This is a genomic window from Chloroflexus sp. (assembly GCF_034434295.1).
Taxonomy (GTDB): Bacteria; Chloroflexota; Chloroflexia; order Chloroflexales; family Chloroflexaceae; genus Chloroflexus.
Genome location: NZ_DAOTZQ010000093.1, coordinates 1 through 43,537, shown reverse-complemented (window position 1 = coordinate 43,537; position 43,537 = coordinate 1). Strand labels below are relative to the sequence as shown.

31 protein-coding genes and 2 pseudogenes are annotated in these 43,537 nt (G+C 54.6%); 21 read left to right on the top strand and 12 right to left on the bottom strand.

What is annotated here, in order from left to right:
* Positions 1–1,306 precede the first annotated feature (1,306 nt).
* Positions 1,307–1,552: a hypothetical protein gene (locus VAE57_RS13300; protein ID WP_322822355.1), complete on the top strand. Its 246-nt coding sequence runs from the start codon at positions 1,307–1,309 to the stop codon at positions 1,550–1,552.
* 3 nt (positions 1,553–1,555) lie between these two features.
* Positions 1,556–2,122, top strand: a complete 567-nt coding sequence (locus VAE57_RS13295; protein ID WP_322822357.1) for a class I SAM-dependent methyltransferase — start codon at positions 1,556–1,558, stop codon at positions 2,120–2,122.
* Between the two features lie 354 nt (positions 2,123–2,476).
* On the opposite strand, the pseudogene VAE57_RS13290 reads toward VAE57_RS13295, so the two are convergent.
* From VAE57_RS13290 to ltaE, 9 genes and pseudogenes are all read right to left on the bottom strand, one after another.
* Positions 2,477–2,829, bottom strand: a pseudogene (locus VAE57_RS13290) (DUF2200 domain-containing protein).
* A gap of 69 nt (positions 2,830–2,898) precedes the next feature.
* Positions 2,899–4,134, bottom strand: a complete 1,236-nt coding sequence (locus tag VAE57_RS13285) for a DNA methyltransferase (protein ID WP_322822354.1) — start codon at positions 4,132–4,134, stop codon at positions 2,899–2,901.
* A gap of 8 nt (positions 4,135–4,142) precedes the next feature.
* Positions 4,143–4,577 carry a hypothetical protein gene (locus tag VAE57_RS13280; protein WP_322822353.1) on the bottom strand — a complete coding sequence of 145 codons (435 nt, stop codon included), beginning with the start codon at positions 4,575–4,577 and terminating at the stop codon, positions 4,143–4,145.
* A gap of 1,140 nt (positions 4,578–5,717) precedes the next feature.
* Positions 5,718–6,014 carry a MoaD/ThiS family protein gene (locus tag VAE57_RS13275; protein ID WP_322822352.1) on the bottom strand — a complete coding sequence of 99 codons (297 nt, stop codon included), beginning with the start codon at positions 6,012–6,014 and terminating at the stop codon, positions 5,718–5,720.
* Positions 6,011–7,132: an exo-alpha-sialidase gene (locus VAE57_RS13270; RefSeq protein ID WP_322822351.1), complete on the bottom strand. Its 1,122-nt coding sequence runs from the start codon at positions 7,130–7,132 to the stop codon at positions 6,011–6,013. The genes VAE57_RS13275 and VAE57_RS13270 overlap by 4 nt, the downstream gene beginning before the upstream one ends.
* 358 nt (positions 7,133–7,490) lie before the next feature.
* Entirely contained in the window at positions 7,491–7,883 is a 393-nt protein-coding gene (locus VAE57_RS13265) for a hypothetical protein (protein WP_322822350.1), read from the bottom strand.
* 473 nt (positions 7,884–8,356) lie between these two features.
* On the bottom strand, positions 8,357–9,874 hold the full coding sequence (gene ilvA / locus VAE57_RS13260; protein ID WP_322822349.1) for a threonine ammonia-lyase, biosynthetic: 1,518 nt from the start codon (positions 9,872–9,874) through the stop codon (positions 8,357–8,359).
* Entirely contained in the window at positions 9,861–11,630 is a 1,770-nt protein-coding gene (locus VAE57_RS13255; protein WP_322822348.1) for a sensor domain-containing diguanylate cyclase, read from the bottom strand. The genes ilvA and VAE57_RS13255 overlap by 14 nt, the downstream gene beginning before the upstream one ends.
* A gap of 176 nt (positions 11,631–11,806) precedes the next feature.
* Entirely contained in the window at positions 11,807–12,880 is a 1,074-nt protein-coding gene (gene ltaE, locus VAE57_RS13250; protein WP_322822347.1) for a low-specificity L-threonine aldolase, read from the bottom strand.
* Between the two features lie 404 nt (positions 12,881–13,284).
* Between ltaE and bchM the strand changes: the two genes are divergently transcribed.
* The 12 genes from bchM (at position 13,285) to hemF (ending at position 28,546) form a co-directional block, all read left to right on the top strand.
* Positions 13,285–13,971 carry a magnesium protoporphyrin IX methyltransferase gene (gene bchM / locus VAE57_RS13245; protein ID WP_322822346.1) on the top strand — a complete coding sequence of 229 codons (687 nt, stop codon included), beginning with the start codon at positions 13,285–13,287 and terminating at the stop codon, positions 13,969–13,971.
* Between the two features lie 36 nt (positions 13,972–14,007).
* Positions 14,008–14,343, top strand: a complete 336-nt coding sequence (locus VAE57_RS13240; protein ID WP_322822345.1) for a hypothetical protein — start codon at positions 14,008–14,010, stop codon at positions 14,341–14,343.
* A gap of 65 nt (positions 14,344–14,408) precedes the next feature.
* Positions 14,409–15,536, top strand: a complete 1,128-nt coding sequence (gene acsF, locus VAE57_RS13235) for a magnesium-protoporphyrin IX monomethyl ester (oxidative) cyclase (protein ID WP_322822344.1) — start codon at positions 14,409–14,411, stop codon at positions 15,534–15,536.
* A gap of 81 nt (positions 15,537–15,617) precedes the next feature.
* Complete coding sequence (locus VAE57_RS13230) at positions 15,618–19,394, top strand: magnesium chelatase subunit H (protein WP_322822356.1); 3,777 nt, start codon at positions 15,618–15,620, stop codon at positions 19,392–19,394.
* A complete protein-coding gene (locus tag VAE57_RS13225) occupies positions 19,391–20,689 on the top strand; it encodes a BCD family MFS transporter (protein ID WP_322822343.1) in 1,299 nt (432 codons plus the stop codon). Before VAE57_RS13230 ends, VAE57_RS13225 begins: the two co-directional genes overlap by 4 nt.
* 180 nt (positions 20,690–20,869) lie before the next feature.
* Positions 20,870–22,174, top strand: coding sequence for a glutamyl-tRNA reductase (gene hemA / locus VAE57_RS13220; protein ID WP_322822342.1), 1,305 nt, complete (start codon positions 20,870–20,872; stop codon positions 22,172–22,174).
* 8 nt (positions 22,175–22,182) lie between these two features.
* Positions 22,183–23,157 (top strand): hydroxymethylbilane synthase, encoded by a 975-nt coding sequence (gene hemC / locus VAE57_RS13215; protein ID WP_322822341.1) that lies wholly within the window; start codon positions 22,183–22,185, stop codon positions 23,155–23,157.
* Entirely contained in the window at positions 23,154–23,906 is a 753-nt protein-coding gene (locus VAE57_RS13210; protein ID WP_322822340.1) for a uroporphyrinogen-III synthase, read from the top strand. The genes hemC and VAE57_RS13210 overlap by 4 nt, the downstream gene beginning before the upstream one ends.
* A gap of 4 nt (positions 23,907–23,910) precedes the next feature.
* Positions 23,911–24,969, top strand: coding sequence for a porphobilinogen synthase (hemB, locus tag VAE57_RS13205; protein ID WP_322822339.1), 1,059 nt, complete (start codon positions 23,911–23,913; stop codon positions 24,967–24,969).
* 261 nt (positions 24,970–25,230) lie between these two features.
* On the top strand, positions 25,231–26,301 hold the full coding sequence (gene hemE, locus VAE57_RS13200) for a uroporphyrinogen decarboxylase (RefSeq protein ID WP_322822338.1): 1,071 nt from the start codon (positions 25,231–25,233) through the stop codon (positions 26,299–26,301).
* Complete coding sequence (gene hemL, locus VAE57_RS13195; protein ID WP_322822337.1) at positions 26,298–27,626, top strand: glutamate-1-semialdehyde 2,1-aminomutase; 1,329 nt, start codon at positions 26,298–26,300, stop codon at positions 27,624–27,626. Before hemE ends, hemL begins: the two co-directional genes overlap by 4 nt.
* An 11-nt stretch (positions 27,627–27,637) precedes the next feature.
* Positions 27,638–28,546, top strand: coding sequence for an oxygen-dependent coproporphyrinogen oxidase (gene hemF / locus VAE57_RS13190; protein WP_322822336.1), 909 nt, complete (start codon positions 27,638–27,640; stop codon positions 28,544–28,546).
* Between the two features lie 170 nt (positions 28,547–28,716).
* Here the strand turns inward: hemF and pepF are convergent, their stop codons facing one another.
* Complete coding sequence (pepF, locus tag VAE57_RS13185) at positions 28,717–30,525, bottom strand: oligoendopeptidase F (protein ID WP_322822335.1); 1,809 nt, start codon at positions 30,523–30,525, stop codon at positions 28,717–28,719.
* Positions 30,526–31,640: 1,115 nt separating this feature from the next.
* Between pepF and VAE57_RS13180 the strand changes: the two genes are divergently transcribed.
* From VAE57_RS13180 to VAE57_RS13170, 4 genes are all read left to right on the top strand, one after another.
* A complete protein-coding gene (locus VAE57_RS13180; protein WP_322822334.1) occupies positions 31,641–32,720 on the top strand; it encodes a DNA cytosine methyltransferase in 1,080 nt (359 codons plus the stop codon).
* On the top strand, positions 32,642–32,815 hold the full coding sequence (locus tag VAE57_RS18815; RefSeq protein WP_416208455.1) for a hypothetical protein: 174 nt from the start codon (positions 32,642–32,644) through the stop codon (positions 32,813–32,815). Before VAE57_RS13180 ends, VAE57_RS18815 begins: the two co-directional genes overlap by 79 nt.
* Positions 32,799–33,317, top strand: a complete 519-nt coding sequence (locus VAE57_RS13175; RefSeq protein ID WP_322822333.1) for a hypothetical protein — start codon at positions 32,799–32,801, stop codon at positions 33,315–33,317. Before VAE57_RS18815 ends, VAE57_RS13175 begins: the two co-directional genes overlap by 17 nt.
* A 93-nt stretch (positions 33,318–33,410) precedes the next feature.
* Positions 33,411–33,911, top strand: a complete 501-nt coding sequence (locus VAE57_RS13170) for a hypothetical protein (protein WP_322822332.1) — start codon at positions 33,411–33,413, stop codon at positions 33,909–33,911.
* Between the two features lie 381 nt (positions 33,912–34,292).
* Here the strand turns inward: VAE57_RS13170 and VAE57_RS13165 are convergent, their stop codons facing one another.
* Positions 34,293–35,501 (bottom strand): MFS transporter, encoded by a 1,209-nt coding sequence (locus tag VAE57_RS13165; RefSeq protein ID WP_322822331.1) that lies wholly within the window; start codon positions 35,499–35,501, stop codon positions 34,293–34,295.
* A gap of 16 nt (positions 35,502–35,517) precedes the next feature.
* Positions 35,518–37,122 carry an amidohydrolase gene (locus tag VAE57_RS13160; RefSeq protein WP_322822330.1) on the bottom strand — a complete coding sequence of 535 codons (1,605 nt, stop codon included), beginning with the start codon at positions 37,120–37,122 and terminating at the stop codon, positions 35,518–35,520.
* 204 nt (positions 37,123–37,326) lie between these two features.
* On the opposite strand from VAE57_RS13160, the gene VAE57_RS13155 reads away from it, so the two are divergent.
* The 3 genes and pseudogenes from VAE57_RS13155 to VAE57_RS18810 all read left to right on the top strand — a co-directional run.
* On the top strand, positions 37,327–38,613 hold the full coding sequence (locus VAE57_RS13155; protein WP_322822329.1) for a hypothetical protein: 1,287 nt from the start codon (positions 37,327–37,329) through the stop codon (positions 38,611–38,613).
* A 737-nt stretch (positions 38,614–39,350) separates the two neighbouring features.
* Positions 39,351–41,726, top strand: coding sequence for a LamG-like jellyroll fold domain-containing protein (locus tag VAE57_RS13150; RefSeq protein ID WP_322822328.1), 2,376 nt, complete (start codon positions 39,351–39,353; stop codon positions 41,724–41,726).
* A gap of 642 nt (positions 41,727–42,368) precedes the next feature.
* Positions 42,369–43,537: pseudogene (locus tag VAE57_RS18810) on the top strand (choice-of-anchor I family protein); the annotation flags it as partial.

Genomic DNA, 43,537 nt, shown 5'->3' with positions numbered 1-43,537 from the left:
ATTAGAACTGATTTCATAAAAGCTGTGCTATCGTGCTCCCCGACTGTCGCACAGGCGCATGCATGTTCGCCAATGACCAAAGACAAGTCTATCCTGCTCCTGCCCGCTGGCAGAGCGTAGCTCCGGTCGTGTCGTTATACGCCTGGATTGGTAGCCTTACCCGCTCTTCATCCACGTGTCGCGTGGTATGGCGTGCGGCAGCCATGCTGCCGCACTCGCCGTGCTCATAATCCGGCGCGTGGCACGTTGTTGACCCTGCCGATCAGGAGGATGCCGGGTGTGCGCGTCACAATCCTGACGCGCCGGATTGGTGGCCTTACCCGCTCATTATGCGCGTGTCGCGTGGTATGCCGTGCTCATAATCCGGCGTGTGGCACGTTGTTGACCCTGCTGATTAGGGGGATGCTGGGTGTGGGTAGATGTTTTTTTGAAACAGGTTCTCCCGTATGGTAACCCAAGTTGCTACCTACGCTGTGAGCAGGCCTTGAAGGCTGACTGCTATGAAACAGCACGAGACTGCGCACAACACCGTACAGCGTACCTGCACAGTATGAACCGTTTGAGTAGCAGCCAGTTCCCATCGACGTGCTCCGTCACGCCTTAAGGCAGCAACTTGGATGATGCCCATCCTCTGTGTCCTCCGTGCCTCTATGTGACAAAGGTAGCAACCTGGGTTATGGTAACAGTCAATGGCTAAACAGATACCGAACGTGGAGGCAGTGTAAAGTGTTGCCTGGACGACAACATGCCTGCTTACCTTTTTTCTTGCGAGAGACATCCACTTCTTCTTCTGACCCCTGGTTCTGATGTTGCTCAGCCAGGGAATGCACTGCCTTCCAGGATTGGCTGACTGGACTGGTTTGTGAGCATGTAGCATTCGTACTCCAGCGTGGCAACGTGTCATTGCAGCCATTCAAACAGTTGGGTACGTGTGGTATCTCTCTATAGGGCATTACGTTTCATTACCATTTGACCGATTTGGTCATCGGACGTAGGATGACCCCGACAAAAACCCCGTCAGGAAGTCGCTCGCCGTATGGAAGAAGCAAATGTATTGATGCATAACGTCATATGTTCACTGACTATCAATCATACCAGCAGAGTCCTGTTTTAGCATGTGAGACATGCTCGAATATTCATTCACCCCTTGGCCGAGAAAGAGCCAAAAGTGCGTTCGGTCTGTATCGCCCGTCTGGTAGATGACCGGCTTTTTGCACGTCCATAGGGTAGTAACAGCGAGTTAGTCCGCTGTCAAAACCTTACAAATAACAGTTACAATGTTCACCATTTCAGATAGGGAAAAATAATGCCTCGTCATATCATACAACGTGCTCGTCGGTTCTTTTTCCATGCAAAGATAGCCATCCGTTCGCCAAAGTTTTACCAGCGCCTGCGCGATCTCGTTCTCAGCAACCTGCTCTTCACCCTTCCCATTCCGGTGCGTAAACGTATCTTTAGTGGTCAGACACACTTCTGCCCGGTTTGTGAAACACCGCTCCGTAGTTTTCTGGTCTTGCATCGCCCGTACCATCGCTGGTGTCCGGTGTGCTGATCACTGCAACGCCATCGCCTGTTATACCTTTTTCTGAACAGATATGGTTTTATTACATCTGAAACTTCACAAACCGTCTTGCATTTTGCACCAGAACCGGGTATTGCACGTCGTTTGATGCAGCTATCTCATGTTCGTTACATCACAACCGATATTGAACCTTCATCTATTCACGTGTGCTCAGACATTGAGCACCTATCATTCCCTGACGATACATGTACCTTGATCCTGTGTCTGCACGTTCTCGAACACATTCCCGATGACCTGAGGGCGATGCGTGAACTGTACCGCGTTCTCAAACCGGGCGGCACGGCCATCGTGATGGTGCCGATCACTAGTCCGGCGACCGTTGAAGACCCGACGATAACCGATCCGGTACTCCGCGAGCGTCTGTTTGGACAGCATGATCACGTGCGTCGTTACGGTCAGGATGTCGTGTTACGCCTCGGGACGGCTGGCTTTGTGGTGGAGCAGATTGGTGTGAGTGACATCGTTACTGATCCGGCGGAAATAACCGTCATGGGTTTACCGGAAAAGGAGACGATCTTTGTGTGCCGAAAGATTGTGTGATTGAGTTGCGTCGGGGAGAGTACTGCAACTATGCCCGTGCCAGTAAGCTTTCCTGCACAGCATTGGCCGTGTTGCCCTGGTCGGCGTGCGGCAGCTACGCTGCTGTATTCAGCGTCCTTCAGGCCGGGTGTGTATTGCGCTGGTTATACATATCGTAGAGCAGAGACCGCAAGGCACGACGTCAACTCCTCACCCTGCCACTGCACCTGATCGCGAATGTGCAGAACCAGCACTCCGGCAATACGCCGACCCACCACCGGCTCGCAGGTAGCGTTTTGGAATGGGGATGACGCCAAAAAGATATATATCGTCGTGTAAGCAGTGGTATCACTGTTTAATCATCTTCAGGCCCGATCACGATCTCAAAATCTTCGCGATCGGTTTGCCTTTTGCCAGCTCATTAATCAGCCTGTCCAGGTAACGAACATTCTGCATAAAAGAGTCGTTGATGCCTTCAGCCCGAACACCGCAAACCAACCCCTTGATCAGGACTCAATTGGGACTAATCGCCGGAACCTGGGCAAAGAATGTGGCAAGATCACTACCCTGGGCAAGGTGTTGTTGCACCTCCTGCAAGGTATAGCCGGTTAGCCAGCAAATAATCCGATTCAATCTCCTCATTTTGTACGCCCTTTGCGTTCTGCTTTCTGGACATGCATCGGGTAAACACGGGCAAATGGCATTGTCGCGATTGAATGTCTCGCCATCGTAGTCACTCCGGTGTGTGGTGGGGAAAGAAAATTAATGGAGAACTAATAACTAAACATATATTTGCGCTACGGTTTTATTGCTGACACAATATATTCGTATAACTCTCTTTTAGACGTTCGCTTCCGAATAGGTTTTATTACAGTATTCGTAAATCCTGATGCCTCAAATAGTGCTGCGATAATCTCTTCTGCTGGAACGAGAACGTCATAAAACTTGGAGTTGCCGATAATATAGTGTACAGAACCACCTGGTGCCGTTACGAGGAATAGCTCTTCGATATGTTTAGCCATATCATAGAAATATTTGTGCACATATCGGGTCAGTGTGTCGCTTTTTTCAGCAATCCGCTCTAATATTGTAGAAAAGAGCGGGTGAGGAATAGACTGTTGGTGGGTAGGCTCCCATTTACTGACACGGCTGGTGGCAACTCCCCAGGTGCCACCTATCGACTGCCAGTCAAGCTCGCCGGCCTGCCTGCCATCTGATAGGTACTGTAGCCAATACATATATGGGCGTAACTCACGAATGTAGCTCATGCGGTTTGGATAGGGCGGTGAAGTAATAACACAGTCATAATAATGGACGGGTAGCAACGCAGAAAGTTGCTTTGCATCACCAATGAAGATTCGTGGTGGTCTTACAATTGTTGTTCGTGCGGCCTGAGCGAGATCATGGATAGCTGCTTCCCAGGTGAGAATTACGTCATCCTTTGAGTTAAAAAAGGGTGAGTAATTTGTTGTTTGTTTGAATGACATTGATTGATGATTAAAGCTTGCATTTGAATGAGTAATCATGGTGCGACAAAAAGCGATCTTCAATAAATCTAAGATTTTTGTGTCCAAATCCTGCTCCATATCACAAATTATCTTCATTATAAATCCCAGAATGTGCACTATCTCTTGAGGCCACCATTTTTCTATTTGATGAAGGGGAGGAAGCCAAACCGGAGTAAAAACTTCAGTGGTTCTTACCATTTCTGCAATCGTTTGTGAGGCTTCTACAAAGCTACGAATATCTTCTGAAAGGTATACTTGCGTTTTGGCTCTTGTCAGCCAAACAAGAAACGGGTTAATATCGATAGTATCGCAGGCAATTCCTTGCTCGGCACAAACCAGCGCGGTCGTACCAGTGCCACAAAACGGATCAAGCACAACACTATCTGGCTGAAGTCTTACGTCATTAAGAACGGTCTTAACTAAATGAACAGAGTATGCCGGTGTGAGCCTCAGCCATCCATATCGGGAGCTGCGCAGATTAGCGCGATGGGTCAGATGATCGAATAACTTAAGTTGTTGGTTCATAAGATGTCCTAGGGTTTGAGTAGTGTTTCTAAAACATGCTCAACTTTTTCTCTGATTGTTTGAGAGTGGCGATCAAAGAAGTTAGCCAGATCATATCCAATAACGTCACGACAAAACGCATATGTACTGGTTATTGATGAACCAGTAGTTGTTCCAGTTAGTACAATCCAGAGATTCTCTCGATAGCGTTGAAGTACATCGGTATCTATTTGTGTGGAGAACAAAACAATTGCTGGTAAGTGTTGATAAGCGTATGCTCTGGCAGCATTGATAATATCTGCGTTTTGTCGTTTTGAGTCTTTACTTTTGTATCCCTGTCGCACTTCAAAAACAACACCCTTGAGATGAGGAATTGTGTCTTCAGGTATGGCAATACTGGATGCTGCATCGTTTATCCATCGCTGAACCTTGGCTCTTTTTTTCCTCGTGTTTGATGTCTTCAATGGTAATACGTCCGTCGAGCGCGAGGTAACGTAGCTTATTGTCTGCCGATGGTGTTGTATACGCCCAGGTTATCTGTTCAGGTAATAAACCGAGAAAGTCCTGGAGCATCTGCAGGAACATCCGTTGACAGCCTATCCCAATTTGTCTATATATTGATGTCATTCCGCCAGATACTTTGTGGGCTGTATACATGAGAGAAGTATCTATGCCAATCCAATGATAGAAGGGATCGCTACTATAGATATTTATAAATTCATCCCTGGTCAGCTCTGATTTTCTGCCTCTGCCAAACTTTGGCCTATATTGTTGACAAACATCAATGGAATCCATGAAAAGTTGTAGGTATTGTTTGTCGTATAGTGCTGAACTAGACTGCATAAACTTTTGATGCTCAAGCTGCTAATTAGGCTTTCGAGAAACATTATTGTTCTGGCCTGATTATATCATGGTCATTAGAACCTGTTATATCAATTCAGTCTACCAGAATTCATCGCTCGTGATCGTGCCATTACGCTGTCGACCGCGAATACGGAGGACGGTATTTCCGTTGAATACATAGTGGTATGATAAGTCAACGTGGATATGGTGTTTAGGGTGGGTTGTCCGTAACCCATGGTTTGGAGTGTGGAGGTCACGCTGTCGCATCCATCGCACGCACTGACAGGCTTGGGGCGCGGCGCGTACTGTTGCCAGTACGTGACCCTGGTAGGCAGGCTGGCAGTTGCCCATCATCAAGCACGCTATGACTCCAGATTTGACATTATGAACGTTGCAGGTTGAACGCGATGAGAGGTTATACTAACTCTTGCTCAAAGATATGTATCGTTCACATGTTATAGCAGCGCTAAAGTGCTGTCAGTACGCCTCTGTCAAGACATCGCAGCTACGGAAGGGCTGGTTCCGTTTATCTATTCTCAGGATAGTCGTCAAGATGAGATTTTGACATTGTGCCATATTTTTACCAGATTTACCAGTAAGCGCCGCAACTGCAATCCGCATAGAGTGCATTCGTATACAGAAGCAAGGCTTCCGCACTCCAACAAAGCGCCCCGTAATAACTGTCCACGAAAGACATCCCATCCAGCGTGTGATTTCTGCACTCATGAAAGAGCTTCTATCTCCGACCATGTACTGCAACATCAGCCACCGGCCATCGCTCCAACGACCAGAAATGGTTCAGCGCCGCTGATAACTTCATCAGGGAGCGGTATATCGGGCGATAGGTGTGAGAGATCTTGACCGCACGCGAAAAAGCGAATGAAAGGTCGCCGTTGCTGCGTTGCGTGATCGCGAATGGTGCCGCGTAGCGCTGGATACGTGCGTTCCAGCGCATCCAGTAGCGAACGCTGGGTAACTGGCTCATCAACCTCAATCTGTATTTCGCGGTCAACACGGGCCAGATTGCTAAGATGGTAAGGCAGTATGACGCGGATCATGGGATAACCTGCACTTCGACCGAGAGAACCGGCGGTAAATGGCTTGCCAGTGGTGTCCAGTGCTCGCCCTCGTCGGCAGATGCATAGATTTGTCCGCCGGTTGTACCGAAATAGATGCCGCATGGATCTAATGTATCTACTGCCAGTGCCTGCCGGAGCACATTGACGTAGCAGTGACTTTGAGGGAGACCTGTACTCAGTGCCTGCCAGCGATACCGGTCACCATCAAGCCGTCCCCGGTAGACCCGTAGCGCACCTTCAGGGGGAAAATGTTCTGAGTCACTTTTGATAGGGATGACGAAGACGGTATTCGCCTCATGGGCATGCACTGCGATGGGAAAGCCGAAGTCACTGGGAAGGTCGTTGCTAATTTCATACCACCATTCACCGGCATTGTCGCTACGCATGACATCCCAGTGTTTTTGCATGAATATGACATCAGGGCGTGAAGGATGCAGTGCCAGACTGTGAACACAATGCCCCACTTCTGCGGTGGCATCCGGCAATTCGCCTGGCGATGCCAATCCACGGTTAATCGCTTGCCAGGTCTGGCCGCCATCATCGCTGCGGAACGCGCCGGCAGCCGAGATGGCAACAAAGATACGATCAGAATTGTGTGGATCGAGCAGAATAGTGTGCAGGCAAAGACCACCAGCCCCCGGTTGCCAGAGATGGCCCTTTACTGAACGTAAGCCGGCTAATTCCTGCCAGCTCTGTCCGCCATCAGTTGAGCGAAAGAGCGCTGCATCCTCTACACCTGCGTAGACGGTGTCCGGATCAGTGAGCGAGGGTTCCAACCGCCAGACACGCTGGAATTGCCAGGGATGCTGGCTGCCATCATACCATTGATGGGTGCCCGGAATGCCTTCGTAGCGAAACTCGTTGTTCATCGGATGCCAGGTCTGACCACCGTCATCAGAGCGTTGGATGAGTTGTCCGAACCAGCCGTTTGATTGGGAAGCGTATATACGGTTGTGATCAACCGGTGAGCCTTTGAGATGAAATACTTCCCATCCGGCAAAATACGGGCCGTTGATTTGCCATTGGCTGCGTTTTTCATCCGTGGTCAAGATGAAGGCTCCTTTGCGGGTGCCGACTAGCAGGCGTACTGTGCTCATTGTTTTTCCTGTCTTTCGTTCTTCCTGTACCGGGTAATTCCGGCATTCGTAGCGAACCCTCTCGTGCGCAGATGTTCCGGGAACAACCTGATCCCGCTCAACACCGGTGCGGCGCGTATACGTGACATGTTCATCTCAACAACCTTTCGACGGTGACGCTGCCGCTCTGAGCGAGGCCGTGCGAATAACCTGCTTGCAGTGAATATCCTGTTTACAATCACTTACTGGATTGGGTTACCAGTTAATTTGCGATGATATGTCTGGACAAACCTGATTACGTTCTCGTCGTGACAACCGCAGCCCATGTATCAGTGTTGTTCACCGTACTGCCTTTTTGATCAATGCGCTGATCTGCGTTTCAATCGCTGGGGTTGGCTCTTTTAACGCAAATGCTACCGGCCAAGTGTTGCCCTCTCAAGGTGCGCGGTATCAGTGAGGCCAGGGGCGCATAGCAGGTTTTGAATGTGTCGGCGCTTTGGAAGAAGCAGATGACGTTGCTGTCTCTGATATACGCTGGCATACCATACCAGGTTTTCGGTGTCAGCTCTGGGGCAACTGTTTTGATGATGGTATGAATGCGCCCGGCCATCGTGCGATCCAGCTCAGGCATTTCGACCATTCTGATCAGGACATCAGGCTCGCCGTCCGCCTTACCTTTTTTGGCATGCCGTTCGGTACGTAGCTCGCGGGCACGCTCTTGCGTTGCCTTCCGTTCTTCGGCAGTGAAGCCTTCGTTTGGTGCTGATACCATAGTCTTTCTTTTATTACAAAGTAGAATAAATGTTCTATTTGATGATAGCACGGCAGGCATATCTTGTCAAGGTGTGATATGTTGCCGTGAGGAGAATCCGAGCAATTTCCTCGTTATCTGGTGTTATCTCACATCGTGAGCGATCCGGTGCATCACGGTCTGGCACCGGATACGCGGTGATCCGCACCGATCCATGGGGAGCGCTGGCACAACGCAGGTAGCGTGGGGTGAGCCGATGCACGTGGCGATGCCGTCAGTCGTGGCACTAGCCGCACCTGGCGGTGTTCTTCAGGCGGGATGTGGTGAGAGCGGGGATGGCGAAAGGTGACGGATTGGATCGATTGTCGGGTATTGGATTGTATAAGCTTTGATAACAAACTCTGAACTGCCCGTCACACCATCTGGTGCGACGGGCAGTCTGTTCAATCGTGGTGCTCAAGCGCTCCGCAGCCTGGCTCTACCGACGTCGTTGCTCATTTCAAAAACAGATGGTACGCCGGATTATCACTCTGCTCCTGGTACGGGTAGCCCAGGCGAGCCAGTGAGGCGTAGAAACGATCGAGATCGGCATCGGGCACCTGAATGCCGGCCAGCACCCGTCCATGAGCACTGCCATGGTTGCGGTAGTGGAAGAGGCTGATGTTCCACGAGGCATCGAGTGACTCGAGAAATTGCAAGAGCGCTCCCGGTCGCTCCGGAAACTCGAAGGAGAAGAGTCGTTCGTCGGTTGCTTCGGGTGCCCGTCCACCAACCATGTGTCGCAGATGAATGATCGCCAGCTCGTCGTTGGTCAGGTCAAGCACCGTATAACCGGCGTTGCGCATACGTTCGGCCAGCTCGTGGCGCTGATTGGCATTGGTCAGTTGGACACCCACGAAGACATTGGCTTCGGGGCGCGGTGCATAGCGGTAGTTGAATTCGGTGATGTTGTGTGGCCCGATCACGCGACAAAACTGCTTGAATGAACCGGGTCGCTCAGGAATGGTCACCGCAAACAACGCCTCACGCCGTTCGCCAATTTCGGCCCGTTCAGCAACGTGGCGCAGACGGTCGAAGTTCATGTTAGCGCCACACGTTAAGGCCACTGCCGGTAGATCGGCACCGTGTTCGGCAATATAGCGCTTTAACCCGGCGACGGCCAGTGCGCCGGCTGGCTCCATAATTGCCCGGGTATCTTCAAAGACATCTTTGATCGCCGCACAGACCTCATCGGTTGTTACCCGCACAAAATCATCGACGTAGCGTTGGACAATCGCAAAGGTGTGTTCGCCAACCCGCCGGACTGCCACACCATCAACAAAGATTCCGACCTGATCGAGGGTAACCCGATAGCCAGCCCGGACGCTCTGGTACATCGCGTCGGAGTCATCTGGCTCGACGGCAATAATTTCGATGTTGGGATTGATGCTCTTCAAGAAGATCGCGATGCCGGCAATCAACCCACCTCCACCTACCGGTACGAAGACACGGTATCGCTCGGCACGCATCTGTTGGGAAATCTCCAGCCCAATTGTACCCTGACCGGCAATCACCAGCGGGTCATCGTAGGGATGGATGAAGGTTAAGCCCAATTCTTGCTGTAAGCGGTAGGCATGCGCTTCAGCGTCGCTATAGCTATCGCCGTGCAACACCACTTCTGCATTCCGGCGCCGACAGGCTGCAACTTTGATTTCTGGGGTGGTTGCCGGCATGACAATCAGCGTGCGCACGCCGAGCTGTTGTCCAGAATAGGCGACTCCCTGGGCGTGATTGCCGGCAGAGGCTGTGATGACGCCCCGTTCTTTCTCGGCAGGACTGAGATGGGCCATGCGGTTATACGCACCACGGAGCTTAAAAGAGAAGATGGGCAACAGATCCTCACGTTTGAAAAAGATCTGTGCTCCCAGGCGGGCACTGAGGAGAGGTGCAGGTTGTAACGGAGTCTCTTTGACGACATCATAGACCCGACTGGTCAGGATGCGTTGGACGTAGGTAAAATCAGGGTTGGGCATCGTTGGTCAGCTCCTGTACACCGCAGACGCGATTGCGCCCCTGTTGTTTGGCCAGATAGAGCGCACGATCAGCGTCGGCAATCAGTGAAGATGGATCGGAATAGAGGTTTGGATGAAATGATGCAACACCGATACTGATGGTCGGATTGATCTGCCGACCATCGATGATGATCGGCGTAGTTGCCAGAACTGTTCGTAGTCGTTCTGTAGCTTTCAAAGCCTGTTCATAGGTGGTTTCTGGTAAGATAAGACCAAACTCTTCTCCCCCATAGCGGGCCAGAACATCCACATCACGCAATTGTTGGCGACAGCATCGAGCAATTTCGCGGAGTACGTAATCACCGGCGAGGTGACCAAAGGTGTCGTTGATCTGTTTGAAGTGATCAATGTCGATCATCGCGATACTGACCGGTGTATGGTAGCGTCGGTTACGTTCCATTTCCTGGTGTAGTACCTGAAGGAAGTGGCGCCGGTTGGCTAACCCGGTGAGATTATCGGTGATTGCCTGTGATTGGACCTGCGCAAAGCGAAATGCGTTGTGTAACGCCACGGCAACAGTTGCTGCCAGCAGTTCAAGCGCGTTCAAATCGGCCATGGTGTAAGCATCGTGGTGGTTGCTCCACACCAGGAGAACACCGATGATCCGATCCCCGACAATCAGCGGGGCTGCCAGTAATGAGCCGTCGGCGAGTTCACCTTCAATTTCTGGCAGTAGTTGAACTGCCGGTTCTGGGAGAGCATGTGCACCAGATAGCCGTAGTGAAACGCCAAAACGCAAGACGTACCCGGCAAGTCCGCAGTGTATTGGTACCTGTTGCGGTGCCTGTCGTCCGGTGGGGGTAACGATATGAACATACTCAACCATCCGGTTGTCGGTCGGGATCGCAATCACGAAACGCTGATGGCTGACCAACCGTGTTGTGGCGCGATAGATCACCTGGTACAGTTGCTCAAGATCAAGGGTAGCACCGATCTCGATACTGGCCTGGTACAGCGCAAAGCGTTCATCGGCGTTGCGAATGGCGCGCTGGTACAGACGGGCATTCTGCAGAGCGATAGCTGTCTGGCGGGCGATTGCCTGGAGTAACTCACGATCACTTTCACCGAACGGTTCGTTGCGCAAACGGTACATCGCCAGGATGCCAAGCGGTGTTTTGCCGTAAATGATAGGGGTTGCCAGTAACGAACGTACCCCGACCTGTACCAGTTCCGGCAGCGCCGCCGGATGGTCTGCATAATCAGCGATCAAGATCGAAGTTCCTTGATGCACAATTTGCCACATGAGGCCACGGCGTTGCCCAATCACTGGTACGATCAGATCAACCGGTAAATTGACCAGATGCCCCGGCAACAGACGGTCGGTATCCGGGTCGTAGATGGGCAGGGCGCCAGCATCAGCATTGAGCAGATCAATCGCGAAGCGCACAACGTTCTCCAGAACGTGATCGATCTCTAGTTTGTCTGAAAGGGCGAGCGCAATTGCCCCGAGCCGGGGATCGGAGGATTGTACTGCGGTTGTCTGTTGCAACGAGATGAGCAGACCGTATGACTCGCCGCTCTCGCTCTTCAGAAGGCGTCGGTGTATCTGGTACGTGCGTCCGTTGAGCAGGACGGTATCCTCGCCTGCTCCGTTGATCAGCTCAGGTAGCAATGGAGAGAGATGAGGGAGTAATGATTGCGCCGCATCGCTTACTGCCAGAATCTGTCCACTATCTGTGACCAGAATGTATTGTTCGGAAGAGGCGTCACGGTTCATAGAACATACCTGCTGGAGCAGCGTAGCTCCACATAGAGGCATATAGATCATGGGTTGCGGTGTACTGATGCCGTGTCTACTGGTCTACTGCCTGCTGTTCTTTCTCACAACTCAACCTGCTCTCTAACAACACCCGAAACCGGTGATTGCAATCCTGGCCTGTCGTTGTATGTCTGTCAGGCCAGAATCTCAGCCGCTGCGCTAACCACCTGCTCGATATGCGCTGCCTCGATGCCGTAATGGGTCACTGCCCGGATGCTGGTGTTGCTCATACTACCCATCAGAATGCCACGCTTACGCAGGGCGGTAAGAAATGCCTCGACGCTCAGGCGAGGGTGGACGAAGGTGAAGCGCACGATGTTGGTCTGTACTTTGCTCAGATCGATCTGCACGCCCGGCAATTCAGCCAGACCAGCGGCTAGCAGGCGGGCATTCGTGTGATCTTCAGCCAGCCGATCAACCATCTCGGTCAAGGCCACAATGCCGGCTGCGGCAATCACCCCAGCCTGACGCATGCCACCACCGAGCATTTTGCGCACTCGACGCACTCGTGCAATGACATCGGCAGGGCCGGCTACCACTGAACCAACTGGTGCGGATAGCCCTTTCGAGAGACAAAACATGACCGTATCAACGTGCCTGGTAAGGTCGGTCACCGGTACCCCCAGGGCAACTGCGGCATTGAAGATGCGGGCACCATCAAGGTGCACCGGCAAGCCGTGATCATTGGCGATCCGCCGCACCTGAGCAAGATAATCGGGGGTTAGCACGACCCCACCGCGGCGGTTGTGCGTGTTTTCCAGACAAATAACCCCCGGAGGAGCAAAGTGGGCATCGTCGATGGTAGTTGCTGCCTCGGCCAGCTCTGCCAGATCGATGCAGCCGTTGAGATCGGTTGACAGCGGCTGGTAGATCAGGCCACCCAACGCACTGGCTCCCCCAGCTTCATAGTGGTAAATGTGGCTCTCGTTGCCGAGAATCACCCGCTGACCACGCTGACAATGGGCGAGCATTGCAGCCAGGTTGCCCATTGTGCCACTGACGACCAGTACCGCGGCTTCTTTGCCCACTCGTTCGGCGGCCAGTCGTTCCAGCTCGTTGACTGTGGGGTCTTCTCCATAGACATCATCACCGAGTGCTGCTGCACTCATAGCAGCACGCATTGCCGGGCTGGGTAAAGTTACTGTATCACTGCGCAGATCGATTCGATCAGGCAGTGGATCTGCGAGAGGCAGAGCATAGCCTTGCATAGCCAGAATCCTCCGGTGTACGGGCAATCAAAAATGTTGCTGCCCAATTATAGCACGTGCTACTGCAATGATGGTTGTATGACTGCTTTTGCTGAGAGATGTGTACTCTATGCAACAATGCTATCCCAATTGCGCCAATATTATCTGTACAGCCAACGCTCGTTAACCGCATTGCACGGCCTTTTTGCCCAATCGCTATTAAACGCAAAGATTTTGCACAATTATTGTCTATATTCCATGTTATTGACTCTCATGCTACAATTTATTTGAAGATTCGTAGTTTTGATTCTGCACTACGCTATCCCAGATCACGTACAGCCACGTCTCAACCTGCCGGTAGATGGTCATTCTTTGTGAACGTAGTTCCAGGTTTGGACTACGTTGTAGACAACCAGGAGGGAGTCGTGCTAGAGCTATCTCAGCACAAGGCTCAATTGCGTGACTATTTCAACGGTTTGGGCTTTGAACGCTGGTCGGCTATTTACGGGAATGCCCCTCTTTCACTGGTGAGGCAGAGTATTCGTGACGGTCATAACCGCATGCTGGCGATTGCCGATTCGTGGCTTGACGATCAACCACCACCAACCACTGCTCTCGATGTTGGCTGTGGAGTTGGCCTGTTTAGTCTGATGCTGGCCCGTCGTGGCTATCGGGTTCGGGCCGCTGATATTGCACCGCAAATGGTCGCTGCAACGGCGCAGGCAGTTGCTGAGGCCGGGCTGTCTGATCGAGTTGAGTGCGTCGAGGCCGATATTGAATCGTTACGTGAATCGGCCCAGCTTGTCGCCTGTTTCGATGTCTTGATCCACTACCCTCAGCCGGCCTTCAGTCAGCTCTGCACCCATCTGGCACAGCTTACCGAACACACCCTTCTCCTGACCTACGCTCCCTACAGCACGCTGCTGGCTGCGCTACATCGGATCGGCGGCTGGTTCCCGCATAGTCAACGACGCACCGAGATTCAGATGATCCGCGATCACGAGGTGGCTGCCATTCTGAACCAGTCTGGTTTACAGGTACGACGGGTGCAACCGATCCGTAGCCGGTTTTATCACGTTACGTTGATTGAAGCCGTGCGGCTAGTTTCATAAGGTTGTAGTTCAGAAACATAACTACAGGAGTACACTATGCGACGATTGCTGGCATTGCTGGCCCTTGGGGCAGCCACGTTTGCGCTGCACAAGTGGTACAACCGTGAGGTGCTGTTGGAAGGTGAAGGCTTTGTTCGCCTACAGAGTGAACACGAACATTTCCACTTCCACGTCGATCTGCCACCCGGCATGGAGATTCAACCTGGCGATACACTCGAAATCATGCATCTGCCCCCCACCGAGGATGGTCGAACCAACGGCGAAATCTGCTATCGCAGCCCGATCCGGCTCTATAAAGCCAGCGCCCTCCGCCGTTTTCTGACCAAAAAGAGCAGTCTGGTCGAGATTAACGAGCTGGTTGAGCATCCGTAGTGTTGGTGATCGGGCCTTTGGTCCGTGAGACGTCAGGAATTGCCAGATCGCAAAGGAGCGCCGAAATGTTCTGGATTAATCCACTGATGATGGAAATGCCCGGTGAGTTTAGCCGCACGACTCGCCATGCGTTGAAGGAAGCTATCCTCTCACCTCGCTTCTACACGACCGATTTTAAGGCTATCGACAAACTGGAAATCGACCGCAACGGGTTGCGCGACGAGTTCGATTGGATCCGCGATGAGTTTGCCTACGACTACAACCGCACCCACTTCCGCCGCACCGATGAATTTTTGCAGAATTTCGATGATATGCCTGAACGCGATTCCTTTATCGATTTTCTTGAGCGTTCGTGTACTGCCGAGTTCAGCGGTTGTTTGCTCTATGCCGAGATGGTCAAGCATCTGCACGATCCGACGCTGCGGGCCATTTTCAAGTATATGAGCCGCGATGAAGGCCGGCACGCTGGCTTTCTCAACCGCACGATGGCCGATCTGAATGTGGCACTTGATCTGACGGTGTTGCAGAAGCGTAAGAAGTACACCTACTTCCAACCCAAGTTTATCTTCTACTCGGTTTACCTGTCCGAGAAGATTGGCTATTCGCGCTACATTACTATCTATCGCCACCTCGAACGGAATCCGCAGTACTGCATCCATCCGATCTTCAAGTGGTTTGAGCAGTGGTGCAACGATGAATACCGCCACGGTGAATTCTTTGCCCTGCTGATGCGCTCGCAACCTGAGATGCTTGAGGGTGTCAACCGGCGCTGGATCCGGTTCTTCTTGCTCGCTGTATATGCGACGATGTATCTCAACGACGCCCGCCGATCCAATTTCTACGCCGCGCTCGGCCTCGACTGGCGTGACTACGACCAGACGGTGATCCGGCTGTGCAACGACATTGCAACCCAGGTCTATCCCGAGACGATGAATCTCGATGATCCGCGCTTCTTCGCCTACATGGATAAGCTGGTTGAGTACGACCGGGCATTGCGAGCGCTGGAGGGCCGGAAGGATCCGATTGCACTGGCTCATTCAACCCGTCTGAAAGCGGCAATTGCGCTCCGCTTGCTGGCTATCTATCGGTTGCCCACCCGTAAGACGACGGAGGCGATTCGCTGGAAGGGCTTGCCTGGCTTCCCCAATTATCCTGGTCCTAATCGTCCGCAGCGTGTGGTAGCAGCCGATTAGGATCGTCCGTTCGCGGGTATACATTGCTGTCGGTACTGGCGGCAGGAACATTTCCTGCCGTCTGGCTCCGGTTTTGTCGCAATTCCGGTTTCGCCCGGTACGAGTGATGGGGAAATGCGCATGCACGTTGTGGTCTTAACCATCGACGGTAATCATCGTCCGGCGCTGTTGGCGGCTGCCGAGCGGCTGCGCCGCGATCATAAGGTTGATCTGAGCCTGGCTATCTACGATGCGGCAATGTTGAGTAATGCCGCAGGATGGGCGAAACTCGACCGCGATCTGGCACGAGCCGATCTGGTGTTCGGGGCACGCCTGTTCAGCGAAGATCTGGTGCGGCCACTGGTCGAACGATTGGCCCATTTTGAACGACCAACGCTGATTATTACCTCAAATCCGGCGCTGATCCGCTGTACCCGGATCGGTGGCTTTTCGTTACGGCGTGAAAGCGAGAACGAACCGGGTCCCCTCCGCCGTTGGGTGCAGAAGCTCCGACCGCAGGGTGGTGCAGGCGAGGCCCGGCGTCAACTGGCGATTTTGCGCAATTTGAGTAAGGTGTTGAAAGTTATCCCCGGCACGTCCCGCGATTTGTACACCTACATTACCAGTCATCAATACTGGCTGAATGCTTCGCCAGAGAATCTCTACCGCCTGCTGTGCGTGCTCATCGGTCGTTATGGCCCATCGCCGCGCCCAAAGTTGCCACAGCTTGACCCACTAACCTATCCCGACACGGCGATCTACCACCCTGACGCACCCGATCTGTTTACTTCGTTGAACGATTACTACCGATGGCGTGGAAAACGCTTACCGTCTGCTGGTAAGGTCGGTATCCTTACTCTGCGGACGGTGGTGTTGAGTGGGAATACCCCGCATATTGATGCATTGGCCCGCGCTATTGAGGCGCGCGGGCTGGAGGCCCGTGTCGCCTACGCTGCCGGGCTTGATTTGCGTCCACTGCTCGATAAGGAGCTGGCCGATGTCGATCTGCTGGTCAATGCAACCGGGTTTGCTCTGGTTGGCGGTCCAGCCGAGAGCCAGCCTCAGCAGGCCGCCGAGGCATTAACCCGCTTCGACCGTCCATACCTCAGTCTGGTACCGCTGGCGTTTCAACGGATCGACGACTGGCGCGCCGATGATAACGGTCTGGTGCCGGTGCAGCAGGCGCTAAGTGTTGCCATTCCCGAACTGGAGGGTGCTGCTGAACCGCTGATCTTTGGTGGGCCGGCGGCTGATGGCCAGCGCTTTGCCCCAGCTCAGGCGGAAATCGAGCAGATCGCCGACCGGATTATGCGCCGGGTGGCTTTACGCCGGATGCCAAACGCCCATAAGCGGCTGGCGGTGGTGATCTATAACTTTCCCCCGGCCCTGGGCACGGTTGGCACCGCCGCGTATCTCGATGTCTTTGCCAGTCTGTTTCGTCTGTTGCAGGCACTGGCTGCCGACGGTTATCAGGTTGAGGTACCGGAAAGTGTCGATGCGTTGCGCCAGCTCCTGTTGGCCGATGGGCCGGCCCACGGTGCCGATGCACACATCGCCGATTGGCTTAGCGCGGATGAGTATCGCCGGCTCTTCCCGGCGTATACCGACATCGAGCCGTACTGGGGACCGGCACCGGGTGATCTGCTGCGCGACAATCGTGGGATTCGGATTCTCGGCCGTCAATTTGGCAATGTCTTCGTCGGCGTACAGCCCAGTTTTGGCTACGAGCGCGACCCGATGCGGTTGTTGCTGGCGAAAGACGCGGCCCCGAATCATGCCTTTGCCGCGTTCTATACCTGGCTGACCCACAAATTCCGCGCCGATGCCATCATTCATCTCGGCACACACGGCGCAATGGAGTTTATGCCGGGCAAGCAGGTTGGGTTGAGTGCCCGTTGCTGGCCGCTGCGCCTGATCGGGCCGTTGCCCAATTTCTACGTCTACAGTGTGAACAATCCGAGTGAGGCGGCGATTGCAAAGCGGCGAGGGGCGGCCACGCTGGTGAGCTATCTGGTGCCACCCGTGCAGCAGGCAGGGCTGTACAAGGGGCTGCGGACGCTGCGCGATGCAATTGATCAATTTGAGCGCCATCCCGATCCTGCCCTGGTGAGCGATCTGCGCGAGCGGGCAGCGCAATTAGGCATTCCAATGGCGGCCACTGGTGATGATTACGCTGATGTTGCCGGTCTGGCCCACGAGCTGCTGCGGATCGAGCAGCGCATGATCCCTCTCGGCCTGCACGTCCTCGGCCAGCCCCCGGTGCCGGCTGAGCTGGCCGACTTTCTTCTGCTCTACGCCAGCTTGCAACCGGATGGTGGTTTGCCCGCTTTGATTGCCCGGGGGATGGGGATTGATTACGTCGATCTATGTGCACGCCTGAATAGCGATCTGGCGGCCCAAAGCCAGCTTCGGTTGATCGAAGAGCGGGGAAGGGCGGCGATGCTGGCCTATGCCGAAGCACCCGATGCCGAGACTGGCGTCCGTGCTGCCTCCGCTGCACTTGCCGATCTGGTGCCGGCAACCGCACTACGCCCTCTCTGGCCGAAACTGGCCGAATTGCGCACCGGTCTGTTGACCAATCACGAGCTACGGAATCTGTTGCACGGCCTGCGGGGTGGTTTTATCCCTCCCTCTCCGAGCAATGATGCAGTTCGCAATCCGGCAGTGTTGCCAACCGGACGGAATCTGTTTGCGCTCGATCCCTATCGGGTACCTACTCCGGCCTCAATGCAGCGTGGTGAAGCGCTGGCCACTGAACTGATCGAGCGTCTGCATCGTGAGCAGGGTCAGTTTCCGTCTAGCATCGCGATTGTGTTGTGGGGTACCGACAACCTTAAGAGCGATTGCGAAGGCGTCGCACAAGTGTTGGCGCTGATCGGTGCCCGTCCGGTCATCGATGAACTGGGCAATGTGTCCGATGTCGCGCTGCGCCCACTCGCCGAGCTGGGCCGGCCCCGGATCGACGTGGTGGTGACGGTGAGTGGTATCTTCCGCGATCTGCTCAGTCATCAGATGCGCCTGATTGATCGGGCGGCGTATCTCGCGGCAACCGCCGATGAGCCGCCAGAGTGGAATTTTGTGCGGGCGCATGCGCTGGCTCAGGTGGCCGAGACTGGCCTGTCGTTAGCCGAAGCGGCCATTCGTGTCTTCTCCAATGCGCCTGGGAGCTACGGAGCGAATGTCAACTTCCTGGTCGAGAGTGGTACCTGGGAGAATGACGACCAGCTTAGCGACGCCTTTCTATCACGCAAGAGCTTTGTTCGCACTGCTGATGGGCAGTGGCGGGAAGCCCGTAGCTTGCTTGAAGGAGCGTTGCGTCATGTGCAGGCAACCTTCCAGAACATCGACAGCTTCGAGGTGGGTCTTACGGATATTGACAACTACTACGAAAACCTGGGTGGTATGGCAAAGAGTGTGGCCAGGTTGCGCGGCGAACCGCCGCCCGTACTGGTTGCCGATGCGATCAGCTCACCCGGTGCCAGTCGCGTGGCATCAATTGAAACGATGTTGCGCCTTGAAACGCGAGCGAAATTGCTCAATCCGAAGTGGCACGAAGCCATGCTTGCCCACGGCTTTGCCGGTGTACGCGAGATAGAGGCGCGTGTTGGTCACACCTATGGATGGAGTGCAACAGCGAATGCAGTAGAAGATTGGGTATATGACGAAATTGCCGCCACCTACGCACTCGACGATGCGATGCGTGAACGGATGGCCACCCTCAATCCAACTGCGACTGCCGGGGTTGTGCGGCGTCTGCTCGAAGCCGCCGGACGTGGTTTCTGGGCTGCCGACGAAGCAACCCTCAACCGCCTGCAGGAAATCTACCAGGACCTCGAAGATCGACTGGAAGGCATTACCGAAGAGAGGAGTGTAGGATGAGCTGGTTTAAGATGATTCGCCTTGGCATGCTGCACGTCGCGGTGGCGATTAGTCTGGTGCCGATTACCGGTGTCCTCAATCGGATCATGATCCACGAACTCGGTTTGATGGCCAGTATCGTTGCCGCCTTGATCATTCTTCCCCACCTCTTCTCGCCAATGCAGGTCTTTATCGGTCAGTTCTCTGATCGCCATCCGTTCTGGGGCTACCGGCGCACTCCGTATATTGCATTAGGCTTACTGCTCTGTATCGGTGGTGCTGCTCTCACCCCCTTCGCTGCATTTGCGATGGATGCCAGCTTCTGGCCGGGGCTGGCGCTGGCGCTCTTCGTGTTCGGTATCTGGGGAGTGGGCTTCAATACCGCCGTGGTTTCGTACCTCTCGCTCGCCAGCGATATGTCGCCGGCGCACCTGCGCTCGCGCACCATTGCCGTCATGTGGTTTATGATGATTACGGCGGTGATTGGGACGGCAATTGGCACCGGTCGCGCACTGGAACCCTATTCGCCGGAACGACTGATTGAGGTTTTCGCAATTTGTGCTGGTGTGGCACTGACGATTGGTGCGCTCGGTTTAATCGGCCTTGAGCCGCGCAACGCGATCCCGCTGAGCCACGAAGAGCGCTACTCGGCTGCCGAGTCGGTACGGACGGTTGTCCGTGATCCACTTGCGCGCCGGTTCTTCGTCTATCTGATGTTTATGCTGTCCGCTATTCTGGGTCAGGATGTCTTGCTCGAACCGTATGGCGCCCAGGCGTTTGGGATGGATGTGCGCACCACAACCCAATTGACCGCCGTTTGGGGTGGGGCGACCCTCCTTGCCCTGTTGTTGCACGGCATTGTGTTCAGCCGCTGGCTCAGCAACAAGCGTGGTGCAATGATCGGCGGCTCGATTGCGGCGGTTGGTCTGACCTTGATCGCACTCAGCGGCATCTTGCATATCGAGCCGTTGTTTGTCCCGGCGATTGCTCTGCTCGGCTTTGGTACCGGCATTGCAACAGCAACCAATCTGGCGCTGATGCTCGATATGACGACACCACAACAGGTTGGTCTCTTCATCGGCGCCTGGGGCGTTGCCGATGCTGCTGCCCGTGGGTTGGGCAACTTACTGGCCGGCGTGATCCGCGATCTCGCCGCTTTGGTGGTCGGCCCTACCGGTGCGTATGCAACGGTCTTTTTAATTGAGGCTCTTATCCTCTGTACAGCACTTGTGATGCTGCGGGCGATTGATGTAAGCGCCTTCCGTAGTCAGCGCCGCGAGTTGGGACAGTTGGTTGCCGCAATGGGCGATGCGTAGAAAAATATAGAAATACGCAGATTTTGAAACTATTTGCAGTATAATGATACAGCCCGTATCAACGCGAAGAGGCGTCGGCGCGGGCAGGTAGGTCTTTTGTCGCCATCCGCCTGTCTGGATACAATGGTTCACCATTCGGTGTCTTGCCGTGAGCATTTTGCAAAGCAAAGGATCAGGAGTATGAATCTGTTCCTTGCCGGTCTCGATCATACGACTGCGCCGGTTGAGATTCGTGAACAACTTGCCTTTAGCCAGACTGATTTACCCTCAGCTCTGATGCAATTGACCAGCTCAGAAACCGGCACGCCGCCGCTCTTTGCCGAGGCCGTGATTCTTTCGACCTGCAATCGAGTTGAATTGTACGGTGTAACGAACCCTGGAACGACGGCCCAACACGTTGTCGATTTTCTGGCAACCTTTCATCAGCGCCCAGCCGCGAGCTTTGTCCACACGCTCTATTTTTACCAGGGTGAAGCCGTTGCCCGTCATTTGTGTGCAACTGCCGCCGGGTTACGTTCGCTGGTGCTGGGAGAGGCCCAGATTCAGGGTCAGGTACGTAGTGCTTACGAAGCGGCGCAACGGATCGGTAGTGTCGGTTCGATCTTGCACCGTCTGTTTCAGATCGCCCTGGTAGCCGGGAAGCGGGTGCGCCACGAAACGACTATCGGGAAAGGGGCGGCGAGTGTTTCGCAGGCCGGTGTTGAGCTTGCCCGTCGTCGGCTCGGTGATCTGCGGGGTCGGGAGGTGTTGTTAATCGGTGGCGGTGAGGTGAGCGAGCTGGCTGCGCAGAACCTGATTGCCAATGGTGCTGATCGGTTGACAATCGTGAATCGCACGTCGGCGCGTGCTGCCGCCCTGGCCGAACGCTACGGTGCCGAGATGCTTGATTTTGGTGCGCTCCCCCAGGCGTTGGCCCGCGCCGACATTGTCATTAGCTCGACCGCAGCACCGGTACCAGTTATTTACCGCCATCACGTGGCCGAGGCGATTGCCCATAAACAGCGGGCACGCGCCTGTGGTGAGTGCGATCCGCCGACGATGTTATTGATCGATCTGGCTGTGCCCCGTGATATTGCTGCTGATGTCGCCCAGATTCCCGGTGTGTATCTCTTCACGGTTGATGATCTGCGTGAGGTTGTGAGTCACACCATTGAGTTACGGAGCGCAGTGCTGGAGATTGCCCAACAGATCGTTGAAGAGCAGATGCAGGAGTTTCTCTCTTGGATGCGCACTCAGGAGGCTCTGCCGGTACTGACAATGTTGCGTCAGCGGGCTGAAGAGGTACGGAATGAGGAACTGGCCCGTGCCTTGCGTCGCTTGCACGATCTCTCTCCCGAACAGCGAGCAGTGATCGAAGGACTGTCGCGGAGTATCGTGAACAAGCTGTTGCACCCGCCAACTCGTTGCCTACGCGAAGCTGCCGCACATGGCCAGGGCAAGCGCTACGCTTCCATTCTGGCCGAACTCTTTAATCTGGAGCATTGAGAGGAGTTATGGCACGTTTACTACTTGGTACTCGTGGTTCGGCACTTGCCCGTGTTCAGTCCGAGTGGGTTGCCGATGCGCTCCGCACGGCCTTTCCCTCGTTAGAGGTAGATCTGCGGATTATTTCGACCACCGGTGATCGGGTGCTCGATGTGGCCTTGTCAGCGGTTGGTGACAAAGGTCTGTTCGTAAAAGAACTTGAGCATGCCCTGCTGGCCGGTGAGGTTGATCTGTGCGTGCATAGCGCAAAAGATATGCCGACGGTGACCCCGGATGGTCTGGTGTTGGCGGCGTTTCCGGTGCGCGTTGATCCGCGAGATGTGCTGGTTGTCCGTCAGGCCGGTTTGGGCACCGATCTCGCTTCGTTGCCTGCCGGTGCACGGGTGGGTACGTCAAGCCTGCGGCGGACCAGTCAGGTGCGCCATCATCGCCCTGATCTGCAATTGACTGACGTTCGGGGCAATGTTGATACGCGCCTGCGTAAACTGGCCTCCGGTCAGTACGATGCGCTCATTCTGGCTGCGGCTGGGTTGCGGCGTCTGGGTTTGTGGGATGGCTCCCCCGGCGCACAGATCGGCGAAGCGGTTGTGTATCCGCTTGAGCCATCGGTGATGCTGCCGGCGGTGGCGCAGGGTATTCTGGCTATCGAGACCCGCGCCGATGATGAAGCAACGCGCACACTGGTAGAGTCACTTGACAATCCGGCGGCCAGGTCGGCGGCACTCGCTGAACGTGCGTTGTTGCGTCGTCTGGAAGGTGGCTGTCAGATTCCGGTGGCAGCTCATGCGGTTGTGACTGATACCGGTATGTACCTGCGTGGGATGGTGGCTACTCTTGATGGCAGTACGCTGGTGTTCGCCGAACAGACCGGTGACCCGGCTCAGGCCGAGGTGTTGGGCATGGCGGTTGCCGAAGAATTACTGGCTCGCGGCGGTGACGCGATTCTTACCGCTATCCGTCATCAGTTGGAGGCACGACGATGAGGGGACTGGCTGGTCGTCGAATCGCTATTACGCGCCCTGCCGGACGTGGCGATACACTGGCTGCACGCTTGCAAGCGCTCGGTGCGATTCCACTTCTGACGCCACTGATTGCCTATACGCCGCAACCCGATCCGGTACCATTGCAGCAGGCGCTCAATCGTCTGGCTACTGGTGCGTATCACTGGCTGGTCGTGACCAGCCGGCAGACAGTGAAGGTGTTGGCTGACGCCACAATTCCCGAATCGACCGCCATTGCGGCGGTTGGTAAAGCGACTGCTGGCGATTGTCGGCGGGCCTGGGGGCGCGAACCCACGGTCGTTCCTGATACCGAGATCGGCAGTGCCTTGCCGGCGATCATGGGGCAGCTTGCCGGGAAGCGTGTCTTGTTGCCCTGCGCGGATATTGCTCCGCCAACTCTCACCGAAGCCCTTCGCGCTGCTGGCGCCGATGTTGATCGGGTTACTGCATATTGCACTGTGGCTGGCCCTGGTCTTGCCGATTTGCAACGTATGATCGATGATGGTGCGGTTGACGCTATCGTGCTCGCCAGTGGTTCGGCAGTTCGCCAGTTGCATCAGCTTCGTGTACCGACTGGCTTACCGCCACTGGTCTGCATTGGCCCCAGCACGGCTGCCGTTTGCGCTGATCTTGGTCTCCCTATTGCTGGTGTTGCCGAACGTCCAAACGACGATGCGCTGATTGCTGTGCTTGAACAGGTTTTTACACCGTATTGTGAAGTGAAGGAGTAAGGCAGTGGATGTGCTCTCACGTCATACACCGGCCACGAATGGTACGACGACGCAGGTACCAACGCCGGTTCACCGTCCGCGCCGATTGCGGATCAGTCCGGCCATGCGCGATCTGGTGCGCGAAACTCGCCTGACACCGGCCCAGTTGATTGCCCCAATCTTTGTCCGTCACGGCCATAACCTGCGCAATCCGATTGCCTCGATGCCCGGTCAGTACCAGATGTCTCCCGACCAGGCTGCCCGCGAAGCGCGCGAGCTAGCAGTCCTCGGAATTCGAGCCGTACTCCTGTTTGGGATTCCGGCCCACAAGGATCCGTGTGGTAGCGAGAATGCTGACCCGGCGGGGATTGTGCCCCAGGCGATCCAGGCCATCAAAGCTGAAGTGCCCGGGATGGTGGTTATCAGCGATATGTGCTTCTGCGAGTACACCGATCACGGTCACTGCGGTGTGCTCAATGCACCGACGCGCGATGATTTTCAACCGCAGTTGGGTGAAGGGTACCTGCTTAACGATCCAACCCTGGCGCTGCTGGCCGAAGCATCGGTAGTGCATGCCCGTGCCGGAGCCGATATTATTGCCCCTTCTGGCATGATCGATGGCATGGTGGCGGCGATTCGCTCGGCGCTGGACGCTGCGGGGCTGAGCCATACCGCGATCATGAGCTATGCCGCAAAGTATGCCAGCGGTTTTTATGCTCCCTTCCGTGATGCTGCCGAAAGTCCGCCTCAGTTCGGTGATCGGAGCCAGTACCAGATGGATCCGGCCAATGCGCGTGAAGCACTGCGTGAAGTCGATCTCGATGTTGCGGAGGGGGCAGATATCCTGATGGTCAAACCGGCACTCGCCTACCTCGACATTATCCGGCAGGTGCGCGACCGCCATGCATTGCCGCTGGCAGCGTATCAGGTGAGCGGCGAGTACAGTATGGTGAAGGCCGCAGCATTACAGGGCTGGCTCGACGAGCAGCGGATTGCGTTGGAGATGCTGACCGCCATTCGACGTGCCGGCGCTGACATGATTATCACCTATTGGGCCAGAGAAGCCGCCGAATGGCTTGGATGATTGGTGGTGAGCGAGGTCTTCAATCCGCGCTCAGCAGCGTCAACGCGGGGGAAGGGATTGCACCACCGAGGCACCGAGGACGCAGAGATAACCAAAAAATTCTGTGCCCTCCGTGTCTCTGTGGTGACCCGACCCGCTGCTGAGGGGGGATAGGATTGCACCACCGAGGCACAGCAGACACAGAGATAACAAAAAAACCTCTGTGCCCTCTGTGTCTTTGTGGTAACCCAACCCGCCATTGTAAAGATTGAGAGGAGTGCAATGCGAGATCGTTTTCTGTGCGCATGTCGTCGTCAGCCAGTTGATCGCACACCGATCTGGTTAATGCGCCAGGCTGGACGTTATATGCCGGAATATCGGGCCATCCGCGAGCGCTATGGCTTTTTGCAGATGGTTAAAACCCCAGAAGTTGCCGCCGAGGTGACGCTCCAGCCTGTGAAGGCGTTTGGCGTTGATGCAGCGATTATCTTTGCCGATATTCTGCCCCCACTCGAAGGGCTAGGGTTACAGCTCACGTATGAAAAAGGGGAAGGGCCGGTCATCCACAACCCGATCCGCAGCCCGCATGATGTCAGTGCATTACGTTCGTGCGATCCGCGCGAGACGGTTGCCTATACTCTGGCGGCGCTGCAACTTGTCAAGCGGGAGCTGAACGGTTTACCACTCATCGGGTTCAGCGGTGCGCCATTTACGCTCGCCAGTTATGCCATTGAAGGTGGTGGATCGCGCGAATATCGGCTTACCAAGCGCTTTATGTACGAGCAACCGGCAGCGTGGCACGATCTGATGGAACGTCTCAGCCGGTTAGTTGCCGACTATCTAATCGCTCAGATCGAAGCCGGTGCCGACGCGGTCCAGATTTTTGATAGCTGGGCCGGTGCTCTCTCGCCTGCCGACTACCGGGCGTATGTGCTACGCCATACCCAGGCGCTCGTGCAAACAATCCGCGCCCGTTTAGGCGAGGCAACACCACCAATTATTTACTTTGGTACCGATATGGCCGGCCTGGCCGGCGAAGTGCGCCAGATCGGAGCTGATGTGCTCGGTGTGGACTGGCGGATCGATCTTGATGTGGCCTGGGCGCAGTACGGGTTCAATCATGCGGTTCAGGGCAATCTCGATCCAATGACCCTCTTTGCACCGCCGTCGATCATTGCCGCTCGTGCCCGTGACATTCTGGAACGGGCCGGTGGGCGTCCGGGACACATTTTTAATCTCGGTCACGGTATCCTCACCGAGACACCCGTTGATCACGTGCGCTATCTGGTCGAGTTTGTCCAATCGTATCCGCTCCCAGCTACCGCTCCCGTCCTTCAGGAGGTTGTGCAATGAGTGTTGCAACCGAACGCTACAGCCGTTCGCAGGCCGATTATGCTGCTGCCCGGGATGTGATTCCCGGTGGCGTTAATTCGCCGGTGCGGGCTTTTCGAGGAGTTGGCGGAACCCCTATCTTCTTCGAGCGTGGGCAGGGCGCTTATGTGTGGGATGTCGATGGCAATCGCTACATCGACTACGTGCTCTCGTGGGGGCCGCTCCTGCTCGGTCACGCCCATCCTGCGGTCGTCGAGGCAATTACCCTTCAAGCGCAACGGGGTACCAGCTTCGGTGCGCCAACCGAGCTGGAGACCGAACTTGCCCGGCTGGTGATCGAACTGGTGCCTTCAATTGAACAGATTCGCTTTGTCAACAGCGGCACCGAGGCAACGATGAGCGCACTGCGTCTGGCTCGTGCCGCCACTGGTCGTCGCCTGATTGTCAAGTTCAACGGTTGCTACCACGGCCATGCCGATATGCTGCTGGTGCAGGCGGGTAGTGGGGTGGCGACCCTTGGCCTGCCTGATAGCCCCGGCGTACCGCCATCGGTGGCTGCCGAGACTATCACCATCGAGTACAACGACCTCGATGCGGCGGCGGCATTGTTTGCCAACCGTGGTGACGAGATTGCGGCTGTGATTGTTGAACCTATTGCCGCCAATATGGGCTTTGTGCTGCCCAAACCGGGCTTCCTGAGTGGGTTACGTGAACTGACCCAGGCCTACGGTGCGATCTTCATTCTCGACGAAGTGATGACCGGTTTCCGGGTGGCGGCGGGTGGTGCGCAGGCGCTCTGGGGCCTTGATCCCGATCTGACCTGTCTGGGGAAGGTCATCGGCGGTGGTTTACCGGTAGGTGCCTATGCCGGTAAACGGCAATTTATGCAACTGGTTGCACCTGCCGGGCCAATGTATCAGGCTGGCACACTGAGTGGTAACCCTCTGGCGATGATTGCCGGCCTGACGACCCTCCGTACCGCTTTTGGCGGGGATGCCCGATCCTTCCAGCAGGCAGTCACCCGTACTGCCCGGCTTGCCGATGGCCTGCGTATGCTTGGCGAACGCTATCGCATTCCGGTGCAGGTCGGCAACGTCGGCACTATGTTCGGCTGCTACTTTTTGCGTCAAGAGGGGAGCCAGATCACCAGCTATGCCGAAGCAAAAGCCTACGCCGACCCCCAGCGCTACGCTCGCTTCTTCTGGGCGATGGCCGATCAGGGCATCTATCTGGCCCCGTCACAGTTTGAGGCCGGCTTCCTCAGCACGGCTCACACCGATGCAGACATCGATGAAACGCTGGCGGCGGCAGAAGTGGCGTTTGCTGAACTGGCATCGGCGGAATGAGGAGATCACATATGACAATCACCGATACCCGTACCATCGTGCATGATCTGATGCGGAGTGGTCAGCAGCGGCTATGCGCCGCCTTTGAAGAGATCGATCAGCACGCTCAGTTTGTTGCCGAGAGTTGGGAGCGTCCGGGTGGTGGTGGCGGCACCGCACGGGTGATGACAGAAGGGGCTGTCTTCGAGCGGGCCGGGGTCAATGTCTCGGCGGTTTATGGTAGTGAAGTACCACCGAGCATCTGGCAACACCGCCCCTCAACCCGTGGTCAGGCCTATTTCGCCACCGGTATCTCGATGGTGCTGCACCCGCGCAACCCCTACGTACCGGCGTTTCATGCCAATTTTCGCTATTTTGAAGCTGGCGATGACTGGTGGTTTGGTGGGGGGATGGACCTCACCCCCAGCTACGGTTTCGCTGAAGATGCCCGCCATTTTCACGTAACGTTACGCGACTATTGTGCCCGCCACCCGATTGCCGACTATCGTGAAATGAAGGCGACCTGCGATAACTACTTCTTCCTCAAGCATCGCAACGAAATGCGCGGGATTGGTGGCATCTTCTTCGATGATCTGCATCCTGCCGGTGACGATGGCTTCGAGTGCGCCTTCGCCTTCGTGAGTGATGGCATTACCACCATCCTCGACGCCTACCTGCCCATTGTGCGTCGTCGTATGCACACCCCATACGGTGAACGCGAACGCATGTGGCAACTCTACCGTCGTGGACGCTATGTCGAATTCAACCTGATCTACGACCGTGGCACCCTCTTTGGGCTGCAAACCGGGGGCAACATCGAAGCGATTTTAATGTCATTACCACCGCTGGCGCGCTGGCAATTCAAATACCAGCCCGAACCCGGTTCACCGGAAGCAGCGATGGCCGAATTTCTCAAGCCACGTGATTGGGCGGAGGAGTAGCTGTGTGTCTATACCACGCTGCATATCTGACAGCATACCGTTAGATTGCACAGATTGCTTCCAATCCATCAGCACACTTCCAAACTCGTTGCATGTGAGCAAGGGCGACCAACCGGTCGCCCTTGCATTGATTTCGGAAAGATCTCGAAGCGGGCAATCCGCTTTCACCCTCAACCGGCCAACTGCTCAAGCTGATCAACCAGTCCGGCAAACGTATCCATCGCCGCCTGAATCGGCTCCGGTGACGTCATGTCAACACCGGCGTCACGTAGCAAATCAATCGATGAACGTGATGAGCCACTTCGCAAGAAGCGCAGGTAGCGTTCAATGGCCGGCTGACCCTCATTGATGATCTGGCGACTCAATGCCAGCGCCGCCGAGATACCGGTTGCGTATTGGTAGACATAAAAGTTGTAATAGAAATGAGGGATGCGCATCCACTCATACGCCAGCTCATCATCGACCTGCAACTCAGGGCCGTGGTAGCGAATGACCAGATCGCGATAATACTGGCTCAGGGCATCAGCAGTGAGCGGCTGACCGCGTTCGGCGTGTTCGTGCATCCACAACTCGAAGGCGGCAAACATGGTCTGACGGAAGATTGTGCTCCGAATCTCCTCAATCTGCTGCGCCAGCAAGCGTCGGCGCAGAGCTTCATCAGCACCATTGGACAGCATGTAGTGGGTCAACAGTGCCTCGTTGAGTGTTGAAGCCACTTCAGCGACAAAAATCGTGTATTCGCCATAGACAAACGGCTGATGGGTACGGGTGAAGTAGGAGTGGAGCGAATGGCCCAACTCGTGTGCCAGCGTAAAGACATCGCGCAGCCGATCCTGGTAGTTCAGCAAAATGTAGGGCGGTGTGCCATACGAACCGCCGCTGTAAGCACCGCTGCGCTTTCCGACATTTTCATAGACATCGATCCAGCGGCGACTAAACATCTGCTCAAGCGCAGCGCTATACTCTTCTCCGAGAGGCCGGAAGGCAGAACGCATCAAATCGCACGCCTCGTGGTACGGAATCGTCAACTCGACATCGGGCACGGGTTGGACATACAAATCGTAGAAATGCAGCTCATCCAGGCCCAGCAAGCGACGCCGTACTGACAGATAGCGATGGAAGCGCGGTAAATTAGCTTCCACAGTTGCAATCAGGTTGTGGTACACCTCGACCGGAATCTCATTCGGCGCCAGTGCTGCCTCCAGCGCCGAGGAGTAATTGCGTAAGCGGGCTGCAATCACATGCGAACGGATCGCAGCACCCAGCGTTGTTGCAATTGTATTACGAAACGGCAGGAATGCGCTGTAGTATCCTTTGAATGCATCACGACGCACCCGCCGATCCTGGCTTTCGAGCAACCGGCCATAGCGAGCATGCGACAATTGCACCGGTTGACCGTTCTCATCCTCAATCGTCGAAAATTGCAGGTCTGAGTCGGTCAACATCGAGAACGTCCGGTATGGTGTACGGGCCAGATCGCTGAACTCGGCCATCACCTGCTCAACCTCAGCCGAGCGTATATGGGCGCGTTGCCGGTTCAACTTCTCTAACTCGTAGCGGTAGACGTGTAAATCGGGGGTGGCATCTACCCACGCCTCAATAGTCTCTGCCGGAATCGTCAACAGTTCAGGCTCGATAAAAGCCAGCGCAGCCTGTATCCGGGCGGCAAAGCTACTGGCGCGTTCAGCCAATCCCTGCCCAACCGGATTTGTGCTATCGCTATCCTTCAGATGTGTGGCATATATATAGAGTGCGTATAAGCGACGTCCAACCTCGTCGCGCAGCGTCAGCGCGGTCAGCAATTGAGCCGGGCCTTGAGCCAGGGTGCCTTGCAGCGCAGCCAGCTCTTGCGCTCGCGCCTCAACGGCACTCAATTCCTGCTCCCAGGCCGCTACATCGGGAAAAATCTGGCTCAAATCCCAGGTGTACTCTTCCGGTACCTCGGCACGGGTTGGAACTTTGCTGGTAGTTGTGGTCATAACACCTTCCTTTCTTCTCCTTCATCTGTTCATTATAAGCTGATTGAGCAATATTTGGTGTGGGAAGGAATAACGGCGATTGTCAGGTGGCACAAGGAATACCAACCATCGTCATGCTGATGTGAACAGGAATATGCGGGATCGCCTACCCGAAAAATCTTCCCGGCTGGATCGGCGAAGGCAATGCCTTGCAACTATGTTGTATATCCGCGCAGCAGTCGTGCGCAGTGATGCTCTTGTCGCATAGTTTGGTGTGTGGAAGCCATGCTTCCATTCTGCTCGATGTCAGGTGCATATCGCGCCGGCAAACCTATCGATGATGGTTACGACGTGCGATCGGTGAACGATCTTACGGCTTGTCAATAATCGATGAGATGACGTGAACTTACTCCATGACGTGACATCCTTCCAACTATCTCCTCCACCTGATATAGTAACTCAGGTTGTCACCTATGCCGTGAGCAGGCTATAGAGTCTGATTGTCAGGATGAATAGTACGAAGCTGCACTTAATACCGTATGGCGTAGCCGCATGAACGATGTGGGGAGCAATCAGTTCTCGCGGATGTGCTATGTCATGTCTCACGGTAACAACCCAGCTTATCCCCATCCTCTGTGCCTCTGTGGTGAAAATGGTAGCAATTTGGGTTGTAGCATGCTCTACCGGTGTAACATGGAATGTAAGAGTACGCCTTCTGCTGTACTCAATACGTCAGTCGTGAGTCACAGACATGGAACGTGACAATATCTTGTTGCAGAAGAATGAGCACCGGATTATGGGAACACCTATACAATCGTCGCTGCCAGGGTTACGAGAGTTTTAGGGTGACAATAGAGTTGGAAGTCGCAAACAATGATGAGGAGAAGTTTTCGCTATATCATTCGGTAACGGTGGTTTTCGTAGTAGCTCGATGGAAGTAATCTATGATGCGTCGAGTGATCTTTAAATCTCTGAAGTTCTGGATAGTTCAGGCAAGGTGCAGTTTTTAGTGCTAAATGCGCAAGCTCATAATATGATATAATGCAGTCAACACGTTACTATTCTCAAGATTTCATTATGTGAATTTCGTCTTGCTATAGTATTTATCTATAAGCAAATTATCTCATGTGCTTAATATGACAACGAAAGAATTGCAAAGTAGACATTTTAGAGAAATATTAGCAAAAGAAAGTTTAGGGATGCGCAAAACTTTTACTGCTTTATCTCTGTTTTCTGGTGCAGGCGGTATGGATATTGGAGTTATGCAAGCAGGTTTTGAAATCCTTGCTTGCATTGAAATCGATCCTTATGCTTGCGAAACATTACGTGCAAATATTGTTCGCGATAAACGTACAACAAAAGTTATTGAGAAAGATATTCGTGAGGTCGATCCATCACTCCTGATCGTAGAACTTGGATTACAAGCTGGCGAGTTAGACTTACTTTATGGCGGTCCTCCATGCCAGACTTTTTCACAAATTGGTAAAAGGCATAGTATTAACGACGAAAGGGGGCTGCTGCTTTTTGAAATGGTTCGTTTTGCAGAAGTTTTTCGACCAAAGGCTATCTTGATAGAACAAGTCAAGGGATTACTCAACGCACAAGATCAGCAAAACAAACCGGGTGGTGTTTTTAAGCAACTTGTAGCACAGTTAGAAACACTAGGATACTGTTCTAAGTGGAAATTACTGAATGCTGCCGATTATGGTGTACCACAGTTACGCCAACGACTATTCATTGTCAGTACTATGCCCCCAAATCACTTTCAATTTCCTACACCTACTCACGGACCTGTAACGAAAGCAACGCCACTGTTTGCACTGGCTCCATATGTAACGGTAGGTGAGGCATTACAGGGTTTAGGTACACCTTGCGAGAAACAAAATGGATGTATCCCCGAAGATAGCCATCTTGATGTGACGCCGCAAGGAGACCGTCGCTGGATATATGGTGTTCCGGAGGGTTCACATCTGGCTAAACAAACACATTTGCCACCGGAACAACGTCGTAACCTTTCACGCAAGGACACTACCAAATTTAAGCGATTGTCCAGATCTGAACCTTCTAACACATTGCGGTGTGGGGAAATATTTTTTTTCATCCAACAGAAGATCGTTATCTCACACCACGAGAGTACATGCGATTACACGGCTACCCTGACGATTACGTGTTACGTGGTCCGATCCGTAGTCGTTCTGGTCGAGTTCGATTTTTAGATCAGCATCGACAGGTAGCAAACTCTGTACCTCCCCCCATCGCACGGATTTTGGCAGAAGTTATTGTGAGGACTTTTGATGCCCAGGATATTTGAGTTATTTGGTTATCCGTTATCATTACAAACGCCGGCAGCGCAGCAATGCCGACAACAGGCTTTCTGCCCTTTTACCCGTCGCGAGTGCGATGGTGGTGGTAATAGATATTCATCGCACATTGATATACCGGCAAATTCACCGTTGAAACAGTATTTTGCCGGACGCAATAGGGTTGCTGCCGGTATTTGTTCAATACAGTTAACCGAACATGAACCGCCGTGGATAGTTTGCCCGCGTCGCATTCTTTCCTGGGAGTATGAAGCAAATGATGGGCATGTTATCAAGCGAGGAGTCGCATATCAAATCTTGCATTTACTGAATTACCCATCTGGCTCAAAACTGGGAATTTGGCCAGAAGTTAAATTGCAGTTTGAAGAAGTTTCTACGAAAGGGGTAAAAAATTTTAATTATATGTTTGATTATATTGTGATGCCCGTAGCAGATGTTAGTCAGGACGATATGATGACACAGGTCAGTGGGAATTGGCAAACCTGGCGATGACGTTTTGAAAAGGGAGGATATATCATTAGCCAGAGAAAAGGTATTGATGTTGTTGAGGATGCTTCCTCAGGTGTACCGGGTATTATCGAGATAATGACTTCGAGTACCTCAGGTGGTAATAAGTCAAAGCGCACTACTGTTGCGCAGGCTTTTCAGGATGCTATCGCAGGTAAAGAGCATCATGCTCCTGGTATTAACAAGCGTCAGATTTGGGCCAGAATGGTGAGCCAGCTCATTGTTAAATCTGAGATCGCTATTGCCTGGGGTGGTAAAGCGATATGGGTTGTGCAAGATATGCTGGCATCATATATTTCCAGTTCAACAGCATTAAACCTTGCAGACTTTGTTGCTGAACAAACCGGAGAGGTTAACCTGCTAAGTGTGACTTACAGTGACCTTTCAATGAATCTCACTGATATATTGCAATTACGCCCTGATCTTTTATTTTCTGGCCCCATTTCATCTGCGCCAGACGAAGCACTACTAGAACCCGATTTTCGTGACATCATCCGCGCTCCTGTGCTTCCGTCATTGGAACGATTATTAGCCCGTCTGTCGGAAAACAAGCCTATGTATACAGTGATAGCACCGTGAGTGGATAGCAGCTACAAGACCGTTATCAGTAGAACTCATTTCAAAATTCGGTCAGTGACAGTAGCTTTCACCAGGACTGGGGAAACGTTCGCGGTGTAGTTGCACGTGCGTCGTGGAATGGGGGCTTGATGCCGCCCGACGCAGGCTCTAGCGAAACACAGCACTATCATACCCCTAGTTGCCACCTATACTGTGAGCAGGCACAGAGGCTGGCTGCCAGAAACGGCACGACGTTGCCATCAACACCGTGTGGTATAACCGCATAGAACGATGTGAGGAGCAGCCAGTTCTTATGGACGCACTTCATCACACCTCATGGTAGCAACCCAGGTTATGCCTATCCTCCGTGCCTCTGTGGTGACAAAGGGAGCAACTTAAGGTTTACGATCCCCGCACTTCCGCTTGCATCCCCGCAGGTATGTCGCGGGTGACGGTCGCTTTAGGGCGGCTTGGCAGGGTGAGCGCCAGAGCGGCTGCCGGTAAGCCGAGCAGCGTAACGCCGATCATCACGGTTTCAAGCCCAATCGTATCGGCAATGATGCCGCTGAGCCAGGTGCCGATGGCGCCGCTGGCAAAGGTGAAGCCGAGGATGAGACCCGATGCCAGTCCTTGCCGCACCGGTAAAATGCGTTGGGCATGTAAGACCAGGATGCTGTGCTGGCCACCGACGAGCATACCTGCCAGGCCGCATCCGATAAAGATTGCCCACAAGGGGGTAGCCATGAAGCAGGCCAGGCCGGCGGGAACGCTGAGGATGAGCGGCCAGACAGTTGCAGCCCGCATGCCGAAGCGGTCGGCCATCCAACCGTTAATCACATTGCCAATTGCGCCACTCGCCATGAAGGTGCCGGCCAGCGCCCCATAGATCGCCGGTTCCCACCCGCGATCACTGAATAGTTTGGGCAGGAATGATTGATAGACGGTTTGGATCGATGATCGCACAACTACCAGCACAATAAAGGCAATCAACAGCACGACAGCCAGCTTTGTCCAGTGGTAGGTGTTGGCTGTAGGAGCAGCGCGGTTCAGACGGCGACTCCGTGCGGTTTGCTGCGCCAGGAGTAATACGCCTGCCGGTACGACAGCTGCGAGCGCAATTGGTACGATGCCGGGTGTCCCGGCTACAGTCAACACAATACCGGCCAGGATTGGGCCGACCGCCAGGCCGATCTGTCCGCCGAAGAAGAAGATTGACGTTGCACTGGCCGGTTTGTCGGGCACGGCAGCCGCGGCACTGGCAGTGCCAATCGGGTGAAAGAGACCACTGCCGAGCGCGGCCAGGAGAAAACACGGCAGCAGGACAGTCCAGTTAGGGGCAAGGGCAACTCCCGTGTAGCAGAGTGCCATCCAGATTACGCCAATTGCTGCGAGTTGAAGGGTGCGTCCAGGTAGCCGGTCAGCTATCCAGCCAAAGAGTGGCTGTGATAGTGCCCCAAGGAGCGTGTAGACCGTCAGTGCTAAGCCAATCTGCTGATTGCTCAAACCGAGCGGTACCGCCAGTACCGCCAGTAGAACTGCTCCCAGACTGTTCAGCAGATCGATCATAAAATGACCACCGACAACGGCTGTGAAGACGCGATTACGCAGCATGTTGGCAATCCCTTTCTCAACGAGATGTGCGATTAAAAACGATGTTTCCCCCAACCATCGTTAGTTCGGCGTGCAATGTATGAAGGTGGGTTGCCGGTATCTGGAAGGGATCGCCATTGAGCACTGCCAGATCGGCAAACATGCCGGGGATGAGCCGGCCCCTTCGTTCGGCATCGGCACCAACAATTGTCGGGCCAATACAGTATGCCTCTAACGCTTCCGTCAGGGTTAATTGTTGTTCAGGATACCACCCTCCATCCGGCGTGCCATCGGTCGTTTGGCGGGTTACGGCAGCATGAATACCGGCCCACGGATCCATTGTCTCGACCGGTGCATCTGAGCCGAATGCCAGTGTTGCGCCGGCAGCGCACAGGCTGCGCCAGGCATAGCTGGTTACGCAACGTTTCCCCCATAGCCGCTCGGCCATCACCATATCAGCAGTACAGTGAATGGGTTGCATCGAAGCGATAACATTCAGCTCGGCGAAGCGCGGAATATCGTGAGGATCGAGAATCTGACAATGCTCTATCCGGTTGGGCAGGGCTAGAGGCGCAGCCGTAGCCCGGGCAGCGGCAATCGCATCGAGCACACTCCGATTTGCGGCGTCACCGATCGCATGCACGACAACGCTGATCCCATGAGCGTTGGCCCGCGTGACAATCTCTTGCAACTCGGCGGGAGGGATGACGGCGATGCCGGTATGATCTCGTCCTTCATACGGCAGCAGCATGTGCGCACTTTCAGAACCGAGCGATCCGTCCGCAAAGAGCTTCAGGCCGCCGATCCGCAACCAGTCATCACCCAGGCCACTGCGTAAACCGAGGGCAATGGCGTGGTCAAGATGAGCACCGGCGAGATGGGCCAGAACTCTGATGGTCAGATCGCCGGTATAGTAAAGGGTCTGCAGATCAATCAGGGTGTCGGGGCCATCCGTCGGGTTGGTGGCCGGTGGCACATGGAGAGCGGTTAAACCGTAGCTGAGCGCTTCATCAATCGCTAGCCGTAGTGCGGCAATGCGTTCGGCACGTGTAGGTGGTGGTACCACTGCCCGTACCAGCTCCATCGCAGTTTCGAGTAAGATGCCGGTCGGCTCTCCTTCATCATCGCGTTGAATCTGACCTCCAGCCGGATCGGGGGTTGCCGCCGTGATGCCGGCCAGTTCCAGTGCCCGACTATTCACCCAGAGCGAATGGCCGTCTTTCCGCGAGAGCATCGCCGGGCGATCCGGGCAAACCCGGTCGAGATCGGTACGTGTTGGCCAGTGTCCTCCCCACAGTGTATGATCCCATCCGTTGCCGCGCAACCATGCTCCGGCAGGAAGGCGCTGCGCAGCAGTTGCAATGTGATCAAGGGCGGCTGCATAATCGGTACATCCGGTCAAGCGTACCTGTTGACGGGCCAGTCCGTGGAGCACAATGTGGACGTGAGCGTCGGTTAGCCCCGGAACAACCGCTCGCCCTTGCAGATCAATCAGCTCGGCCTGGCTGCCGGCTGCCGCACGTACCAGACCTTCGTTACCCACGGCGATAATACGCTCGCCGCGAATGGCCAGTGCCCGTACTACCGGTTGCTTCGGATCGAGCGTGTAAATGGGGCCGTTGTAGATCATGATCGTCTTCATTGCGAGCCTCCTGCGCTGAGGGTGTTGCGTCGTATCCTACGCATCTCTCCCCGTTCTGTCAAATCTGAGTAGTCAAATATTTACACAGTCGAAAAGATTCTTAACTTCTGAACCTTCAACCTTCTTGCACACTGCAATCGTGGTATGATATGTCGGTATTTTGCAAATATCGTTAACAGGCTGTGTTCGGAGAGGAGGCCAGCCGTGACTAATCCGCGCACCAATTATGCTCTGGCAGGAGCAGCGCTCTTCAACCCGATGGCGGCGATGTACTGGCTTGATGTAATGCGCGGTCAACGTCCTGGCGCGGGACTCCTGTTGGTCAGCGCAGCAGGGGCTGTGTGTGCGGGATTAGCGGCTGAACCGCGTCGGCATCCATGGCGGGCACTTGCGAGTGGTCTGGCAGCCGCAGCCGGGGCAGCGCTGGTCGGCTGGGTGCTGCGGCGCTACGTGGATTGGGTGACTGAAGCAGCGGAGGTTGATGCTCCTGCACCAAATGCCCACGATCTGCTCTTGCCGGCAGCGGTAGTGTGTGCCGGTACGGTTGGCCTCTCGGCCCTGGTTGGACGCGAGCCTGAACGATATATTGAATATAGCGGTAAACACGGTGATTACCGCTGGATTTCAGCTATCCCCCATCCGGCGCAGCGCTGGCTGGCCTGGAGTGGGTACCTGTTGCATCAGTTCGCGATCTGGGGGTGTATCTACGCTGCTCAACACCAGCGCTTACCCTACACCGATGCTATGAAGCGGCTCAACTGGATTGCGCTGGCCGTTAATGCTGGTGGCGTGGCCCTGCACTATCTCCAGTCGCACTACACCTACGACGGACTGGCGCGTGATGTGCCTGAAGGGAGTGCACTTGGCTCTGTTGCGTTCATCCTGATGTTAACGCTGGCGCTCGAGTCGCCCCGGCGTGGTCTCTTCTTTGGCAGTCGGCGGGTCTTGCCACCACCTGAGTTAGTCCGCTTTTCCAGGCGCTTTCACGGCTATATCTTCTCGTGGGCATCGACGTATAATTTCTGGTATCATCCTATCGATCCGAAACCGCTGCATTACACTGGTCTCTTCCATACCCTCCTGCTCTTCGTACAATCGGCACTGATCTACACAAAAGCGCATCGTGACCCACGCTGGACACTGGCACTGGAGTTGATGGTGCTGCCGCATGCGGTTGTTTCGACGCTCTACAAGCGAAGTGGGTTGGGTGCAATGTTTACCTTCAGCCTGCTTGCGATGTTTGTCATCAATCAAATGCACGGCCTGGCTCTCTCACAACGGGCGCGGTGGACAATTGGTGCTACGTATGCGACAACCGCATTGACCTATTATGGTGTGCGTCGTGAGTGGCATCGCTTACCTGATATTCTGCGCATACCGATTCTTGAATATGGGGTGCTGGGGATTTTAGTCTTGCTATCGCTACTCATGCGGGCAGTGCGTCAGTCTAAAGAGCAATGGCTCGCCAACAAGACCTGGAACGCATCTTAGCAAACCGTGCCATTACGATGCCTTGTTGCAGCAGAGGCAGGCAGTTACAGCGAACCTGAAGCAGTATATCCTGATGCAGCACACCGGCCAGGAAGGGGTGTCGTCTATCTACAGTTGGGTTGCCTCTTGCCACCGCTAGGCGGGCTGTACCGTGTGGCGGGCTAAAGCCCTGCCTGACAGCGTACAAGCTCCTCCGGAATAGGCCCCCTCCCTGCCGGCTCGTGCAGGTTGAAGCCTCCCTCACGACCTGGAAGCCCCTCTGGGGCTAGGGGTACCTCTCCCCGCTACCAGGCAGCCCTGCCGGGGCTGCCATGGTGTGAGGCAGGTTTCAACCCGCCGATGACATCAACCCACCACCCGGCCCCCCTCCCCGCTGCCAGGCAGCCCTACCGGAGCTGTTACGGCGTGAGGCAGGGTTTCAACCCGCCGACACTCCAGCCCTTACTCCCGACATATTGCAGTGCGGGTGAGGGGAGACCAGAAGTCTGTGCTGGAGCTTCCTGCGCCACTCCTCTGTGCGCGGTAAAGGGGAAACCAGAAGCCTGTGCCAGGGTGTTCCGATATGGCAGCGGTTGCATTGTTCCATATGATCTGTTCACCCCTGGCGAGATAAGGGGGCGGGGAGTGCATCCCGTTTCGCCAAACCTTAGTACTTTGTCATCCAGGAAACTTTTGCCTCACAATGACGTTATGGTAGTATAGGTACAACATCAAGCCATTGCTGCATACGGTCAATTATGCATCGCTTTGCCTCCTGGCTGCTCATTGTGAGCTTCGTTGTTATCGCCAATCCGGTATACGCCCAGCCGACCGGTGGATGGAGCGTGGCTGAATTTCTCGCTCGCCATCCTGGCCCCTTGAAAGAACTTGAGGTTGATGGGAAACCTGCGGCACAGATTATCGAAGAGCAGAGTATCTACTTCGGCGTCAGTCCATTTCTCACCCTGGCTCTGCTTGAAGCAACAGCCGGTCTGATCAGCGATCCTGCCCCGCCGTCAATAGCCTTGAGTCACCCCTTCGGTCTGCACGGTCCTACCGGTTTCGTCGAACAGATCGTGTGGGTCAACCGGGAATTACGAGCCGGATTGGGGCCGTATCAGCAACCGCCAACCATTCGATTGCAAGATGGGTTGACCATCACCATCTCGCTTGACGAGCCGGCTGAGTGGATTGCTATGAAGCGATTTCTGGCCCAGGGCCGTGATTCGGTGACGTGGCTGGCAGCAGTGAAAGCCACCGCAGCGGCGCTTCGCACCTATTTCGACGGGCAGCTCGCACCGCCTGTCGTGGTGGCAACCGATGGTACCGGTTGGTTACGGGCACCATGGCCGATGGGTACGCGGGTTCATCATCTCGCCTATTTCGACCACATGTACCCGATGGTTGATAGCGGAGGAGATGGCAATAGCGAGATGGTTGACTATCTTGACCGGCGAAACGTGCAATACAATAGCCACGATGGTCATGATTATGTTTTCCCGGATGCACCGTTCTCCACTCCGATCCTTGCTGTCGCAAGTGGTACGGCGTATGCGTTTCGTGAGTCACGGGGTCTTGGCGTTGTCATTGTTCATCCCAACGGCTACGAAACCGTCTACTGGCATTTGAGTGCATTTGCGCCCATCTTTAACGAGGGCAATGGGGTGCGCGTTGCAACTGGTCAGCCGATTGGTGTGAGCGGTGCCAGTGGGGTGAGCGGTACTCCGCATCTGCACTTTGAAGTCCGGCGGTGGGAAGGGGGCATTCGCAAGCAGGTTGATCCGTATGGCTGGTTCGGCCCCGGCCCCGATCCCTGCCCGGCCTACGCCGGTTGTGCAGCCAGTACCTGGCTCTGGCATCCTGATCTGGTCGGTACCTACGATTTCACACCACCTGATTACACACCACCGGTGTCTGACACCACGCCACCGATTGGCACCATGCGTGTCGCACCGCCCGATCATCTCCGCCTTGCCGTGAGTTTCGATGGTCACACGCTTCAGACAGTTGGTCAGGGCATCCCATTCCTCAGTGGCAATCCACGTTTTACCAGCGGTCGCTTCGGTCAGGCAATGGTGAGCGACAATGCCATCGTTGCTTTACCCACGACCGGCAACCTCGATCTCGAACGAGGAACTATCAGCTTATGGGTTGAGATACCGGCCACCTTCCCCAGCAATAGCCTTAACCGCCACTATCTGTTTGCGACGAGTGCCGAACCGGAAGGGGCGCCTGTCTATACCGGAACCCTGGCCCTGCGCCGGGATCGGTCTGAGATTGATGGTCGTGCGCAGTGGACGTTCTGGACGGTGGCTGACGCCACCAGCGGTGAAGACCTGCTGAGCGTACCGGATACGTTGCGTGCTGGCTGGCACCACTTCGCGGTGAGCTGGGATGCAGCGAACGGGTATAAAGCCCTCTATATCGATGGCGTGTTGGTTGCCGAGCGAAACAACACCGTCTTACCGTATCTGCCCGGTGCGCTACTGTATATCGGACGCTTCAGCGCCAGTAGTCCCGCTGCCGGCGTAGCAATTGACGACCTGGCCATCTTCGCCTATCTCTTATCCCCGGCCGAAATTGCTGATCTGGCCGCAGCACCAGTATTATCCTCCGATCCGGTTGTGGTCAATGAACCCACAATCCGTATTGATACCAACGCTATGGACGACAACGGCGGTATTGTTGCGGTGTCGCTGAGCATTAACGGTGAGCAGAGCGATCCGTTACCGTATTACGATAGCTATCGCTGGCGTTTACCGTCAAGTGAAGGCGATCATGTGATAGAGGTGTCCTACGTTGATCGATCTGGCAACACGACTGTTGTATCACAGACAGTAACGCTCAATTTGCCACCACGGGCCAGTATACAGACTGAATGGCTCGAAACTGATACCATACGATTGCGTTTCGCTACCTATGATCAAGACACACCACTGGAGGTACAACTGAGTAACATCCCCGACTTCACCACGGCAGCCTGGCTACCGCTGGTACCGGAAATCCGCTGGCGATGGGACACCGGCGAAACCCGCCAGCTCTTCGTCCGTGTGCGCGATGCAAAAGGACTGGTTAGTGAGCCGATAGCTGTGCCCCTGTGGCATCAGGTCTTTGTGCCGTTGATGCAGCGGTGATTGCATTGCCTGCCAACACCAGCAACAAATGCTACCGCTGGAGACAGGAGGAATACGGCACTGTCATCGAGTTGTCGCATCATCCTGTCATACAAGGTTAATTACTTCCACTGCCCACAATTCAACTCATCAATATCATCAATGTTTAACGTCGCTATTACATCCATTTAATGTGACTTTTCTATATTCATGTGTCCGCGTGTAGACTTAAAGGAACGGTCGCCATGTATCTACGCAAATTGACCACGTTTGTCATTGCTGTGCTGTTGTTCGTTGTGATCTTTCCACTACCCGTTCTCGCTGCATCAATCCACCCCACATTCACTCTTCTTGCTACGTATTCAACCGGTCTTGGCGAGGCTTCTGCTGAAACTGTTGCATTCAACAACAATCGCATGTACGTAACGAATAGTGCCGATAACTCCCTCGATATCGTCGATCTCAGCGACACCCCCCAATCTGACTCGCACCAATCGTATCGATCTCTCTGCCTACGGTGCTGGACCGAATAGTGTTGCAGTACGAGGCAATCTGGTTGCGGTGGCAGTTGAAGCTGATCCAAAAACCGATCCCGGATCGGTGGTCTTTTTTAATGCATAGAGGCAATTCATCAATCAGGTTCAGGTCGGGGCATTGCCTGATATGTTGACGTTCACTCCGGATGGCGCACGTCTATTAGTTGCCAACGAAGGCGAGCCAAATGATGACTACACGATTGATCCCTATGGAACAATTAGTGTTATCCCAGTTGACGGCGATATTTCAGCCTTGACCGATGCTGATGTCATCAGTATAGGCTTTGCTGATTTCGAGATTGGCGGTGCCCGACGGAGTCAATTTGATACGGACACCCGCATCTTTGGGCCTACAGCAGGCGATCCTGATGCAGTGCAAAAGAATCTGGAGCCGGAATATATCACGGTAACTGCTGATAGCCAGACCGCGTATGTAACCCTCCAGGAGAATAATGCTATTGCCAGGATTAACCTGCAAACTTCCAGTGTCGAGTGGGTGCGCTCACTCGGTTTGAAGAATCATCTGCTGGTCGGCAATGGATTGGATGCCAATGATAGGGATAATGCCATCAACATTGCTACCTGGCCAGTTTACGGTATGTACTAACCGGATGCAATTGCTTCCTACACTGTTGGAAATCAGTTGTATCTGGTAACTGTTAATGAGGGCAATGCACGAGCTTACATTGGTTTTAATGAAGAGGTACGCCTGGGAAGTAACAGTTACCAGCTCGATCCTACCGAATTTCCGAATGCAACTGCACTGAAAGCAAACACAGCCCTGGGCCGCCTGACAGTCAGTAATGCGAGTGGCGATCTCGACAACGATGGTCAGTTTGACCAGATTCACGTATTTGGTGCTCGTTCCTTCTCGATCTGGAACGGTAATGGCGAGTTAGTATTCGACAGTGGCGACCAGATTGAGAGGATTGTCGCTGCAACGTATCCTGAATGTTTCAACAGTAACAATGCTGAAAACAACTTTGATAGCCGGAGCGATAACAAAGGTCCCGAACCAGAGGGGCTGACGCTTGGTGTAATCGGTGGTCGAACCTATGCATTTGTCGGATGGGAACGGCAGGGTGGTGCTATGATCTTCGATGTGAGCACACCTGACAGGTCGACATTCGTGCAATACGTCAACAATCGCTCCTTCAGCGGTGACACTGTGGGGCCGGATAGCGGGCCAGAAATCGTTCTCTTCGTACCGGCCAACCAGAGTCTGACCGGACGGGCATTACTTTTCCTGGCCAATGAGATTACCGGGACAGTCAGCATATACGAGGCAGGTTGGCG

Bases quoted from the DNA above. Each gene is read 5' to 3' on its own strand.
- hemL (WP_322822337.1), top strand. From the start codon at position 26,298: ATGAGTGTTGCAACCGAACGCTACAGCCGTTCGCAGGCCGATTATGCT.
- VAE57_RS13170 (WP_322822332.1), top strand. From the start codon at position 33,411: ATGACTTCGAGTACCTCAGGTGGTAATAAGTCAAAGCGCACTACTGTT.
- ilvA (WP_322822349.1), bottom strand. From the start codon at position 9,874: ATGCCCAACCCTGATTTTACCTACGTCCAACGCATCCTGACCAGTCGG.
- hemC (WP_322822341.1), top strand. From the start codon at position 22,183: ATGGCACGTTTACTACTTGGTACTCGTGGTTCGGCACTTGCCCGTGTT.
- hemE (WP_322822338.1), top strand. From the start codon at position 25,231: ATGCGAGATCGTTTTCTGTGCGCATGTCGTCGTCAGCCAGTTGATCGC.
- VAE57_RS13210 (WP_322822340.1), top strand. From the start codon at position 23,154: ATGAGGGGACTGGCTGGTCGTCGAATCGCTATTACGCGCCCTGCCGGA.
- pepF (WP_322822335.1), bottom strand. From the start codon at position 30,525: ATGACCACAACTACCAGCAAAGTTCCAACCCGTGCCGAGGTACCGGAA.
- VAE57_RS13265 (WP_322822350.1), bottom strand. From the start codon at position 7,883: ATGGTATCAGCACCAAACGAAGGCTTCACTGCCGAAGAACGGAAGGCA.
- VAE57_RS13175 (WP_322822333.1), top strand. From the start codon at position 32,799: ATGCCCAGGATATTTGAGTTATTTGGTTATCCGTTATCATTACAAACG.
- VAE57_RS13240 (WP_322822345.1), top strand. From the start codon at position 14,008: ATGCGACGATTGCTGGCATTGCTGGCCCTTGGGGCAGCCACGTTTGCG.
- hemA (WP_322822342.1), top strand. From the start codon at position 20,870: ATGAATCTGTTCCTTGCCGGTCTCGATCATACGACTGCGCCGGTTGAG.
- ltaE (WP_322822347.1), bottom strand. From the start codon at position 12,880: ATGCAAGGCTATGCTCTGCCTCTCGCAGATCCACTGCCTGATCGAATC.
- VAE57_RS13160 (WP_322822330.1), bottom strand. From the start codon at position 37,122: ATGAAGACGATCATGATCTACAACGGCCCCATTTACACGCTCGATCCG.
- VAE57_RS13225 (WP_322822343.1), top strand. From the start codon at position 19,391: ATGAGCTGGTTTAAGATGATTCGCCTTGGCATGCTGCACGTCGCGGTG.
- VAE57_RS13165 (WP_322822331.1), bottom strand. From the start codon at position 35,501: ATGCTGCGTAATCGCGTCTTCACAGCCGTTGTCGGTGGTCATTTTATG.
- hemF (WP_322822336.1), top strand. From the start codon at position 27,638: ATGACAATCACCGATACCCGTACCATCGTGCATGATCTGATGCGGAGT.
- VAE57_RS13275 (WP_322822352.1), bottom strand. From the start codon at position 6,014: ATGATCCGCGTCATACTGCCTTACCATCTTAGCAATCTGGCCCGTGTT.
- VAE57_RS18815 (WP_416208455.1), top strand. From the start codon at position 32,642: ATGCGATTACACGGCTACCCTGACGATTACGTGTTACGTGGTCCGATC.
- VAE57_RS13300 (WP_322822355.1), top strand. From the start codon at position 1,307: ATGCCTCGTCATATCATACAACGTGCTCGTCGGTTCTTTTTCCATGCA.
- VAE57_RS13285 (WP_322822354.1), bottom strand. From the start codon at position 4,134: ATGAACCAACAACTTAAGTTATTCGATCATCTGACCCATCGCGCTAAT.
- VAE57_RS13255 (WP_322822348.1), bottom strand. From the start codon at position 11,630: ATGAACCGTGACGCCTCTTCCGAACAATACATTCTGGTCACAGATAGT.
- acsF (WP_322822344.1), top strand. From the start codon at position 14,409: ATGTTCTGGATTAATCCACTGATGATGGAAATGCCCGGTGAGTTTAGC.
- VAE57_RS13150 (WP_322822328.1), top strand. From the start codon at position 39,351: ATGCATCGCTTTGCCTCCTGGCTGCTCATTGTGAGCTTCGTTGTTATC.
- VAE57_RS13180 (WP_322822334.1), top strand. From the start codon at position 31,641: ATGACAACGAAAGAATTGCAAAGTAGACATTTTAGAGAAATATTAGCA.
- VAE57_RS13270 (WP_322822351.1), bottom strand. From the start codon at position 7,132: ATGAGCACAGTACGCCTGCTAGTCGGCACCCGCAAAGGAGCCTTCATC.